Source organism: Algoriphagus oliviformis, assembly GCF_017254915.1.
In the GTDB taxonomy this organism is placed as follows: domain Bacteria; phylum Bacteroidota; class Bacteroidia; order Cytophagales; family Cyclobacteriaceae; genus Algoriphagus; species Algoriphagus oliviformis.
The window spans coordinates 1-57,671 of sequence record NZ_JAFKCT010000006.1 but is presented as its reverse complement, the minus strand read 5'-3'; the positions used below and the strand labels follow the sequence as shown (position 1 = coordinate 57,671).

General features: G+C 52.4%; 50 protein-coding genes and 1 tRNA gene (1 of these 51 running past the window's edge). 30 read left to right on the top strand and 21 right to left on the bottom strand.

What is annotated here, in order from left to right; translation table 11 throughout:
- Positions 1–121 carry the 3' portion of an XRE family transcriptional regulator gene (locus J0A68_RS14405; protein ID WP_206578922.1) on the top strand. 575 nt of this gene lie to the left of the window's left edge, so 121 of the gene's 696 nt are visible here — the last part of the coding sequence; the start codon falls outside the window, past its left edge; its stop codon occupies positions 119–121.
- Positions 122–168: 47 nt separating this feature from the next.
- Positions 169–636, top strand: coding sequence for a methylated-DNA--[protein]-cysteine S-methyltransferase (locus J0A68_RS14400; protein WP_206578921.1), 468 nt, complete (start codon positions 169–171; stop codon positions 634–636).
- Positions 637–699: 63 nt separating this feature from the next.
- Here J0A68_RS14400 and J0A68_RS14395 read toward each other — a convergent pair whose 3' ends face one another.
- Positions 700–1,209 carry a RidA family protein gene (locus J0A68_RS14395; RefSeq protein WP_206578920.1) on the bottom strand — a complete coding sequence of 170 codons (510 nt, stop codon included), beginning with the start codon at positions 1,207–1,209 and terminating at the stop codon, positions 700–702.
- A 76-nt stretch (positions 1,210–1,285) separates the two neighbouring features.
- On the opposite strand from J0A68_RS14395, the gene J0A68_RS14390 reads away from it, so the two are divergent.
- The gene (locus tag J0A68_RS14390; protein WP_206578919.1) at positions 1,286–1,747 is read left to right on the top strand and encodes a GNAT family N-acetyltransferase; all 462 of its coding nucleotides are present in this window, start codon (positions 1,286–1,288) and stop codon (positions 1,745–1,747) included.
- A 101-nt stretch (positions 1,748–1,848) separates the two neighbouring features.
- The gene (locus J0A68_RS14385; protein WP_206578918.1) at positions 1,849–2,673 is read left to right on the top strand and encodes a universal stress protein; all 825 of its coding nucleotides are present in this window, start codon (positions 1,849–1,851) and stop codon (positions 2,671–2,673) included.
- On the opposite strand, the gene J0A68_RS14380 is transcribed toward J0A68_RS14385, so the two are convergent.
- Together J0A68_RS14380 and J0A68_RS14375 are read right to left on the bottom strand one after the other, a co-directional pair.
- A complete protein-coding gene (locus J0A68_RS14380) occupies positions 2,674–3,597 on the bottom strand; it encodes a hypothetical protein (protein ID WP_206578917.1) in 924 nt (307 codons plus the stop codon).
- Between the two features lie 50 nt (positions 3,598–3,647).
- The gene (locus J0A68_RS14375) at positions 3,648–4,523 is read right to left on the bottom strand and encodes a mechanosensitive ion channel family protein (protein ID WP_206578916.1); all 876 of its coding nucleotides are present in this window, start codon (positions 4,521–4,523) and stop codon (positions 3,648–3,650) included.
- 181 nt (positions 4,524–4,704) lie between these two features.
- Here J0A68_RS14375 and J0A68_RS14370 point away from each other — a divergent pair, with 181 nt between their 5' ends.
- From J0A68_RS14370 to J0A68_RS14350, 5 genes are all read left to right on the top strand, one after another.
- Entirely contained in the window at positions 4,705–6,246 is a 1,542-nt protein-coding gene (locus tag J0A68_RS14370) for a bifunctional GNAT family N-acetyltransferase/carbon-nitrogen hydrolase family protein (RefSeq protein ID WP_206578915.1), read from the top strand.
- Positions 6,228–6,800: a KdsC family phosphatase gene (locus J0A68_RS14365; protein ID WP_206578914.1), complete on the top strand. Its 573-nt coding sequence runs from the start codon at positions 6,228–6,230 to the stop codon at positions 6,798–6,800. Before J0A68_RS14370 ends, J0A68_RS14365 begins: the two co-directional genes overlap by 19 nt.
- Entirely contained in the window at positions 6,800–7,648 is an 849-nt protein-coding gene (gene kdsA / locus J0A68_RS14360; RefSeq protein ID WP_206579133.1) for a 3-deoxy-8-phosphooctulonate synthase, read from the top strand. The genes J0A68_RS14365 and kdsA overlap by 1 nt, the downstream gene beginning before the upstream one ends.
- Positions 7,649–7,818: 170 nt before the next feature.
- The gene (locus tag J0A68_RS14355) at positions 7,819–9,462 is read left to right on the top strand and encodes a L,D-transpeptidase family protein (protein ID WP_206578913.1); all 1,644 of its coding nucleotides are present in this window, start codon (positions 7,819–7,821) and stop codon (positions 9,460–9,462) included.
- A gap of 194 nt (positions 9,463–9,656) precedes the next feature.
- Complete coding sequence (locus tag J0A68_RS14350; RefSeq protein WP_206578912.1) at positions 9,657–11,297, top strand: L,D-transpeptidase family protein; 1,641 nt, start codon at positions 9,657–9,659, stop codon at positions 11,295–11,297.
- On the opposite strand, the gene J0A68_RS14345 is transcribed toward J0A68_RS14350, so the two are convergent.
- Complete coding sequence (locus tag J0A68_RS14345; protein WP_206578911.1) at positions 11,277–11,966, bottom strand: murein L,D-transpeptidase catalytic domain family protein; 690 nt, start codon at positions 11,964–11,966, stop codon at positions 11,277–11,279. The two genes, J0A68_RS14350 and J0A68_RS14345, sit on opposite strands and share 21 nt — an antisense overlap.
- 275 nt (positions 11,967–12,241) lie before the next feature.
- Between J0A68_RS14345 and J0A68_RS14340 the strand changes: the two genes are divergently transcribed.
- Positions 12,242–12,652 (top strand): 6-pyruvoyl trahydropterin synthase family protein, encoded by a 411-nt coding sequence (locus J0A68_RS14340; RefSeq protein WP_206578910.1) that lies wholly within the window; start codon positions 12,242–12,244, stop codon positions 12,650–12,652.
- Positions 12,612–13,316 (top strand): GTP cyclohydrolase I FolE, encoded by a 705-nt coding sequence (gene folE / locus J0A68_RS14335; protein ID WP_206578909.1) that lies wholly within the window; start codon positions 12,612–12,614, stop codon positions 13,314–13,316. Before J0A68_RS14340 ends, folE begins: the two co-directional genes overlap by 41 nt.
- A 98-nt stretch (positions 13,317–13,414) precedes the next feature.
- On the opposite strand, the gene J0A68_RS14330 is transcribed toward folE, so the two are convergent.
- The gene (locus J0A68_RS14330) at positions 13,415–13,717 is read right to left on the bottom strand and encodes a type II toxin-antitoxin system RelE/ParE family toxin (RefSeq protein WP_206578908.1); all 303 of its coding nucleotides are present in this window, start codon (positions 13,715–13,717) and stop codon (positions 13,415–13,417) included.
- Positions 13,699–13,935: a hypothetical protein gene (locus tag J0A68_RS14325; protein WP_206578907.1), complete on the bottom strand. Its 237-nt coding sequence runs from the start codon at positions 13,933–13,935 to the stop codon at positions 13,699–13,701. The genes J0A68_RS14330 and J0A68_RS14325 overlap by 19 nt, the downstream gene beginning before the upstream one ends.
- 108 nt (positions 13,936–14,043) lie before the next feature.
- Here J0A68_RS14325 and J0A68_RS14320 point away from each other — a divergent pair, with 108 nt between their 5' ends.
- A complete protein-coding gene (locus tag J0A68_RS14320) occupies positions 14,044–15,057 on the top strand; it encodes a phosphotriesterase family protein (protein ID WP_206578906.1) in 1,014 nt (337 codons plus the stop codon).
- Between the two features lie 26 nt (positions 15,058–15,083).
- Here the strand turns inward: J0A68_RS14320 and J0A68_RS14315 are convergent, their stop codons facing one another.
- Both J0A68_RS14315 and J0A68_RS14310 read right to left on the bottom strand, forming a co-directional pair.
- A complete protein-coding gene (locus J0A68_RS14315; RefSeq protein WP_206578905.1) occupies positions 15,084–16,808 on the bottom strand; it encodes a M28 family peptidase in 1,725 nt (574 codons plus the stop codon).
- A gap of 47 nt (positions 16,809–16,855) precedes the next feature.
- A complete protein-coding gene (locus J0A68_RS14310; RefSeq protein ID WP_206578904.1) occupies positions 16,856–17,458 on the bottom strand; it encodes an outer membrane beta-barrel protein in 603 nt (200 codons plus the stop codon).
- A gap of 343 nt (positions 17,459–17,801) precedes the next feature.
- Between J0A68_RS14310 and guaA the strand changes: the two genes are divergently transcribed.
- The gene (gene guaA / locus J0A68_RS14305) at positions 17,802–19,331 is read left to right on the top strand and encodes a glutamine-hydrolyzing GMP synthase (RefSeq protein WP_206578903.1); all 1,530 of its coding nucleotides are present in this window, start codon (positions 17,802–17,804) and stop codon (positions 19,329–19,331) included.
- A 144-nt stretch (positions 19,332–19,475) separates the two neighbouring features.
- Here the strand turns inward: guaA and J0A68_RS14300 are convergent, their stop codons facing one another.
- From J0A68_RS14300 to J0A68_RS14285, 4 genes are all read right to left on the bottom strand, one after another.
- Positions 19,476–20,336 (bottom strand): cation diffusion facilitator family transporter, encoded by an 861-nt coding sequence (locus tag J0A68_RS14300; RefSeq protein WP_206578902.1) that lies wholly within the window; start codon positions 20,334–20,336, stop codon positions 19,476–19,478.
- A gap of 61 nt (positions 20,337–20,397) precedes the next feature.
- The gene (locus J0A68_RS14295; RefSeq protein WP_317195120.1) at positions 20,398–21,705 is read right to left on the bottom strand and encodes an APC family permease; all 1,308 of its coding nucleotides are present in this window, start codon (positions 21,703–21,705) and stop codon (positions 20,398–20,400) included.
- Positions 21,706–21,846: 141 nt separating this feature from the next.
- Positions 21,847–24,408, bottom strand: a complete 2,562-nt coding sequence (locus tag J0A68_RS14290; RefSeq protein WP_206578901.1) for a cation-translocating P-type ATPase — start codon at positions 24,406–24,408, stop codon at positions 21,847–21,849.
- Positions 24,409–24,533: 125 nt separating this feature from the next.
- Entirely contained in the window at positions 24,534–25,073 is a 540-nt protein-coding gene (locus tag J0A68_RS14285; RefSeq protein WP_206578900.1) for a DUF4924 family protein, read from the bottom strand.
- Positions 25,074–25,367: 294 nt separating this feature from the next.
- On the opposite strand from J0A68_RS14285, the gene lepA reads away from it, so the two are divergent.
- From lepA to J0A68_RS14255, 6 genes are all read left to right on the top strand, one after another.
- A complete protein-coding gene (gene lepA, locus J0A68_RS14280; protein WP_206578899.1) occupies positions 25,368–27,155 on the top strand; it encodes a translation elongation factor 4 in 1,788 nt (595 codons plus the stop codon).
- A 44-nt stretch (positions 27,156–27,199) separates the two neighbouring features.
- Positions 27,200–27,562: a four helix bundle protein gene (locus J0A68_RS14275; protein WP_206578898.1), complete on the top strand. Its 363-nt coding sequence runs from the start codon at positions 27,200–27,202 to the stop codon at positions 27,560–27,562.
- A 75-nt stretch (positions 27,563–27,637) separates the two neighbouring features.
- Positions 27,638–28,522 (top strand): bifunctional methylenetetrahydrofolate dehydrogenase/methenyltetrahydrofolate cyclohydrolase FolD, encoded by an 885-nt coding sequence (gene folD, locus J0A68_RS14270; RefSeq protein WP_206578897.1) that lies wholly within the window; start codon positions 27,638–27,640, stop codon positions 28,520–28,522.
- A gap of 81 nt (positions 28,523–28,603) precedes the next feature.
- Positions 28,604–28,687: transfer RNA gene (locus tag J0A68_RS14265), tRNA-Leu, on the top strand.
- A gap of 159 nt (positions 28,688–28,846) precedes the next feature.
- Entirely contained in the window at positions 28,847–29,389 is a 543-nt protein-coding gene (locus tag J0A68_RS14260) for a DsrE family protein (RefSeq protein WP_206578896.1), read from the top strand.
- Between the two features lie 48 nt (positions 29,390–29,437).
- Positions 29,438–31,942, top strand: coding sequence for an ATP-binding response regulator (locus J0A68_RS14255; RefSeq protein ID WP_206578895.1), 2,505 nt, complete (start codon positions 29,438–29,440; stop codon positions 31,940–31,942).
- A 1-nt stretch (position 31,943) separates the two neighbouring features.
- On the opposite strand, the gene J0A68_RS14250 is transcribed toward J0A68_RS14255, so the two are convergent.
- Together J0A68_RS14250 and J0A68_RS14245 are read right to left on the bottom strand one after the other, a co-directional pair.
- Positions 31,944–33,365, bottom strand: coding sequence for a sigma-54-dependent transcriptional regulator (locus J0A68_RS14250; RefSeq protein ID WP_206578894.1), 1,422 nt, complete (start codon positions 33,363–33,365; stop codon positions 31,944–31,946).
- Between the two features lie 84 nt (positions 33,366–33,449).
- Complete coding sequence (locus tag J0A68_RS14245; protein ID WP_206578893.1) at positions 33,450–33,767, bottom strand: hypothetical protein; 318 nt, start codon at positions 33,765–33,767, stop codon at positions 33,450–33,452.
- A 317-nt stretch (positions 33,768–34,084) separates the two neighbouring features.
- Here J0A68_RS14245 and J0A68_RS14240 point away from each other — a divergent pair, with 317 nt between their 5' ends.
- The 3 genes from J0A68_RS14240 to J0A68_RS14230 all read left to right on the top strand — a co-directional run bounded on the left by J0A68_RS14240 (position 34,085) and on the right by J0A68_RS14230 (position 38,022).
- The gene (locus J0A68_RS14240; RefSeq protein WP_206578892.1) at positions 34,085–35,968 is read left to right on the top strand and encodes an amidophosphoribosyltransferase; all 1,884 of its coding nucleotides are present in this window, start codon (positions 34,085–34,087) and stop codon (positions 35,966–35,968) included.
- Positions 35,969–36,088: 120 nt separating this feature from the next.
- Complete coding sequence (locus J0A68_RS14235; protein ID WP_206578891.1) at positions 36,089–37,141, top strand: M42 family metallopeptidase; 1,053 nt, start codon at positions 36,089–36,091, stop codon at positions 37,139–37,141.
- 74 nt (positions 37,142–37,215) lie between these two features.
- The gene (locus tag J0A68_RS14230) at positions 37,216–38,022 is read left to right on the top strand and encodes a 3-keto-disaccharide hydrolase (RefSeq protein ID WP_206578890.1); all 807 of its coding nucleotides are present in this window, start codon (positions 37,216–37,218) and stop codon (positions 38,020–38,022) included.
- A gap of 120 nt (positions 38,023–38,142) precedes the next feature.
- Here the strand turns inward: J0A68_RS14230 and J0A68_RS14225 are convergent, their stop codons facing one another.
- The gene (locus tag J0A68_RS14225) at positions 38,143–40,776 is read right to left on the bottom strand and encodes a valine--tRNA ligase (RefSeq protein WP_206578889.1); all 2,634 of its coding nucleotides are present in this window, start codon (positions 40,774–40,776) and stop codon (positions 38,143–38,145) included.
- Positions 40,777–41,016: 240 nt separating this feature from the next.
- On the opposite strand from J0A68_RS14225, the gene J0A68_RS14220 reads away from it, so the two are divergent.
- Positions 41,017–41,847: an alpha/beta fold hydrolase gene (locus tag J0A68_RS14220; protein ID WP_206578888.1), complete on the top strand. Its 831-nt coding sequence runs from the start codon at positions 41,017–41,019 to the stop codon at positions 41,845–41,847.
- Positions 41,848–41,913: 66 nt separating this feature from the next.
- Here the strand turns inward: J0A68_RS14220 and J0A68_RS14215 are convergent, their stop codons facing one another.
- Together J0A68_RS14215 and J0A68_RS14210 are read right to left on the bottom strand one after the other, a co-directional pair.
- The gene (locus J0A68_RS14215) at positions 41,914–43,059 is read right to left on the bottom strand and encodes an ATP-binding protein (RefSeq protein WP_206578887.1); all 1,146 of its coding nucleotides are present in this window, start codon (positions 43,057–43,059) and stop codon (positions 41,914–41,916) included.
- Positions 43,060–43,195: 136 nt separating this feature from the next.
- Positions 43,196–44,431 (bottom strand): multidrug effflux MFS transporter, encoded by a 1,236-nt coding sequence (locus J0A68_RS14210; protein ID WP_206578886.1) that lies wholly within the window; start codon positions 44,429–44,431, stop codon positions 43,196–43,198.
- A gap of 543 nt (positions 44,432–44,974) precedes the next feature.
- Between J0A68_RS14210 and J0A68_RS14205 the strand changes: the two genes are divergently transcribed.
- Complete coding sequence (locus J0A68_RS14205; RefSeq protein WP_206578885.1) at positions 44,975–45,355, top strand: GxxExxY protein; 381 nt, start codon at positions 44,975–44,977, stop codon at positions 45,353–45,355.
- Between the two features lie 318 nt (positions 45,356–45,673).
- On the top strand, positions 45,674–48,169 hold the full coding sequence (locus tag J0A68_RS14200; RefSeq protein WP_206578884.1) for a phosphocholine-specific phospholipase C: 2,496 nt from the start codon (positions 45,674–45,676) through the stop codon (positions 48,167–48,169).
- Between the two features lie 33 nt (positions 48,170–48,202).
- Here the strand turns inward: J0A68_RS14200 and J0A68_RS14195 are convergent, their stop codons facing one another.
- Positions 48,203–48,610 (bottom strand): type II toxin-antitoxin system VapC family toxin, encoded by a 408-nt coding sequence (locus tag J0A68_RS14195; RefSeq protein ID WP_206578883.1) that lies wholly within the window; start codon positions 48,608–48,610, stop codon positions 48,203–48,205.
- Positions 48,610–48,849, bottom strand: a complete 240-nt coding sequence (locus tag J0A68_RS14190) for a DUF6364 family protein (protein ID WP_206578882.1) — start codon at positions 48,847–48,849, stop codon at positions 48,610–48,612. Before J0A68_RS14190 ends, J0A68_RS14195 begins: the two co-directional genes overlap by 1 nt.
- Before the next feature lie 117 nt (positions 48,850–48,966).
- Here J0A68_RS14190 and J0A68_RS14185 point away from each other — a divergent pair, with 117 nt between their 5' ends.
- Positions 48,967–49,545, top strand: a complete 579-nt coding sequence (locus J0A68_RS14185; RefSeq protein ID WP_206578881.1) for a hypothetical protein — start codon at positions 48,967–48,969, stop codon at positions 49,543–49,545.
- A 203-nt stretch (positions 49,546–49,748) separates the two neighbouring features.
- Here J0A68_RS14185 and J0A68_RS14180 read toward each other — a convergent pair whose 3' ends face one another.
- Positions 49,749–51,632 carry a CocE/NonD family hydrolase gene (locus J0A68_RS14180; protein WP_206578880.1) on the bottom strand — a complete coding sequence of 628 codons (1,884 nt, stop codon included), beginning with the start codon at positions 51,630–51,632 and terminating at the stop codon, positions 49,749–49,751.
- 172 nt (positions 51,633–51,804) lie between these two features.
- Here J0A68_RS14180 and fahA point away from each other — a divergent pair, with 172 nt between their 5' ends.
- The 4 genes from fahA to J0A68_RS14160 all read left to right on the top strand — a co-directional run bounded on the left by fahA (position 51,805) and on the right by J0A68_RS14160 (position 56,411).
- Positions 51,805–53,082, top strand: a complete 1,278-nt coding sequence (gene fahA / locus J0A68_RS14175; RefSeq protein WP_206578879.1) for a fumarylacetoacetase — start codon at positions 51,805–51,807, stop codon at positions 53,080–53,082.
- Complete coding sequence (locus J0A68_RS14170) at positions 53,083–53,802, top strand: Dph6-related ATP pyrophosphatase (protein WP_206578878.1); 720 nt, start codon at positions 53,083–53,085, stop codon at positions 53,800–53,802.
- A gap of 279 nt (positions 53,803–54,081) precedes the next feature.
- The gene (locus tag J0A68_RS14165; RefSeq protein WP_206578877.1) at positions 54,082–55,590 is read left to right on the top strand and encodes a hypothetical protein; all 1,509 of its coding nucleotides are present in this window, start codon (positions 54,082–54,084) and stop codon (positions 55,588–55,590) included.
- Between the two features lie 155 nt (positions 55,591–55,745).
- A complete protein-coding gene (locus tag J0A68_RS14160; RefSeq protein ID WP_206578876.1) occupies positions 55,746–56,411 on the top strand; it encodes a ferredoxin reductase domain-containing protein in 666 nt (221 codons plus the stop codon).
- Positions 56,412–56,551: 140 nt separating this feature from the next.
- Here the strand turns inward: J0A68_RS14160 and J0A68_RS14155 are convergent, their stop codons facing one another.
- On the bottom strand, positions 56,552–57,457 hold the full coding sequence (locus J0A68_RS14155; protein ID WP_206578875.1) for a sugar phosphate isomerase/epimerase family protein: 906 nt from the start codon (positions 57,455–57,457) through the stop codon (positions 56,552–56,554).
- Between the last annotated feature and the right edge of the window lie 214 nt (positions 57,458–57,671).

Here is a 57,671-nt window from a genome sequence, read left to right as displayed (position 1 = left end):
CAACCGCATCTCCGCTTCGCAAAAATTGCTGCTTTGCTCGGCCAATCCCATCTATGCGCCGTTTGAGGTAGGAGTGGAGCAGATCAGAGAGGTCTGGAAATATCGCTTGGCGATGAGCTAGACAAGCCCCCTTGGTCGGCATCAGACGTAGAACCAACTTGCAATCCCATGCCTGTCATCCCTTCCCCCATCGGCAATATCCGCATCAGCTCTCAGGAGGGCTGCCTATCAGGGCTGCGCTTCACGGAAGAGGAGCCGGATCTGCTGGTGCTGGATCAGGTACTGCTGAGCACCATGCAGCAGCTGGAAGAGTATTTTGAAGGAAAAAGACAGGTTTTTGACATGCCTATTGGGTTGGCCGGCACCGAGTTTCAGCGCAGGGTGTGGATGGAGGTCGCCAAAATTCCCTTCGGAGAGACGACCACCTACTTGAAGATTTCCCAAAGGCTCGGAAACCCAGCCGCCATCCGGGCAGTGGGAGCGGCCATCGGAGCCAATCCCATCCTAATCGTCCTGCCTTGCCACCGCGTGTTGGGCAGTGACGGTAAGCTCACCGGCTATGCGGGTGGCTTGAACAGGAAAAAGGCCCTCTTGGAAGTGGAAGGGCATGCGTTTCAGGGAACGCTGTTTTTGTAGTTTGGTCTAGCTCCTGTTTTCGAAGCCGATGAGCCTGTCATTTTGAATGAAAGCGGTTCATCCTCAGTTTTCTAGCTCTACGATTACCTCAATCTCCACGGCCATATTGTTGGGAAGCGCTGCTACTCCTACCGCGGATCGCGCATGCTTGCCCTTTTCTCCAAATACTTCCACCATCAAATCCGAAAAGCCATTGATCACCGCAGGATGCGCGGTAAAATCCGGGGCTGAATTGACCATCCCCAGCACTTTCACAAACTGTTTTACGCGGCTGAGGTCTCCCGTGGCAGCCTTGATGACAGCGATGATCCCAAGCCCAGTCTCTCGGGCAGCCTCATAGCCTTGCTCCGTGGTGAGGTCGTCTCCGACCTTCCCCAAGATGCTGGGGCCGCTGCCGGAGAGATAGAGTAGGTTGCCGACCTGCTTCCATTTCACATAGTTGGCGATGGGCTGGCTTACTTCGGGGATCTCCAGGCCGAGCTGCTTGATCTTTTCTTCGGGTGTTTGGGCGTGGGCGGAGAGTGCAAGTCCGCATGAGAAAAAGATGGCCAGGGCAAAAAGCGTGTTTTTCATAGGTTGGGAGGATCAAATGTCGTTTCTAAGCTAGTCGATTCTGGCTATTTTTGGCAATCTTTTTACCCCAGTCCCCATGTCCACGCTGAAGATTGTTTCCTACACGCCAGAATTGAAACCCTACTTTGCCTCCATCAACAAAGCCTGGGTGAGCCGCTACTTTTCCCTGGAACCCTTTGATATCGCCCAACTAGACTCTCCGGAAGAGACTATTTTGGACAAGGGCGGCGTGATTCTCTTTGCCGTGCTTGGGGAGGAGGTAGTGGGGACGGTGGGCCTGATGCCGATGGAGGGCAATGCCTGTGAGATGATCAAAATGGGGGTAGATCCCGCTGCCCAGGGGCGGGGAGTGGGCATGGCTTTGGGACAAGCCCTGATAGCCCAAGCCAGGCAAATGGGCTTTGCCGAGATGGTTTTGTACTCCAATTCGATTCTGGATAGCGCCCTGCGGCTTTACGAAAAGATGGGCTTTGCGAGAGTGGAGATGGACTGCGGAGCATACGAGCGCTGCAATGTGAAAATGGAGCGAAAGCTCTAGGCTAGGGGGATTCCTAACTTTTATCAGTTTTTCGGCTGATTATTTACCAAGCCAAGTGTGCACGGAAATTGAGAAATTGAGAACTAAATACAATAGCCTCTATGAAGATTGTTTTAGTTCCTTTTGATTTTTCCCCGCACTCTCTCGCGGCGCTGCAGACCGCGCGGCGGGTCAGTGCCAAAAACCAGGCAAGGATAATCTGTGTGACGGTGATTCCCTCGGAGCTGGATTGGGATCTGCTCTCGGACGAGGCCAAGGCAAAACACCCCGAACTGATCGAGCAGCAACAGGAAGCCATGGAAGTGCTGCCGGGGTACATCAAGTCCGTCGCACCGGTCAAGTCCCAGTTTGAACAGATCGTAAAAATCGGCGTGCCCTATGAGCAGATCCTGCGGGTGGCCGAAAAGATGGCGGTCAATATGATCGTGATCGGCGCCCATGGCAAAGGCTACTCCTCGGGCAACTTCGTGGGCTCCACGCTCCAGCGCGTCATCCGCTTTGCCCACTGCCCGGTCCTAGCAGTAAAAACTCCCCTGGATGGCAATGCCTTCCGCAAGATCGCTTTTGCCACAGTTTTTAACTCGGCAGGAAAGGCCGCTTTTGAAAAAATCCTTCCCCTTGCCCGGGTATTCAAGTCCTCCATACACCTGCTTTTTGTGAATACACCGGAGCACTTCACCACCTCGGCCAAGTCGGAAGAAGACATGGCGGAGTTTGGTCGGGGACACGAGCAGTTTGTGATCCACAGACACGTGTTCAACGACGTAGATGCCGAGCATGGCATACGCGGCTTCTGCGAAAAACACAACATCCGATTGGTGGGAGTGGCCTCCGGGGAGCATCTCCACGCTCCGGCCTACCAGATAGGCACCACGGAAACCCTGATTTTCAAATCTGACTTGGGCGTACTGAGTCTGAAAGCCTGACTACCAGAATCGGAAGCGCTTCTCGTAGATTCTGTTTCGGAAGATCCAGTTGTCCCAGATGTCTGGCGACAGGTAGATCTCCAGGCCTAGGCTCAGCGTCATGTAGCCATCGTAGCGATGGGTCAGTCCCGACCCGCGCCTCACGCGTCCATTGTTTCTCAGGATTGCATCCACGTCTGGCTCGCCGTTGTCAAGCAGAAACTGCGGGTTGCGGATCGCCAGGCGGAGCCTGTCCGGGTTGCTGCCGGAGGTATAGTCCTCGACCAGATCCAGGTAAAATTCGGAGACGTTGTACGCAGAGATGTCGTCCATGTAGTCGGTGAGGGTGAATCGGTAGTTGCCCTCAAACTTCATGTCCATGTACACGTTCAGCTTGTATTTGAACCCGAGACCCATCGGGAAAACCACGATATACTTCTCGTAGGGGTTGTTTTCCAGCTGTAGGGGCCGTAGGTCCACCCATCGCCCGTTCAGCTCTGCTTGGGGATTGTTGGTGGACATGCCAAGTCCGGCAAAAATGTAGGGATTCCAAAGGTGGCGGGTGATGTTGTTTACCTTCACCGGATGCCAATAGTACTCCACCAGTGCGGCAACTTCGACGTTGGAAGCCCTGAAGTGGAGATCCCGAGGCGTACGATAGGCGCGGGGGTCAGAAGGAGGATCGGATCCAGACATCTTGTAGTAGGTGCCTTCCAGCCTTGCCTTCAGATTGGTGCCAAAGATGTAATTGACCGCAAGGTTGGCGTTCCATTCGGGCTGCACGCCCTCATTGTACTTCCAAAACGAATAGAGCTCTCCAAAATACTGGGTAGGACCGAGACCGGCGGAGATGGACCAAGGCTCCTCAAAGCGGTAGCGATAGAAACTCTGGGAAGAAGCCTCCCATACTATCAGGTATAAAATGAGTGTAAGGACCTTCTTCATCGCGTAAAGTAACCCAGACCGAAAAAGTCCAAATCCGGGGGAAAATTACCCTATTTCTCTAATTTTTCAAATCCGGATCTCAAATGCAAATCACGCTGTGGAAAGGGGATTTCGATGTTTTCCTCCGAAAAGCGCTTGAAGATCTCATAGTATAGTTGGCTTTTGAGCACCCGTGGTTTGTTGACGTACTCCGAGGACCATACCCTTAGGTTGAAGTTTAGGCTGCTGTCCCCGTAGCTGTCAAACAGGACGTCGCTTTCCGGGTTTTTCAGCACGCCTCCATTGGCCCGGGCCACCTCGAGCAGGATCCGTCTGATCTTTTCCGGATCCTCCTTGTAGGCGACCCCGACCGGGAAATTGAACCGTATCCTGCGCTCGTTGTGCGACCAGTTGATGACTTGGTTGTCGATAAACTGGCTGTTGGGGACGATGATGCTGATGTTGTCGTTGGTCAGGATGGTGGTGGATCGGCCAGAGATCTTGATCACGTCGCCGGTCACGTCGCCTACTTCGATGCGGTCGCCTACCTTGATGGGCTGTTCGAGGAGGATGACCAGGCCAGAAATGAAGTTGTTGGTGATGTTTTGGAGGCCAAAGCCTATACCTACGCCTATCGCTCCCGCCAGTACCCCAAAGGCAGAAAGGTCAATGCCGTTGGTCTGGAGGATGGAGAAAATACCGGCGAGGATCAGCAGGTATTTGACGATCGTCCCGATGGATTCCCGGGTGCCGATTTCGATCTGGCGTTTTTGGAGGATTTTCTGGACTAGGAGCTTTCTGATCCATTCCGCCACGATGAAGAGCAGCGTGAATGAGATCACCAAGGTCAGAATCAAGCCCACCGTCAACTTGGAGTCCCCGAGGGAAAACAGGTTTTGGTTCAGGATTTTTTCCAGCCATTCCAGGAATTCGTTTTTATCTTTCATTGAAATTTGGGCGAGAATAAGGGGTTTCATTTTGATTGAGAATATATTCAAAATCGGGCTACTCCTCCGCCAAATGGGATTTTAAATTTGAAGTTTGTTTGGCTTCGGAATAAAATTCTGAATCTAATTCTTCCAAATCAGGTTTTTAGAACAATTGACTGAATTCGTTTAATTTTGGACTATGAGTAAGCAAAGAGAAGAGCTAGAGCACCGCCTTAGACTCAGGCATATCAAACTTTCGGACTATGACGACATCCGCGACATCATGGTCTCCATCTACAAAAACCAAGGCGGGGCCTGGACCAAGGCTGAACTGAAAAACCAGCTCAAGGCTTTTCCCGAAGGGCAGATCTGTATCGAGGACAACGGCAAAGTCATCGCCGCGGCGCTGAGTATCATCGTGGACTACGCGAAGTTTGGCGACAACCATACCTATGACCAGATCACCGGCTACGGCAAGTTTGATACCCACGACGATGACGGGGACACGCTCTATGGCACCGACGTTTTCGTGCACTTCGACTACCGGGGGATGCGCCTCGGCAGACGCCTCTATGATGCCAGGAAGGAGCTCTGCGAAAACCTGAATCTCCGCTCCATCATCGCCGGAGGCCGTATCCCAGGCTATTCCAAATACGCCGACGAGATGACTCCGCGGAAATACATCGACTTGGTCAAAAACCGCGAGATCTTCGATTCAGTACTTTCCTTCCAGCTCGCCAACGAATTTCACGTCCGCAAGGTCATCACCAAATACCTGCCGGAAGACACCGACTCCCGAGCCTACGCGACCCTGCTGGAGTGGATCAATATCTACTACGAAAAGGACGAAAAGCTCATCGGCAACAAGAAATCCATCGTCCGTCTCGGCCTGGTGCAGTGGAAGATGCGCCGCTTTTCGAATGTGGACGACCTCATGCAGCAGGTGGAGTTTTTTGTCGACACCGTCTCTGGCTACAAGTCGGACTTCTGCCTGCTCCCGGAGTTTTTCAACGCGCCACTGCTCGCCGAATTCAACGACATGGATGCCTCGGAAGCGATCCGAAACCTCGCCGACTACACCGACGAGATCGTGGGCCGCATGAGCGAGTTGGCAGTGTCGTATAATGTGAACATCGTCGCTGGCTCCATGCCGGAATATGACGGCAAAAAGCTTCGCAACGTCAGCTACCTCTGCCGTCGTGACGGTACCCAGGACAAGCAGTACAAGCTTCACATCACTCCGGACGAAGCGGCCTATTGGGGCCTGCAGGGCGGTAATGGCATTCACGTGTTTGATACCGACGCAGGACGTATCGGCATCCTGATCTGCTACGACGTGGAGTTTCCCGAGCTGGGCAGAATCCTCGCCGAGCAGGAGATGGACATCCTTTTCGTCCCCTTCTGGACGGATACCAAAAACGCCTTCCTTCGCGTCAACACCTGCGCGAAGTCCCGTGCGATAGAAAACGAATGCTACGTCGCCATCACCGGCTCAGTGGGCAACCTGCCCAAGGTCGAAAACATGGATATTCAATATTCCCAGGCGGCGATTTTCTCCCCCTCGGACTTTTCCTTTCCCCATGATGCCGTGGTGGCCCAAGCCTCCGAAAACGAGGAAACCATCATCGTGGCCGACGTGGACCTCGACCTGCTTACCAAGCAGCGCAAGGCCGGAAGTGTCAGAAACCTCGAACAGCGCAGGCTGGACCTCTACTCAGTACAATGGAAACAGAAAAAATAGTCAGCGAATACCTCGCACCGGTGCCCGAAGCGATCTTCGAAAAGGCCAAATCCATCAAAGTCCTCATCACCGACATCGACGGCGTCATGACCGACGGAGGCATCATCTATGCCGATGGGGAAGTGGAGCTCAAGAAATTCAACGTGAAGGACGGGCAGATCGTCCAGCATCTCCGCAAAGGGAAGATCCTGGTCGGTGCGATCACTGGCCGAAACTCGCCGGTGGTGGAGTTTCGCCTCGAAGAGCTCAAGTTTGATTTTCACTACCATGGCATCCGGGACAAGGGGAAAAAGCTCGCCGAGGTGCTGGACATCATGGAAGTGTCGCTCGATGAGGTCGCTTTCATAGGAGACGACCTGAACGATCTGCCGATCATGAGCCGCGTAGGGTTGGTATTTGCGCCTGCGGATGCCCTGCCTTATGTAAGAGCCGCGGCGCATTACACTTCGAGATACGATGGAGGCAAAGGCGTATTCCGCGAAGTCGCCGATATCCTCCTCCATGCCAAAGGACAACTCGTACCCCTGATTGATTCCCTATCCCAAGCCGAATGATGACACGAACTACCCATACCATGACCATCAGAGAGGGCATTGTCCTCGGATCTGACAAGCCTGTTCTTTTCTCCGGCCCTTGCGCCGTGGAGAGCTATGATATCTGTATCGAGATCGGTACCAAAGTGAAAGCTTGGGCCGAGGAAAATGGCTTCTCCTACGTTTTCAAGGCTTCTTTTGACAAAGCCAACCGCACCTCCTCGGGTTCCTTCCGAAGCATAGGCATGGACAAATCCCTGGAAGTGCTCCAGCGCGTGGGCAAAGCCCTGGACGTGCCTCTAGTGACAGATATCCACGAAAGCTACCAAGCTTCCGAGGTGGCCGAGGTGGTAGATGTGCTCCAGATTCCGGCATTTCTTTGCCGCCAGACCGACCTGCTTTTGGCTGCGGGGAATACTGGGAAGGCAGTGAAAATCAAACGAGGCCAGTTCATGGCTCCCGAGGACATGCAATATGCGGTCACCAAGATCCGCTCCACCGGCAACGAAAACGTCTGCCTCACCGAGCGCGGTTTTTCCCTGGGCTATCACAACCTCGTGGTGGACATGCGCGGACTTCCGATCATGCGCCAGTTTGCGCCGGTGGTCTTTGACATCACGCACTCGGTGCAGCAGCCTGGTGGACAGGGCGGTACCAGCGGTGGACAGCGGGAGTTTGCGCCGATCTTGGCGAGAGCGGCTGCGGCGACCGGCATTGACGGCTTCTTCATCGAGACCCATCCCGAGCCAGCCAAAGCGCTCAGCGATGGGCCCAACCTCATTCCCCTGCATCGCATGGGCGATTTTCTCTCCATGCTCAAGGAAGCTTGGACGCTGGGACGAAAGTATCAGGATTTCAGCGTGCAATAGCCGCCACTGTTTTGACAAAAAAACATAAATGCCACAGACGCACCGACAGATGGCTGAGTCTGTGGCGTTTGTTTTTATTCCCTCTCCCAATGCCCTTGGATGTTGATTTGAACCGGGGGGATTGGACTTGTTTTATGGGAGGACTATATTCAGCAGATCAAAAAACACCTATGAAAAACCTGCTTCTAGTTGGACTCTTTTTAATTGTATTCCATCCGATTTTTGCTTTTCAGAACGCGTCAGACCCCATTTCTACTCTGCTGAGGGCAAGAATGGAGGTGGAGGATCCTACGATGAAGCCCAGCATTGCAGGGGTGGATTTGGAAAACAGCGAGCTGATCCACAGGTTTTACGCAGATCGCAATTTTGAGGCGGTTTGGTCTAAAAGCGGCGTGCTCTTGGAACTGGCCTACGAGATGAGGTTTGAGATACGACAGTCCAAGTTTGACGGACTCCTGCCAAGCGACTATCACCTCACGATGATCGATGCTTATTTCCAGACTTTCGAAGGAAACAAGTCCGCAAAAAAGCCAAACGACACCGGGCAACTGGTCGATCTGGAGCTGCTGCTCACGGATGCTTTTTTTCTGCTTTCCCGAGATCTGGAGCTGGGTAAGGTCGATCCCACCAGCCTGAAAGGCAGCTGGGAGATCGTGAGAAAAAGCAGCCGGATGAGCTACCTTGACCTGCTCAATCGGGCCGTAGCCGAGCAGGAAATCCGCAGAAACCTAGAGCGCCTTTATCCCAAATTTTCCATCTACAAAAAGGGGCGGGAGGTGCTGCGCGCAATGGACGAACGCACCAAGACGGACACGCTGGACTGGAAGCCCGTGAAGCTGGACAAGTCGATCAAAGTGGGGGACAGCCATGCCTTCATTCCGGTGCTGAGGGAGCGGCTCAACTATTGGGGCTACGCCAAGAGCGACTCGGCGCGGGATTCCAAGCGCTACGACTCCGCGATGTTCTTGGGAGTTCAGGCTTTCCAGCTCAGAAACGGCATGGAGCCGGACGGGATCATCGGTAAAAACACCGCCCTGGGACTCAATGCTTCACCACTTATGCTCTTCGAGAAAGCTGCGGTCAACCTCGAGCGCTTGCGCTGGCTGCCCGATACGGTGCAAAACCTGGAAATGATCCTGGTCAACATCGCCAACTACCAGCTGGACTACGTGGACAAGCTGGACACGCTGCTTTCCGCGCGCGTGATCGTGGGCAAGCAGTATCACGAGTCCCCGATCTTCACCGCGGAGATGAGCTATATCGTATTTAGCCCCTATTGGAATATCCCCCCCTCTATCGCAAGAAAAGAAATCATCCCGGCAGTGAGGAAAAACCCAAACTACCTCAACCAAAAGAACATGGATGTGGTGACTTTTTCCGGCAAGCAGGTAGATCCCGCCAGCATCAACTGGTCTGCCCGATCCTTTCCCTACATGATCCGCCAAAAGCCGGGTGGCAGCAATTCCCTCGGCTTGGTGAAGTTTATGTTTCCTAACAGCCACAATGTTTACATCCACGACACCCCGACGCGTTCGCTTTTTGCCAAGGAAGACAGGGCCCTGAGCCATGGCTGTATCCGTATCCAAAATCCGGCGCAGTTTGCCCAGATGCTGCTAAAAGATGATCCGAGCTGGACACCCGAGAAAATCGATCAAGCCATGCACCAGACCAAGGAGCAGATCGTGAGCCTGCCGCGCAAGATTCCCGTAGTCCTGCTTTACCTGACCTTCTGGGCGGATTCCAAAGGACAGCCCCACTTCCGTCAGGATATCTACGATCGGGATGCGGAGATTTTGGAGGCTTTGAGGAAGTAGGCCTGACAAGTGGCTGTGGAGTTTTTCTCAGATTGGGAAAAAACAGCCTCGCTTTTTTCGAGAGATTAATAGTCGCTTTGTGGGTGGGTGCAGCGCTAATTTGTTGTTTTCTAGCTTCTTGCGTCTTGTGTCTAAAGTCTTGCGTCTTTCTGTACGGACTTTGAAATGTTGCAGACGATACCAAATCGCCTGTTATGAAAAAGATCCTCATCCCCATCGCCGCTGCTATGACCGTAGCTTTTGGCTTGTTTTCCTGCTCTGATTCGGATATTTCCGCCGAACTGGAGCAAAGCCTCCTGAGCGAAGAGACAGAAATCGTGGAATCTGGACAGACGGAGCAAATCCGCTCTTTTTATGCCTCACGGGACTTTGCGAGCATTTGGCTCGATGGCAATGGGCTCTCTGGAAAAGGAAAGGATATGCTGGCCCGGATTGAAGAGTCGAAATACGATGGTCTTCAGCCGGCAGACTACCATCTGGACCAGATCGCCGAGCTGGCCTCGAATCCGGAAAAGGATAAAAAGAAGTTTAAGGGCCTTTCGGATGAGGAAAAAACCAGACTCGAGCTGCTCCTGACCGATGGGTTTTTCATGCTCGCCCATGATCTGGAAAAAGGAAAGGTCAATCCCTCCAAGCTGGATCCCAATTGGAAATTTGAGGAGAAAAAGACCGAGGTAGACTACGTCGCTTTGCTGGGCGAGATCGCCGATGGAAGTGCTGTGGACAAGGTTTTTGCGAGACTCTATCCCAATTCGGAGCTTTATGCCAGAGGCCGTGAGGCGATTTCGGAACTTTACGAAGTTCAGAAAAACGATACGCTCCAGTGGGAATTTGCCCGTGTAGACGGAGCAATCCACGTGGGAGAGAAGCATGAAGCGATCCCTGCTTTGCGTAAGCGTCTGGTTTTTTGGGACTTTTTGGATGCTTACGACACGGACGAGCCGACACTGTTTGACTCGACTATGTTTGCTGGGCTGCAGCGCTACCAGGAGTCGAACGGCATGAAGCCCGACGGAGTCATCGGAGCGCTGGTGGCCGAATCACTGAACAAGTCTCCCCAAGATCTCATCGACATTGCCGCGGTCAATATGGAGCGCCTCCGCTGGATGCCGACGATAGACTGGGATCAGGAGATGGTGCTGGTCAATGTAGCCAACTATCAGCTAGACTACCTGCAAAAGGCCGATACTGCCTTTACCGCCAAGGTGATCGTGGGCAAGGAGTACAGCGAGTCACCGACTTTCACCGCGCCGATGAGCTACATTGTGTTTAGTCCGTATTGGAATGTGCCGCCCTCGATCACAGCCGACGAGATCATTCCGGCGGTGGAGAAAAACCCCAACTACCTTTCGCAGAAAAACATGGAAGTGGTGAACGGGAATGGCGAACCCGTAAACGCTTCGAAGGTAAACTGGTCAAAGGAAACCGGCTATCGCGTACGCCAGAAGCCGGGCGGGGACAATTCCCTGGGACTGGTGAAGTTCATGTTCCCCAACGAGTACAATATCTACATCCACGACACGCCTGCGCGAAGTCTTTTTGAAAAAGAAACCCGAGCGCTGAGCCACGGCTGTATCCGCATACAGCATCCGGATCAGTTTGCGAAAATCCTTCTTGACGACGCCAAATGGGATGAGGAAAAAATCCTGGAAGCGATGAACAAAGGGGAGGAGCAGACGGTGAAGCTGGACCGAAAAATCCCCGTGGTACTGCTCTACATGACCTTTTGGGCTGGCAAAGACGGAAAAGCCAACTTCCGCTCAGACATATATGACCGGGATGCGGCGCTGCTGAAGGCGCTGAAAAGCGGGAAATCAGGCCTTGATGAGGCTTGATTTCTCCAGGTAGCTTGCGTCTTTGCCAAAAATGAAGAGCAGAGAGCCGTTTTTGATCAGGTCAATCGCCTTGGCTGAAAGCTCGCTGGGAAGGGCAGGACATCCAAGGCTACGTCCAAGTCGGCCGACCGACTTGGCAAATTCCTCCCGCGCATAATCCGCTCCGTGGATGACGATCGCGCGGTTGCGGGCTTGGTCGTTGAAGCCTTTTTCCAAGCCGTCCAAACGCAGTGAATAGCCGTGTTTGCCGTTGTAGGTTTCCGCAGTCGTGTAGAATCCCAGGCTGCTTTTGAAGGATTCGGGCTGGTTGGAAAAGGATTTTGCCATCAGCTCGCCGGAATTTCTGCCATGGGAAACGACGGAATTCAGCAGAATTTCGCCCTTTTCGGGATCGATGATCCACATTCTTTTGGCAGTAGAGGGCAGGCTGAAGTCTATCACCGTCAGGACTTTTGACTTGAGTTTGTCCTGCATTTTGGTCCAGCCTTGGATGGCAAGAGTGAAGACTTCCTTGGAGGGCAGGCTACCGCGCTCACCCTTCAATCCCTCGTAGCTCAGCGTCACCGGGTCGGCGCTGGAGATGGGCTGGGAGGTTTTTTCGGTAAGACGTGGATTTGGAAAGATGCCGATGAACAGCAGAAAGGTGATAATCACGGACTGGTAAATCATACGCTACTGGGGTGAATCTGCAAATTTAGGGTGTTGTCCCGTTGATTCAAACGATCTAATTGTCAAGTTCTTATAAATTGGGCTAAAAACTTGTGGATTTTTCAGGGGAACCACCATCCCTTGCTTTTGGTTCTAAAGATGGCTCGGTTTGGGCTGATTTTAATAGGCAAGTTTAATTCCGTAATTTTGCCGTTCTCGATTTTCGCAGAGCCCAAAAGGCGGATAAAAAACAAAAAATCCAAACAAAAGTCGCAAGACGCTTGTTTCACCCATTCATGAAAGTATCGGTATATCGCAAAGAGCACTTCAACGCCGCGCATCGTCTGTACAACCCCGCCTGGTCTGAAGAAAAGAACGAAGCCGTGTTCGGCAAGTGCAACAACCCCAGTTTTCATGGCCATAATTACGAACTGGTCGTAAAACTCAGGGGGGAGATCGATCCCGAGACTGGCTATGTCTTTGATATGAAAGTATTGAGCGAGCTGATCAAAAAGCACGTTCTGAACAAGTTTGACCATAAAAATCTAAACCTGGATACCGATGAATTCAAAAATCTCAACCCGTCTGCAGAAAACATTGCAGTGGTTATTTGGAATATTTTGAGGGAAAAAATTGATCGGAAATTCGAATTAACGATTCGGCTTTATGAAACAGAAAGGAACTTTGTTGAATACGATGGGAATTGACCTGACTGGCTCTTCTTTCGACGAAATCGGGGAAGAACATGTGGGTTCCTCTCTGGAGACTCCCCTGCGGGAGGACGCTTTTGCGATGACCGACGAGCTGAAGATTGAGCTGATCGAGAAGCATTTCAAGGAAATCATGAATATCCTGGGCTTGGATCTCTCGGACGACAGCCTCAAAGGTACCCCACATCGCGTGGCCAAGATGTACGTGAAGGAGGTCTTCAGCGGCCTAAATCCCAAAAACAAGCCTGCGGCGAAGCTTTTTGAAAACAAATTCAAGTACAACGAGATGCTGGTGGAGAAGGACATCACGTTCCATTCCCACTGCGAACATCATTTCGTGCCCATTTATGGTAAGGCGCATGTGGCCTATATTTCCAATGGTCATGTGATCGGACTGTCCAAGATCAATCGCATCGTACAATATTACGCCAAGCGCCCTCAGGTGCAGGAGCGGCTGACTATGCAGATCGGCAACGAGCTGAAGCAGGCCTTGGGTACCGAGGACGTGGCCGTGATCATGGATGCCTACCACATGTGCGTAAGCTCCCGCGGCGTGCAGGACACCAACAGCACGACGGTGACGTCCTTCTACTCCGGCAAATTCGAGCGGGAGGAGCAGAGCCGAAACGAATTTCTGAACTATATCAGTCTGGAGAAATAAGGCTGAAGCGATAAATAGTAAAACCGGGCTGGGAGGCTCGGTTTTTTTGTTTTCTGCTGAAATCGCTTTGTTTCTACATTTGCGAGTCGTCCGAAATTCTATTTGGACGAAGGTGTTTTTTCTGGGTTTTGTCTGCTGTCCCAGATAGAAAGAATATGGATTTCAGTTGGCCGTATATCATAAAAAATCAGGTAAGCCTTCAAAATTACCACTCTGGCATTCCCGTCTTTGGTGAGCCTTCCGATGAAGTTGTGCCGGACGATTTTCTCAATCATGGAGTCAATCTCTTCCAACAGTTTCAGGCCGTAGGTGTTGCTTTTGTTTCGCTGGATATAGAACTGGAGAATTTCAGTAAGTTCTGCATTGGCACGATTTGACCAGATTACTTCTTTGTCAGCCATTCTTTCATCTCAGAAATGACTTGGCTATGGGGCTTTGATTTCCCATCTGCGATTTCTTGTCGGCCCGAATTGATTGCTTGTTGCTGTTCCTCTGAAAGCCCGAAAACTGGCTGCTCGGCTGAATCTAGCAAGGTTTGAAGAGCTTTTAGAAACTTCAGGTCTTGGGAAGATTGGATTCTGGAAATCAAATCGTTTTTCAGGTCGGCAACCGTATCCATGTGTTTTTTTGTTTGCTAAGACTAAAATAAGGATTCGGCATGAAAAGTTCGAGGTGTCAAAATCTGAGACTTGCATTTTTCTGTCCATCGAAATAGATAGATTTAGGAATGAAGCACTTTTGTTTTGTGTGGGTATTTGCAATGCTATCGTTTTCCTGCACCCAGCCGAAATCCGAAAAATCCTATTTCAATACCGTCACAGGCTCTTTCCCCATCGACTCTATGGGTTTGACCCTGATCCACGAGCATATGCTGGTGGATTTTATTGGGGCAGATTCGGTCAGTTTGGAGCGATGGAACCGGGATTCGGTAGTCGCCAAAGTCCTTCCTTACCTTTTGGACGTGAAGCAATATGGCGTAAAAACCATTTTTGACTGTACGCCTTCCTATCTTGGAAAAGATCCGATTTTGCTCCAGGAGCTCAGTGAAACGTCGGGAATCCGAATCGTGACCAACACCGGATACTACGGCGCGGTGGGCGGAAAATACTTGAAGGAGCATGCCTTTTCGGAAACTGCCGAACAGCTGGCGGATAGGTGGATAGATGAATTTGAAAACGGAATCGAAGGCACGGGCATCAAACCGGGCTTTATCAAGATCTCGGTCAATGAAGCCGCCACGCTTCGAGAAATCGATGCCAAGTTGGTGAGAGCGGCGGGAATCACGCATCAGAAAACCGGCCTTCGCATCGCCTCCCATACAGGCACTTGGGCTACCGCGAGTCAGGAGTTGGCGATTTTGCAGGAAATGGGAATAGACCCTTCAGCCTTTGTTTGGGTACATGCCCAAGCGGAAGCCGAATTTGAAAACTACCAAAAAGCAGCCAAAATGGGCGTTTGGATCAGCCTGGACGGGATAGGCTGGAGCGTGGCGGAGTACGTGGATCGGCTGGTTTTTGCGAAAGAAAAAGATCTGGTGGGTCAAGTGCTGATTTCCCACGATGCAGGCTGGTACGATCCAGCCAAAGTGGATGGTGGAGACTTTGTCCCTTTTACCAATATCTTCGAAAAGCTGATTCCAGTCTTGAAAGCCAAAGGATTTACCGATGCGGATTTTGAGCTTTTATTGGTCGAGAATCCCAAAGGGGCTTTTGGGCTCCCGACAACCCTCCAAGGGTTTTGAACCCTTGGAGGGTTAAGACTGGAGTTCTACATATTCAACTTGGCCATCGCCGCTGTATGGGATAGAAATAGCGCCTTCGCCATTTCGATCTTTTTCAGCGTCTTTTCATCTCCCTCCGGTACCATGTCCCTCACCGTATCCAGAGCCTTGAGGTAGTAGTCTAGCCAGGTATCCAAAATGTCCTGTTCCGCTGCCGCGTCCCCTCCGCCTGCGATGGCCGCTTTGCTGAGTCGGTTTTCGATTGCCAGGCGATTGGAGGCCTCTGCGACGAGCATCTCCAGCATTTTTTCGGCGGTTTTGCCGTCGGCATTAAGTAACGTATAGGCAGAGACCAAGGCGGCCGTTCCTACGTTGACCATGGTTGTTTGGGAAATCTTGTCCAGACGGTCATTGTCGGTGTGGTAAAACTGGTCGGTGAAGTGCCAAAGCAGCAGCCCGGGAATATCCGCCTGCAAGAAAGGCGTGTGATCCGAACCTCCCTCGAAAGGATTGGTCTTCACTACCCAGTCCGCATATTCTCCTTGAGCCTTGAAGTTGGTCAGGATAAAATCATTGAAATAGTGCGGTTTCATCTGCTCTTTGGAGAGTGGCTCGCCGCCCCATTCGCTGTGCTTCTCCTCACCCCGAGTCCAGATGGCGCTAGGATCGGGCATCTTTTCGATCAGGAAGGTGCCTCCGGTGACCTCGGTGTTTTCGCCCACCATGTCCAGGGAAATGCCCCATTTGATCTCCGGGTCGCGTTTTTCCTCCTCCTGTACGTAGCGGCGGGTGGAGATGATCTCGTCTCCCCAGAGGAAGGTCAGCGTGCGCTTCAAATCGAGTTTCCCTTTTTGCATCAGGTCGGCTGTAATCTCCGCCATCTCCAACTGGGTGCCGACGCCAGTAGCGTTGTCATTGGCGCCGGGCTCCTGGATGTGGGCGGAGAAAACGAGGCTCTCCAGCGGGAGTTCGCTGCCCTTGACATTGGCGATGATGGTCAGCTCCTCCGATTCGTAGATCTTGGTTTGGACTTTTGTCAGGACTTCTACTTTGCCTTTTGTCAGCGCGACTTTGAGTTTTTCTTTTGCTGCGAAAGAGAGCGCGATCGCCCAGGCCGGATTTGTCTCATCGTAGCGCATGCTGCGAAACTGGATAGAAGTCGTGTTTTTCTCCGGCTGCAAGTAGGCAGGCATGTCATAGGTCAAGGCTCCCAAAGCACCCTTTTCTCTCACCGCAGACTGGAGTGTACGGTAGGGGACTTGGTCGGAAAAGACAATCTTCCCTGAAAGATCCTTAGATGCCAGTTCTTCCTTGGAGGCGATGTAAACCACTTCTCCGCTCAGACCCGCGTCTGGGGTCGAGCTGGAGTAGAGGTAGGTCATGTTGCGGTTGGTCTCTGAGGAAAGCAGAACTTCATCGCTTCCCAAAATCGTAAGCGAAGCGGAGACAGGCTCCCAAGTCGGGCGATCCATCTTCCGCTTTTCGATGCGATAGGTGAGTCGGTCGGAGGGCTTTGCCTTTTCCTCCCGGATATAGCCTGCTGCTTCCAGCTTTTCAGCGATGCGATGGACTGTTTCGTTAAATCCTGTATTCCCTGCGACTCGCCAGTATTTTTCCACAAAACCGACGGTCTCATAGGCCAAATCTCCCTGAAACTCCGGTCTGACCAACTTGAAATAGGGCTTGGTGATCGGTTCAAGAGGTTGTTTTTGGGCTTGCGCAAAAAAGCTCAAACAAAGGGCAAGGAAGGTAAAGGCGGTTTTGGTTTTCATTGTAAAACTTGAAAAAAGGGCTTTGGACTCGCTAGATACGAGTTTGGCTAGTTCTTTCCGAGGCCAAATCGCAGTTTGTAGGTCAAATTGACGTACTGGGCAAAGGTCTTTTCCGCCCCATAGGCAGAAAGACTGACAGCGTTTTTTAGATTGGGATTCTTGGAATTCCACTCGGCTTCAAGCTCTGCCATCACGCCAAGCCTTTGAAGTTTGTTTGTGCTATAGGAAGCGAAAGGATCACCAGTGAAATAGGACCGAAGGTAGGTTTCTCCACCCAGTTGCAAAGAGGGCCCTGCCGCCAGAGATAGGTTGAAGCCGGAGGGACTTTGGATGAGGTCATATTTGATTGAGGGGGTGAAGAAAATGCCGGAGGATTGTTCCTTGTTTTGATCTCCCGAGCCTTCGGGCAGTGATTTTTCATAGAGTGTACCCAAAGATTGATAAAAGGAAAGCCCAAGATTGAAAGAGGTGCGCTCCCGGAACTCTATATTGAATTCGTTGGTGAAATTCATTCCCCAAAGGGAATTGCTTCGGTCGATTGTAGTGCCTGCTCCAATGGTATAGGACAGTTTCGGTTTGTCCTGAGCTTTGGAGATAAATGGAGTAGCGACCAGCAGGAAGGTGGCTAGCAAGAGTTGATTTGCTTTCATAGATAGAATGGGTTTTGTGTTGAAAAACCCAAACATATACTAAGTTCATTAGGTCAGAAATGTGTTTGATTTTCTTTAACTAAACAATTGTTAAAAATTGGGCAACTTTGGTCTTAATGGATGTGAAAAGCCCTTTGACAGGCTCAGGAGCCGATTGTTCGACATCAACCCTCCAAGGGTTCAAAACCCTTGGAGGGTTTTTCGATCCTGAGGCGTCACTACTGGCTGTTGCAATTTTCCAATCTTTCAATTTTCCAATTTTTCAATCCCAGCTCCGCCAAACATTATTCCGAAATATTCCAAGAAGGTTTCCTCGTTTTCCCTGACCTGCTTACCTTTGCGCATGGCAGAACAAATCCTCATCCTAGATTTCGGTTCCCAGTACACACAACTCATCGCCCGACGAGTTCGAGAACTGAACGTTTATTGCGAAATCCACCCCTACAACAAGATTCCCGAGATCACCTCCGATATCAAAGGCGTGATTCTTTCCGGCTCCCCGTGCTCCGTGCGAGACGCGGATGCGCCAGATTTGGACATCGACCAATTCCGCGGCAAGCTGCCCCTGCTGGGCGTATGCTACGGAGCGCAGCTTTTGGCGAGCAAATACGGAGGAGAGGTGTTGCCATCTACCATCCGCGAGTACGGCCGCGCCAACCTCGACCATATCGACCTGCACCACGACCTGCTGAAAGAAATGACCCACGGCTCCCAAGTGTGGATGTCCCACGGGGATACGATCAAGGAGCTTCCGGCTGGATTTGAGGTCATTGCGAGTACTTCCTCTGTTCGTGTAGCAGCTTTCAAAGTGGAAGGTGAAAAAACCTACGGCATCCAGTTTCACCCAGAAGTGACGCACTCATCTGAGGGTAAAAATCTCCTCAGAAACTTCGTGGTAGGCATTTGCGGTTGCTCACAAGACTGGACTTCGGATGTCTTTATTGACGCAACGGTCGCAGATCTGAAGGAAAAAATCGGCTCTGACAAGGTCGTGATGGGTCTCTCTGGAGGAGTTGACTCTTCTGTGGCTGCGACTTTGATCCACCGCGCGATTGGCGATCAGCTGACTTGCGTGTTTGTGGACAATGGCCTGCTGCGCAAAAACGAGTTTGAAGAAGTACTCGACTCCTACAAGCACATGGGCCTGAACGTGATCGGGGTAGACGCCAAACAGCGTTTCTACGATGCCTTGGCCGGACTGACCGATCCAGAGGCGAAGCGCAAGGCCATCGGCCGCGTGTTTATCGAGGTGTTTGACGACGAGGCACATAAAATCGACGGCGTGAAGTGGCTGGGACAAGGTACCATCTACCCAGATGTGATCGAGTCGGTTTCTGTAAAAGGCCCTTCCGCTACCATCAAATCCCACCACAACGTGGGCGGCTTGCCGGACTTCATGAAGCTTTCCGTCGTGGAGCCGCTGAATACGCTTTTCAAAGACGAAGTACGGGAAGTAGGCCGTGCGCTGGAGATCGTAGAGACCATCATCGGTAGACATCCTTTCCCAGGGCCTGGCCTTGGTATCCGTATCTTGGGGGACGTCACCGAGGAAAAAGTCAAGACGCTCCAAGAGGTTGATCACATTTTTATCAAAGGCCTCAAAGACCACGGCCTCTACGACCAGGTCTGGCAGGCTGGAGCGATGCTTCTGCCTATCCAGTCCGTGGGTGTGATGGGTGACGAAAGAACCTATGAGCGGGTAGTCGCACTGAGGGCGGTAGGATCTGTGGATGGCATGACCGCTGACTGGATCCATCTTCCATATGAGTTCCTCGGCAAGATGTCCAACGAGATCATCAATCGCGTGAAGGGAGTCAACCGCGTCGTGTACGATATTTCCTCCAAGCCACCGGCAACCATCGAGTGGGAATAATTCAATTTGGAATTTTTGATTTCGGAAATTCGATTTAAAAGGATCCGAATTTGTCCTCCAAGGGTTTAAAATCCCTTGGAGGACTTTTTTTGATAGGAAGACTTTGGGGGAAATGTTGTGGAACTCATAAGAGTGCCAAAAAAATCAGGCAGGCTCGATGTGGATCAGCACGTGTCCCAGTTCCTGGAGCTCCCTACGCAGCCGATCCTTCAAGGCATGGGCGATGTCATGGCCTTCCCTCACAGATAGACTGCCGGTCACGGTGGCATGCAGGTCGACGTGGTATTTCATCCCTGCTTTGCGGATAAAACACTTTTCCGTGCCTTTGACTCCTTCCACTTGCAGGGCGATTTTTCGGATTTTTTGCGTCAGCTCCTCGTAGTTGTCCTCGTCCATCACCTCACTCAGTGCGGGTCTGAATATCCCGTAGCAATTGTACAGGATAAAGACGCAGGCGATCAGCGCGGCATAGTCGTCCGCCACCTCAAAACCTTCGCCACCGAAGATGGCTACCGAAATCCCCAAAAATGCCGCCACAGAGGTGAAGGCGTCGGATCGGTGGTGCCAGGCTTCGGCCTTGAGGGAGGAGCTTTGGATCTTTTTAGCCCGCTTCATCACCAGTTGGTAGGAGCTTTCCTTCCAAATGATGATCGCACCCAGCACGATCAGCGTCCAGGGCTCCGGAAGGGAATGGGGCGTTTGGATGTTTTGGATGGCTTGCCAGGCGATGGCTACCGCCGAAACGACGAGGAAAACGACGACCAAAAAGGTGATCAGAGGCTCCGCCTTGCCGTGACCGTAGGGGTGGTTTTCGTCGGCAGGGCGCTCGGCATATCTCAGCCCCATCAATACGAGGAGGGAAGAGAAGATGTCCACCGTAGACTCAATGCCGTCGGCGATCAGGGCGTAGGAGTTGCCAAAGATCCCCGCCAAAAACTTGATTCCGGCCAGGACGGCGTTTCCCAGCATGCTGAAAAGGACGGTACGAATGGCGAGGTTACTCATGGGCTTTGGTACAAAATGCGAATTTCGGCCTTTTGGTCGGGAATTTTGGGCAAAAGCAGTCTTAGGAACTGTTTTGCTTTTTCCCCAACCAAAAAAGACCGCTTCCCACGGCGATAAATAAGGCCGTCATCCAGACCGATTGGGAACTTACCTGAAGCATCAGCCAAAGGCAGGCCAGCGTGCCCAGGATCGGGACAGTATAGCCGCCCCTGAGGATAAACCGTCCTTTTTCCCGAAACCGAGGTCGCAGCTTGGGGATCGCCGCGCAGCTCATGATGTAGAGAAAAAGCCGTGACAGCACCGTCATGGCAGCCAGTACGGTGAAGGTACCGAAGGCGGAAAGCATAAAGGCGGCGACGCCGAAGAAGACTACGGAGTTGGCTGGGGTGAGAAAACGGGCGTGCACCTTGCCAAACCAGCCGGGAAGCGAGCCATCCAAGGCCAGCGCATAGGTGACTCGGGTAGCCGAAAACATCGAGCCGATCAGGTTGGCGACGACGGAAGCGACTACGCCGACCATCAGCAGCACCGCTCCCACATCTCCGAAAAGCGATGCGGAAACGTCCAAAAGCGGGGTTTTGGTATCCGCAAGATTTGGAATGGCTGCCTGGGATACGAGCTGGATCAGCATATAGAGCACGGTGACCACGGCCAAACCAAACAGCAATCCCAAGGGCATGTCCCGCTCGGGTCTTTTGGCCTCTCCGGCTGGTACCACCGCTCCTTCGAAGCCTACAAAGGCATAGATCAGAAGCAGGGCGGTACTTCCCAAGTCAGAGGAAGAAGGCAGGGACGACTGGAATGAGGGAATCACGTCTTTTCCCAATACCGCAAATCCGCAAATGGGCAGAAGGATCAGCACGGCAAATTTGATGACGGTGACCAGGGTCATGGACCGGATGGACTCCAGGGAGCCGAGGACGTTGACCAGGCTCAAGGCAAGGCAGACCATCGCAAGCGTGGCGAGTCTGCCGCCTCCAAGCCCCGCGGAGGGCAGGAAATACGCGATGCTGTCCGTGAGCAAAACGGTGTTGGCGGAGAAGGAAATCAGCCTCGCCAAATAGTAGAGCCAGCCTCCCTGAAATCCAATGAAAGGCCCAAAGGCCAGGGTGCCATACCGGATCGGGCCGCCGGTGCCTCGGAAGTAGCTCCCCAGCTCCGCAAAGCAAAGGATCACCGGAAGCATGAGCAGGGCGCAGAAGGCGTAGACCAAGACGCTATACTCTCCTGCCAAGGCGAAAGCGCCGCTCGGAAGCCCAAAAATTCCCGCGCCGATCAGGCCATTCACCACCAGCATCCAGATTCCCCAAAACCCCAGGTTTCTGGGCAATTTTTCGGTGTTGGCTTCTGCTGTGTTGTCTTGGGTCACGCGGACTTGTTTTGGGGTGATGGCTCTTTTTGGGAAGATAAAGAGAAAGTCCAAAGAACAAAATCCCTTCTACGGGATTGGTCAGGTCGGGGAAAGGAAGATGCTGGTTTGTAAGAAAATCGGCACTTAGCTGACCCATGCCTAGCTTCCCAATTTTTTCCGGACCCATTTCTCCATTTCCACTGCGTGAAAGACAATCAGGGCCATGCCCCCGCTGAATAGAAGCTCGGTGATATCCAAGGCTTGGGTTCTGAAGATGTCGTTGAGCCATGGAAGGTAGATGACCGCAAACTGGAGCGCCATCGTGAATCCGACGGAAGCCAGGAGAGGCCTGTTGCTCAGCAAGCCTTGTCGGAAAAGGAAAGTCCGGTCGCTGCGCACCGCCATCACGTGGGCGAGCTGGGAAAAGGAGAGCACCGAGAAGACCATCGTCTGCCAATGCCAGCTTTGGCGGATCGCCCAAAACTGGGTGAACAAGGTGACTCCTGCCATCAGCATCCCCACCCAGACGATATGGTATCCTACGCCTTCGGCAAAAAGGCTCTGCTTGGTCGGGCGTGGAGGGCGGTTCATCAGGTCTTTCTCCGGTTTCTCCCCGGCAAGTGACAAGGCCGGAAGCCCATCAGTGACCAGATTGATCCAGAGGATGTGGATGGGGAGGAGAGGATTGGGGAGTCCCAAAAAGGGAGCAAGGCCGATGACCCAGATCTCTGCCCCGTTGCAGGTCATGATGTACTTGATGAATTTGCGGATGTTGTCGTAGATGCGACGGCCCTCTTTCACTGCCTTGACGATGGTGGAAAAGTTGTCGTCCAGAAGGATGAGGTGGGCGGCTTCTTTACTTACATCAGTTCCGGCGATGCCCATCGCCACGCCGATGGTGGCAGCCTTGAGGGAAGGGGCGTCATTGACCCCGTCGCCGGTCATAGCTGCATAGTGTCCCTTTGCTTGCAGGGCCTGTACGATCCTCAGCTTCTGCTCGGGAGCTACCCGCGCATAGACGGTCACCTTTTCCACCTGCTGCGCAAATTCTTTTTCGCCCAGCTTGGCAAGCTCCGCCCCGGTGAGAACCAGGTCACCCGCTTGCCAAATCCCGACTTCCTCCGCTATCGCTTTTGCCGTCGCAGGGTGGTCTCCGGTGATCATCACCGGCCTAATCCCTGCCGTCTTGCACTCCTGGATGGATGTTTTCACCTGTTCCCTTGGGGGATCGATGAGTCCGGTTTTCCCGAAATACTCCAGTCCAGCCTCCAGCTTTTCCCACTCGGATTCCGCGGGTAGCTCGGGGATCAGCTTTCCGGCAAAGGCAAGGACGCGCTGTCCCTTCTCGGCCCACTTTTCAGACGAGACCTTCAACTCTTCGGCGGCGGTTTGATCCTTCAATATGGCGGAGACCGACTCCGAGGCACCTTTGCAGAGCACCAATACCTGGTCGCCAAAGCGGTGCAGGGTACTCATGCGCTTCCGGTCTGAATCAAATGGAACCTCGCCGATCCTGGGAAATGAGTCGCTGATTTCTTGATAGGCGGAGGCCGATATGTCTTCGAGGAGTCGCTCCACGAGCGCCAGCTCGGTGGCTTCGCCTTCAGGCTTCCCAGCTTTGTCGAGGAGTACATCGTGGCAGAGCGCCATGCCCAGTTGGAGATTGGAAAAGTCCGGCGAGATCTGCTGCTGCTTTCCCTGATCAAGCTCGACCACCGTCATTTTGTTTTGGGTGAGCGTGCCAGTCTTGTCCGTACAGATGTAGGTCACGGAGCCAAGGCTCTCCACGGCGGGGAGCTTGCGGATCAGGGCGTTTTTTTTCGCCAGTCTACCTGCACCCAGTGACAGTGCGATGGTGATCAGCGCGGGCAAAGCTTCGGGAATGGCCGCCACCGCCAAGCTGACCGACAGCAGCAGCACTTGGTAGATGTCTTCTCCCCGAGCCGTTCCGGCCACGAAGAGCAGGGCACAGATTCCCAAAATAAGATAGGAGATCACCTTGCCAAAACGGGCCATGCGCTGCTGTAGTGGGGTCACGGGAGTAGCTTCCTGCAGCAGCCCGGCGATCTTTCCAATTTCGGTCTTCATGCCGGTACCTACGACCAGCCCTGTTCCCCGGCCGTTGGTGACGAGTGTGCCCTTGAAGGCCATGTTGGTTTGGTCTCCGGCGGCGAGGTTTTCCGCGTCGATGGGGTGGAAGGACTTGTCTACAGGGACCGACTCGCCTGTGAGGGAAGATTCGTCTACTTTTAGCGAAAAGGTCTCCATCAGCCGAATGTCTGCGGGTACCATATTGCCGGCTTCGAGCAAGACAACGTCTCCCGGTACGAGTGATTTGGACGGCAGGGTTTGGACTTGGCCGTTTCGGATGGCTTTGGTTTGGGTTTCGGTCAGCTTTTTCAGGGATTCCATCGCTTTTTCCGCGCGATATTCCTGCACAAAGCCCAAGACCGCATTGAGTACGATGATGACGAGGATGATGATCGTGTCGGTGAGGTCTCCCACGACTCCGGAGATGACCGCGGCCGCGGCGAGTGTCAGGATCATGAAGTCCTTAAACTGGTTTAGAAAAAGCAGCCAAGCCGGCTTTTTCTTCTTTTCCTCCAGTGCATTTGGGCCGAATTCCTGAATTCTTTTCTCCGCTTCTGCGTCGGAAAGCCCCTCTTTTTGCGAATTGAACGTGGTGAAAAGCTCGGAGAGGGGGTGCTGGTAAAAAGTCATGGCTACGGCTCGTTGGTAGGCCTTAAAATACAAAGGACTGGCGAGACGCGGGAGGCTATTTCCGGAAGCGTGGGGATTTTTTCTTCCCCAAATAGCTTCACCTGAAGCAAAGGTTTCTCCGAGGTCTAGTTTGGCGACATGAAGATCCGCTGCTGGTAGTGGAAGTTGAGTAGGCTGAGTACCTCGCCAAAGGCCTCAGCTGCCTTTACTCGCTTGTCTTCGACCTTTCCGCCTAGCAGGCGGTTGAGCAGGAGCCCATAAACCCCGTTTAGGCAGATCTGGATTTCGTTTCCGGGATCCACACCGTTGGCTTCCACGATGGCATCGAGGATAAAGGGCTTCGCTTTAGAGTAGGAGTCGAAGTAGGAACGGTCGGATTTCAGCAGCTTCCAGTGCAGGTTTGCCAGGTTTTCCACGAGGTCGTTGAGTTCTCTTAAATGTCCTTTTTCCAGGGTTTCCTGACTTTTCATCTTTTCCAAAATGGACTCCAGCCAGGCGGTGATCTCCGTTTTTTCCTCATCCGAGACCGGGTAGTGCGACACGACATACTGGCGGATTTCCTCCATGTTGCCCTGATAGGAGCGGATCAGATCCTCCATCTGGTACATGTAGATGAGGTATTCGCCTATATTTTGGGACTTTTTGCGCTCAGCGACGGATTTCATTTTTGTGGGTTTTGGCTGGGCAAAGATAAAGACACATCTCTAACCGCGATTGTGCGGGTGATCGAATTTGCTTTTCCAATCGGGTCTGTCTGCCAAAGCAGGCTGGAAGACCGATACTTCGGTATACGCTACTCCCGTAGCTCCAGTGCTCAGCACGGGCGACCAAAGTGCCGCCAAGCCTGCGTTGAATTTTGAATGTCGGGACTTTTTCCCAAAGTCCATTTCCTTATCCATCCTCTCAAATTCCCTTCTGCCGATCCTGTATTTTTTACTACTTTTGCGCCACGAATGCTTATGAAGAACATCAGGAATTTCTGTATCATCGCCCATATCGACCATGGGAAGAGTACATTGGCGGATAGGTTGTTGCAGTTTACCGACACCGTAGCGGATCGGGATATGCAAAACCAGTTGTTGGACAACATGGATCTGGAGCGGGAGCGTGGCATCACGATCAAGTCCCACGCGATCCAGATGAAATACAAACACGAAGGGGAGGAGTATATCCTCAACCTCATCGATACTCCGGGACACGTCGATTTTTCCTACGAAGTATCCCGCTCGATTGCCGCCTGCGAAGGCGCGCTCCTGATCGTGGATGCCTCCCAAGGCGTGGAGGCTCAGACCATTTCCAACCTATATCTGGCACTGGGCCACGATCTGGAGATCATTCCCGTACTGAATAAGATTGACCTTCCCGGCGCAGATCCGGAAGTGGTTGCCGATGAGGTGATCGACCTGATCGGCTGTGATCGGGAGGATATCATTTTGGCCTCCGGCAAAGCAGGCATAGGAATCGACGACATCCTAAAAGCCGTCGTGACCCGAATCCCCGCGCCGAAGGGCGACCCAGAAGCACCGCTTCAAGCCATGATTTTCGACTCCGTGTACAATTCATTCCGCGGAGTGGAGGTGATTTTCCGAATCTTCAACGGTACGATCAGCAAGGGTGACAAGATCAAATTTGTCAATACCGGCCGAGAATATGAAGCCGACGAAATCGGGATTTTGGGACTCAACCAGATCCCACAGCAGACCATGTCAGCGGGGAATGTAGGCTATCTGATTTCCGGGGTGAAAGTTGCCAAGGAAATCAAGGTGGGGGACACCATCACCCACATCAAGCGCCCTTGCGCAGAGGCGATTCAAGGTTTTGAAAACGTAAAGCCGATGGTTTTTGCGGGGATCTATCCTGTGGAGACCACTGACTATGAGGAGCTCCGCGCATCGATGGAGAAGCTTCAGCTTAACGACGCCTCGCTCGTGTGGGAGCCGGAGACCTCAGCGGCTTTGGGTTTCGGATTCCGATGCGGATTCCTCGGTATGCTCCACATGGAGATCATCCAGGAGCGACTGGAGCGCGAGTTTGACATGACCGTGATCACGACTGTGCCTTCGGTACAGTTTAAGGCGCTGCTCACGGACGATAAGGTCCAGCTCATCAACGCGCCATCCGACATGCCGGACCCCACGCGCATGAAGCACATCGAGGAGCCCTATGTGAAGGCATCCATCATCACTGCGGCCGAGTACGTCGGCTCCGTGATTACCCTCTGCATGGACAAGCGCGGACAGATCAAAAACCAGGTTTACCTCACCTCTGAGCGGGTTGAGTTGACCTTTGATATGCCCTTGGCGGAGATTGTTTTCGACTTTTTTGACAAGCTGAAAACCATCTCCAGAGGCTATGCTTCCCTGGACTATGAGCTCATCGGCTATCAGCAGTCGCACATGGTACGGTTGGACGTGATGCTCAACGGCGAACCCGTGGATGCGCTGTCGGCGGTGGTGCACCGGGACAAGGCCTACGACTGGGGCAAGCGACTCTGCGAAAAGCTGAAGGAGCTCGTGCCGCGCCAGATGTTTGAGATCGCCATTCAGGCGGCCATTGGGCAGAAAATCATCGCCCGGGAGACCGTGAAAGCGCTTCGCAAAAACGTGTTGGCGAAATGTTACGGTGGAGATATCTCCAGAAAGCGTAAACTCCTCGAAAAGCAGAAAAAAGGCAAGAAGCGCATGAGGCAAGTCGGCAACGTCGAGATCCCCCAGGAGGCGTTTATGGCAGTGCTAAAATTAGACTAGAAGTACGAAGAACGAAATACGGTGTTACTCGGATAGTTGAGCGTATGAGCCAATCACTGAAAGACAGAACAAAGAAGTTTGCTATCGATGTTTGGCTCTTGTGCTCAAAGATTCCCAACAGTAGGGAGTATAACAACTATGTCAACCAACTGCTGCGCTGTTCAAGCTCAATTGGAGCAAACTACAGAGCAGCGCTCAGGGGGAAATCCAACGCCGATTTTATCAACAAATTGAAGATTGCGGAGGAAGAAGCTGACGAGAGCGAATATTTTCTGGAAATATTGCAAAGAGTGAATAGGGATCAGACCCTTGTAGAGGAATTTAAAACGTTGCTGATCGAGGTCAATGAATTGATTGCAATCTTGGTCGCAAGTCTTAAAACTGCAAGGACGAATTTTCCAAAATAAGGGTGAGGTTTCATCATTCCCCGTATCTCTAGTTTCGTAGCTCGTATTTATTGAAAAACATCCAATATTGAAGATATGCCAATCCTAATAGACGGAAAGAAAACATCTGCCGAAATCAAGAACGAAATAGCCGCACGCGTGACAGAGATCAAAGCCGAGGGCGGAAAGATCCCGCATTTGGCTGCGGTGCTGGTGGGAAGCGATGGTGCCAGCCAAACCTACGTGGGAGCTAAAGTAAAGGCCTGCGAAGAAGTGGGGTTTAAGTCCACACTTGTGCGTCTGGAAGCCACTGTTTCTGAGGAGGAACTCCTCAAAGTGGTGGAAGACATCAACAACGACGCGGACATCGACGGCTTGATCGTGCAACTGCCGTTGCCCAAGCATATTTCCGTGGACAAGGTTACCAACAAGATCAAGCCCGAGAAGGACGTGGACGGATTTACACCCGCCAACGTCGGTCGTATGACCCTCAATTGGCCAGCCTATGTCGCTGCGACCCCTTATGGCATCGTGGAGCTGCTGAAGCGCTACGAGATCGAGACGGCGGGCAAGCACTGCGTCGTCATCGGACGTAGCCACATTGTGGGAAGTCCGATGAGCATCCTCATGGGCAGAAATGGCTATCCAGGCAATGCCACGGTGACCCTGACCCACAGCAAAACCCAAAACCTGCCCGAAATCTGCCGTAGTGCGGATATTCTGATCGTGGCTATCGGCAAGCCGGAGTTTGTGACGGGAGATATGGTGAAGCCGGGAGCGGTCGTGATCGACGTGGGGATCCACCGAATCGAGGACTCCAGCAAGAAGTCGGGATTCCGACTGATCGGCGATGTGAAGTTTGACGAAGTGTCCGAAAAGGCCTCCGCCATCACCCCGGTACCGGGAGGGGTAGGGCCGATGACCATCGCTGCGCTCCTGTACAATACTCTCCAGTCTGCGGAGAAGAAAGTTTTTGGATAAAACCGAAAAAAAAGTTCAGAAATCCTCGAGTTGCGTTTGCATCGATTGAAATGGATTTCTACTTTTGCAGACCCTAAAGACGCGCATGTGGTGAAACTGGTAGACACGCCACTTTGAGGGGGTGGTGCCCGTTCGGGTGTGGAAGTTCGAATCTTCTCATGCGCACTGAAAAGGCCTCTGGAGCAATCCAGGGCCTTTTTTTTGTTCAGTTCGTGCAGTACTACTTTTTGTCATACCCGAATAGACCTGCCGTATATTTTCCGGCTTTTTCCAATTCCCTTCGTTTGAAATGTTTTTTGGTTATTTTCAGGAAAATATACTTTCATGAAATACGTTCTCAAACCAGCTCTTTTAGTCTTTTTCCTTTCCTTGGCTTGGCAGGCCTACTCCCAAACGCCCCAGTTTCCGATAGTGAAGGGTTTTGGCGGTATCTACGAAATCCCCGACGCAAGCGAGCGTCCGGATCCCAGTCTGGAATACAAGATCCTCGTGGACCTCTCCACCGGGGCCGATGACAACAAGCAGGTGTCGCGCTGGGTGGACAACATCGCCAGGATGATGAACCTCCACGGCCTGGCGGGCGTACCTGGAGATAGGCTAAAGGTCAAAGTGGTGGTCCATGGCGGGGCGATCTTTACCCTGCTCAATGACGAAAACTACCAGCAGCGGTTTGAAACATCCAATCCTAACCTCAAGGTATATGAGGCGCTGAAGGCCGCGGGGGCCGATATTATGGTTTGCGGGCAGTCCATGGTAGCCCGAAACCTGAAGACGGCCGATCTCTGGCCGGGTGTGCGGGTAGCCCATTCCGCATTGACTACGATCACGACCTATGTGCCCCAAGGGTACATTTTGTTGAAGTTTTAAAAGTTTTGGAATAATTGTTGGGCTGCCAAAAGCTCACAGTTGAAATACATGAAGCCCTTTACCTCAATTACTTCCACGGGTAGAAAAGTTGCCGCAGGATTTTTTATCGCGGTGTCCATCCTGATCAGTGTTGCCGGGCTTACCTATTTTACCCTAAACCAACTGGAAGAATCCGTCAGGCAGCTTGCCCAGCCAAACCAGAAGCTGGACTTGCTGAACAACCTCCAGGCGGAGATTTTTAGGATCACAAGGGTGGCTGGGGATAGCGTGAAGGCCGACGTCAGGGTCAACGATTCCACGATTTCCCTGCTCCAGGGTAAGCTCGACCAGCTCGACCAGCTTGCAGCCGACACGCTGGAGCAGCAGAGCGTGCAGACAATCCGGGACAACCTTGCCGTATTGATCAACGGCTACGTGGACCTCTATGAAGTAAAGCGTAACCAAGCAACCAGAAATTTTTCCCAGGAGGCGCTTAATCGTGTGGAGCTGGGAATCCGGAGAAGGGCCCAAAGCCTGGAATTTCGCCCGCTTCAGGAGCTCAATCCCAAAAACTACATTTACAACGAGCTCCAGCAGCAAAAGACCAGCCGCCAGGATCTTCGGTCCGGGATGATCACTCGGGACGAAGATCAGCTGGTTGCCTATTTGCGAAAGCTTCAAGAGCAAAATGCGCCCCTGCCTACTACCTCTTCCGGTGCTCCTAATCCCGACAGCGTGCTGTATTCCCTCCGGGGCGTCATCAGCAGGATCTACCGCGAGGAGACCTCCCAGCGCCAAAAGCTGGCCATTATGGAGGCAGACCTTTCCCAAAAGCAAAACGAAATTGGAAATACGATACAAACCCTCATTGGAGACCTTCAGTCTAAAGCTATCCTGGCTTCCGGCGAACAAAGCAGCCAAGCATCTGGGCTGGTGTTTGAAGTCACGTTTTTCCTGATCATTGTAGTCGCCATCGCGGTTTTTGGGACGATGTTCTTGGTCTATTCCGTGCTGAAGGAAATCCGCCTCAACTGGTCCTATCAGGAGGATCTCCTGGAGTCACGGCGGAAATCCGATCAGTTGGCAAGATCCAAGCAGGAGTTTTTGGCCAATATGAGCCACGAGATCCGCAATCCGCTCCATGTCATCCAGGGCTATCGAGCGATCTTGGAAAAATCCGAAATGGAGTCTGACCAAAAGTCCCATTTGAAGATGATCGGGTTTGCCTCGGATACGCTGATGGAGATCGTGGACGATATTCTGGACTTTTCAAAGCTGGAGGCCGGTAAGCTGAAGCTGGAGAAGCAGCCCTTTGATCCCATCGAGCTCTTTGGCTCAATCCAAAACTTTTTTGAACTCACTGCCAAGGAGAAGAAGCTGGAATTTCACTGGAGGCTAAACCTGCCCGACGAAAACTGGCTGGTAGGGGACGAGCTGAGGCTCAAACAGGTAATGAACAACCTGCTGAGCAACGCCTTCAAATTTACCCAGCACGGATTTGTGGCCGTGGACGTCGCCTGGATCAACGACCATCTGGAGATCAAGATCCGGGATACCGGGATTGGAATGAACGCGGAGGAGCTGAAAAAGGTCTTCCAGGAATTTGACCAGGCGGATACCTCCATCTCGAGGAAGTTTGGAGGCACAGGCCTTGGGCTGTCCATCGTTCAGCGGTTGACTAATCTGATGCATGGGGAGCTCGATGCCGAGAGCGTCCCAGGCAAAGGCACCACCATGCGGCTGAGTATTCCCATGGCTCTGAGCCCTGCTTTGGAAACTTCCAAGCCGAAAGAAGGTGCCGAATACATCGATCTGAAGGGGCTGAATGTGCTGCTCGTGGATGACGACAGGATAGGCCTTCGCTATCTGGAGACCGTTTTGCTCTACTTTGGGGCAAATGTGATTTCCTTTCCCGGCGGCCATGTTTTTCGCGACGAATTTCAGCCGGTAGAACTGGATCTGGCGATGATAGACATTCAGATGCCCGAGTTTTCGGGTTTTGACGTAGCCAAGGCCATCAAGAATTTTCCCCAATACAAAAGCCTTCCTTTGCTCGCCATGACGGCAAATGTCTTTGTGGAGGAAAAAGAGCGGCTTTTTGCGGAAGGTTTCGACAATCTGATTTTGAAGCCTTTCCAGGAAAGCAAGCTGATTTCCGTCCTGGGCAGCTTTTTTCCAGCCCGGCTGGAGATGCTCTCCGAGCGCCCGCCGCTACAGGCAGAGCCCGTGTCTGGCGAGCTTTTTAACCTGTCCGACTTGGAGAAATTCTGCATGGGCGACCAAGAGCTGCTGACTGATATCGTACGCGAACTGATTCGGGACACCGAGAATGATTTGCAAAAAATCACCCGAGCCCGTCTCAACAACCGATGGTCGGAGATCCTGGAGATATGCCATCAGTTGGGAAGTCGCCTCGGCCAAATCCGAAGCCAAGCCGGTCCTATCGCCAGAAAGATCGAGAACAGCCTGAAGATCAACAACCATCACGGCATACAGGACGCGCTGATCCAGCTTGATCGGGAGACCAAGAAGATCTTGGAGGCTTTGAAAGAAAAGATAGCGGAATTGGCCTGAGCTATTCCAGGCCGTATTTTTCGAGTTTGCTGTACAGTGTTTTTCGATCCATGTTCAGGATCCTGGCAGTCTTGGACTTGTTGAAGCGGGTGTCTTGCAGCACGCGCTGTATAAGCTCTTTCTCCTGCTCTTTCCACTGGGTTTTGTAGTCTTGGGCAGGAGCAGAGCTGGCCAAGCTCGGAGTGCTCGCTATAGGCTGGAAAACCGGCGCAGCGGTTGGGGCGGGGCGGTCTGCGAGAAAGCCAGAGTCGTACAGCTCCAGTGGCAAAGCCTCCTTTTCGATCTTGTCCCCCGAGGAAAGCAAGACCGCCCGCTTGATGATGTTTCTCAGCTCACGCAGGTTGCCAGGCCAGTCGTAGTTGTAGAAGATCTCCCAAACCTCCGGGCTGAGCCCTTTGATGGTTTTGTTGAGGCGTTCGTTGCTTTCGGCAAGAAAGCCGTTGACGAAGAATTCCAGATCTGCCTTTCGCTGGCGGAGCGGGATGGCATACAGTGTAAACTCATTGAGTCGGTGATAGAGGTCCTCGCGGAAGACGCCTTCTCCGGACTGGGAGGTGAGGTTTTCGTTGGTGGCGGCGATGATGCGCACGTCGATGTCGATCTCCTTGTTTCCTCCGATTTTTCTGATTTTCCGCTCTTGGATTGCGCGGAGGAGCTGGATCTGTACGTCATAGCTCAGGTTGCCAATCTCGTCGAGGAAGATCGTGCCTCCGTTTGCAGACTCGAAGTGGCCCGTTTTGTTGTCGAGCGCTCCTGTGAAGGCTCCTTTGACATGCCCGAACAGTTCGCTACCCGCCAAGTCTTTGGGCAAAGCCCCGCAATCAATGGCTACAAACGGCCCGTCTTTTCTTTGGGAAAACTCATGTATGCGTTTGGAAATCAGTTCTTTTCCGGTGCCTGTCTCTCCCAGGACCAATACGCTGAGGTCGGTCGGGGCTACCAGGTGGATGTGCTTTTCCAGCTTTTCGGCTTCCTGCGACTCTCCGGTCACATAGCCGGAGCTTGGAGCGACCTTCTGTACTTTGGCGGTTTCTTTTACCGGTTCGGCTTTTCTTTCCTCAGACTTGTGGGAAAGGGATTCTTTGACCGTGGCCAGTAGCTCATCGGGATTGATGGGCTTGGTGATATACTCAAATGCGCCCAGCTTCATCGCTTTGATCGCGATCCGGATATCCGAATAGTGCGTGATGAGGATCACTTGCAGTCGGGGAAAATGGGCTTTTGCCCATTGCAGGAGTTCCATGCCGGTACCGTCCGGAAGGCGGAAGTCGGCGATGATCAGGTCAAACTTTCGGGTGTTAAGAATATTTTGGGCCTCTTTGACTTTGGTAGTGGCTACCACCTCAAATGAGTTTTTCTCCAGAAACGTCTTTACAATCCTGGAATAAGTCAAATCATCCTCAACCAATAATATATGGGCCATCCTTTTTTCGTTTAATATACAAAAGGAACAAAAAAAGCACCAGACTAGCGCCCGGTGCTTTTAAAATAAAGGGGATCTAGCAACTTACTCGGTAATTTCCTTGCCCTCTGGATCATACGCTTTCCAGAGTTTGTCCGCGGTGCCGTTGTCGAAGGATACCCTATAGGTAATCTTGCCTTCTACGCATTTGTTTTGCCAGGCTTCCGAGACGGGATATTCTTTGAGCGATTCGTCGGAGGTGATGGTCTGCTTGACCGGTGTAGGCAGGTCGTCCGGCTTGATCTGGATCTGTTCTTCCTGGAGCGAAATTGCTACGGGCGCATGGGCCACATAGGCTAAGGTGGGGGCTGCGAATGCCGCACCCGCCACGATCAGGGCTGACAAAAAGGCGGTCTTTTTCATGGTAGTTGTAGTTTGGTTAATTTGGCTCGGTCTTCTTTCAGTTTGCGGGAAAAGACAAGTTTTGACTAAGGTGTTTTGCGAAGGATGTGCCAAGGGGGATTTTGGGTTTTTTGGGCGGATTTCGGTAAAAATCTAACGAGAAAAGTGGGGATTCTCTCCCCGACTTGTAGGCGATGAAGGCCCAAAAAAGCAATTAAATGGCTCAATCTGTTAATGATCTGACAGCCATAGAAAATTCTTCAAAACCGAACTTTTTATGAGGAAATTATCTTTTGAATTCTCTTACCTTTGATGTCTCAATAGAACATTCGCCCTCCATGAGTGATGCTATAAAACACGAGTGCGGCATAGCCATGATCAGGCTTCGCAAGTCCCCTCAATACTACATTGACAAGTACGGATCGGCCTCCTATGCAGCCAATAGGCTGTACGTGCTGATGCAAAAGCAGCTCAACCGAGGCCAAGACGGCGCCGGAGTTGCCAACATCAAGCTGAATACCCAGCCGGGTACCCGCTACATCAGTCGATACCGCTCGATAGAGCCTTCGGCAGTCAATGACATCTTCGACAAGATCGCCAAGAAGTACAAAAAGGCCAAGAAGCTCGGCGGACACGATGCGCTGACCGATGGAGACTGGCTCAAAAACAACATCGCCTTCACCGGCGAGGTGTGGCTCGGCCACCTGAGGTATGGCACCCACGGGGAAAACAGCATCGAGACCTGCCACCCTTTTCTCAAGCAAAACAACTGGAGGAGCCGAAACCTCGTGATGGCCGGCAACTTCAACATGACCAACAACGAAGAGCTCTTCGGCAAGCTGGTCCAGCTGGGACAGCACCCCAAGGAAAAAACCGACACCGTCACCGTGATGGAGAAGATCGGACACTTTCTGGACGAGGAAAACCAGCGGATTTTTGACAAATACAAGCATCAGTATTCCAACGAGCAGATCACGCACGTCATCGAAAACGAGCTCGACGTGGCCCGAATCCTGCGCAGATCCTGCCGTGACTTTGACGGAGGATATGCCATGGCGGGAATGATCGGAAACGGCTCCTCCTTTGTGGTGCGGGATCCATCTGGTATCCGTCCGGCGTTTTACTACGCGGATGATGAGGTGATCGTCGTTGCTTCAGAGAAGCCAGCGATCAAGTCTGCCTTCAATATCGATTTCAACTCCATCAAGGAGATCAAGCCAGGCCATGCGCTGGTGGTCAACAAGGACGGCAGCTACGAGGAGGCGGAGATTTTGCCCGCCAGAGAGAAAAAATCCTGCTCCTTTGAGCGCATTTATTTCTCCCGAGGTACCGATCCGGGCATCTACCAGGAGCGAAAGAACCTCGGCAAGGCCCTGATCCCACAGATTCTGAAGGCCATCGATTTTGACCTCAAAAACACCGTTTTCTCCTATATTCCCAATACCGCCGAAACCGCCTTTTTGGGGATGATTGAGGGGCTGGAGGATTACCTGGTAGCCAAGCGCAAGGAGATTTTCCTCGATGGAAAGCCCCACATGGGGGATTTGGAGGAATTGCTGAGCTTCCGTCCGCGGGTGGAAAAGCTCGTCTCCAAAGACGTGAAGCTGCGTACCTTTATCACCAGCGACGACAATCGCGACTCCATGGTCTCCAGCGTGTATGACACCACTTACGAAGTGATCAAGCCCGGTGTGGATACTTTGGTCGTGATCGACGACAGCATCGTGCGGGGTACTACCTTGGAGAAAAGTATCCTGACTACCCTGGATAGGCTGAATCCAAAGAAAATCGTCATTGTTTCTTCCGCTCCACAGATCAGGTTCCCCGACTGCTATGGCATCGATATGTCAAGAATGAAGGAGTTTATTGCCTTCAGGGCGGCTATCGCTTTGCTCAAGGAGAGAAAGATGGAAAACGTACTGGACAAAGTCTACGACCAGTGTGTGGCCCATCCCTACGACTTCGAAAACTTTGTAAAAGAAGTGTACAGCAACTTCACCGACGAGGAAGTATCCGCAAAAGTAGGCGAGATCGTCACTTCTCCCGAGATCAAGGCGGAAGTACAGGTCATCTTCCAGACCGTGGACAACCTGCACAAGTGTATTCCAAACCATACAGGTGACTGGTATTTCACAGGCAACTATCCCACTTCCGGCGGTACCCGCGTGGTCAACAAGGCCTTTGTCAACTACATGGAAGGCAAGACGGTCCGGGCCTACTGACATCGTCAAGACAAAACAATCCCAAGGCGCAAAGTGCAGACTTTGCGCCTTTTTACATTTCTGGGGGCTGGCAATGCCCCCAAAAGTTTTAATTTGGCGCGAAATTGAATCCTCGTAAAAATGGAAATAAACGTACCTCTGCTGAAGCAGGTCTGTGAAATCGCCGGCGCGCCGGGTTTTGAAAAAAGAGTGAGAGACCTAGTCGTGGAGCTGGTCACCCCCCTGGCTGACGAAGTGAAAATCGACAACCTGGGCAACGTCATCGCCATCAAGAAGGGCAAAAGAAATCCCGACGGCAAGCGCGTGATGGTGGCAGCCCACATGGATGAGATCGGTTTTATCGTCACCCATATCGACGACAATGGTTTTCTGCGATTTCATACCTTGGGCGGATTTGACCCCAAGACGCTCACCGCACAGCGCGTGATCGTGCATGGCAAAAAGGACCTGGTCGGCGTGATGGGAAGCAAGCCTATCCACGTGATGAGTCCGGAAGAACGAAACAAGCTCCCGAAAACCACCGATTTCTTCATCGATCTGGGGATGGGAAAAGAAGAGGTGGAGAAGTTTATCTCTGTGGGCGATCCCGTCACCCGGGACCGCGAGCTGATCGAAATGGGCGATTGCGTCAACTGCAAGTCCATTGACAACCGCGTGGCGGTTTTCATCCTGATCGAGGCGCTGAAGCAATTGGAAAATCCCGCCTATGACGTGTACGCCACATTTACCGTACAGGAGGAAGTGGGGCTTCGCGGTGCCAACGTTGCCGCCCACAGCATCAATCCCGATTTTGGGATTGCGCTGGATACGACCATCGCCTTTGATGTGCCGGGGGCACAGGCCCATGAGCGCGTCACAGAGCTGGGAAAAGGGACTGCCGTCAAGATCATGGATGCCATGACGATCTGCGACTATCGCATGGTGGATTTTATGAAAAAGACCGCCGACTCAGCCGGGATTTCCTGGCAGCCGGAGATCCTCACCGCCGGAGGCACGGACACTGCCGGAGTGCAGCGGATGGGCAAGCAGGGGGCCATTGCGGGGGCGATTTCCATCCCAACCCGCCATCTGCACCAGGTGATCGAGATGGCTCACAAAAAGGACATCGCCGACTCCATCGCCCTGCTAGTGGCCTGCCTGGAGCAGGTCGACGGCTATGACTGGAAGCATTGATCGCTCTAGGATAGATCACTTGAGCCCCGGACCTCCCGGGGCATACTTTTCACCAAACCACCGTTTTTTCCAACATGAAACTTACCATTTTGTCCCTCATGGCCGCAAGCTGTATGATGCTGGCTTCCTGTGCCAAAAAAGAGGAAGCCTCAAGCCCTGCCCCAGAACCTGTCAGTGAATGGCAGACCCTCTTCAACGGCAAAGATCTCACTGGCTGGGTACCCAAGATCCACCATCACGAGGCTGGAGACAATTTTGCAAACACCTTCCGCGTGGAAGACGGGACGATCTTGGTCAGCTATGGAGAATATGGCCCCTTTGAAGAGCGCTATGGACATTTGTTTTATGAAAAGCCTTTTTCCTCTTTCCACCTGAAGTGGGAATACCGATTCACCGACGAGTGGCTGGAGGACGCCGCGAGCTACACCTACCGCAACTCCGGGGTGATGTACCATTCCCAGTCTCCGGAATCCATCCTCAAAGAACAAGACTGGCCGATCTCCGTGGAGTACCAAATGCTCGCCGAGGAGAGAGCCGGTGAAGCCCGTCCCACGGGGAATATGTGTTCTCCCGGCACGGACATCGAGTACGAGGGCAAGATCGATCCACGCCACTGCATCAATTCCAGCTCGCCGACTTTCCAGTGGGATGAGTGGGTGAAGGCGGAGCTCATCGTCTATGGAGACTCCCTCGTCTATCACCTGGTCAACGGCGACACCGTGCTGACCTACGGCAAACCCCAGATCGGCGGCGGCGTCGCCAACCGGTTTGATCCAGCGATCAAAGTGGATGGCACTCCGTTGAAGTCCGGCTATATCGGCCTGCAAAGTGAGGGGCAGGGGGTAATGTTTAAGAATATTGAGATTCGGGAGCTGTATTAAGTCGGTAGTTCACATCATTTTCCTTGCAAAACAAAAAATCCGGAGCCGCTTGACTCCGGATTTTTGACTTTCCTTTCAAACCTTCGAGGTCTGCAAGACCTCAAAGGTTGCCCCCAATGTTTATCCCAGCTTTGCCAAGCTTTCTTCCAAGGCCTTGATCTTTGCCTCGGCATCGGCTTGTTTTTTACGCTCCATCTCGATGACTTGGGCGGGAGCTCCGGCGACGAAGCGCTCGTTGCTCAGCTTTTTCATCACTGAGCTGAGGAAGCCTCGGGTGTATTCCAGTTCCTTTTGGATATTGGCTTTTTCTTCCTCGATATTGATGGAGTCACCCATCGGGATGAAGCACTCGTCGGCCTTCACCACAAAGCTCATGGCATTGTCGACTTTTTCCGCAAAAGCCAAAGAGGACAGGTTCGCCAGCTTGGTCAGCACCGCTTCAAAGCGGCTGTAGAGCCCGGGGTTTTTGGTGTTGATGGTCAAGTCCAGTGCTTCCTTCGGCGACATGCCTTTGGACGCACGGAGATTTCTCACTTGAGATACCACTTCAAAGACTTGGTTGGCCTCCTCGATGATCTTCGTGTCGAAGCTTTGCGCAGCTGGCCAGGAAGCCAGGATCAGCGACTCCTCGACGCTTCGCTCCTTGATCTGGTGCCATAGCTCTTCGGAGATAAAGGGCATGAAGGGATGGAGGATCTTCAGGATGTTTTCGAAGATCATAATCGTCTTGTCGTAAGTCGCCTGATCGATCGGATGCTGGTAGGCGGGCTTGATCATCTCCAGATACCAAGAGCAGAAGTCATCCCAAACCAGCTTGTAGGTCGCCATCAGCGCGTCGGAGATGCGGAACTTCTCGAAGTGTTCGTTGATCTCCGTCAGGCCTTGGTCGAATCGGTTTTCAAACCATGCGATACTCGCCGCATTGGCAGTGCCATCCAAGCTTGGATCGATTTCCCATCCTTTCACCAGTCGGAAAGCATTCCAAATCTTATTGGCAAAGTTTCTTCCTTGCTCTACCAGCTTGTCGTCATAGGGCAGATCATTGCCGGCAGGAGAGGAGAAAAGCATTCCTGTACGCACGCCATCTGCGCCGTACTGGGCGATCAGGTCGAGCGGATCGGGGGAATTACCGAGGGATTTGGACATTTTACGGCCCAGCTTGTCGCGGACGATACCGGTGAGGTAGACATTTCGGAAGGGCTTTTCACCCGTATATTCATAGCCCGCGATGATCATACGTGCCACCCAGAAGAAGAGGATCTCCGGAGCGGTCACCAGGTCATTGGTCGGGTAATAATATTTCAGTTCTTCGTTTGGCTCGCCTGTGGTAAAGACATCGGTGTCGAATACCGAAATCGGCCATAGCCAGGAGCTGAACCACGTATCGAGTACGTCCTCGTCCTGCTTTAGGTCAGCGAGCGTATAGCTGCTGGCAAACTTCGCATTTCCCTGAACCAAGGCTTCCTCGGCGGTCTTGGCGACGATGTATTCGCCGTTTGGAAAGTAGAAAGCCGGAATGCGGTGGCCCCACCACAGCTGACGGGACACGCACCAGTCGCGGACGTTTTCCATCCACACGCGGTACATGTTTTTGAACTTGGGCGGATGGAGCTGGATCACGTCGTCCATGACGGATTTGAAAGCTGGCTGGGTGATTTCGTCCATTTTCAGAAACCACTGCAGGGAAAGCTTTGGCTCGATGACGGCGTCAGAGCGCTCGGAGTGACCGACATTGGACTTGTAGTCTTCGATTTTATCCAGCTGTCCTACTTCGTCGAGGAGCTTGCCGATCTTTTTGCGGGCGATGAAGCGGTCTTCGCCCACGAGGATTTGGGCCTTCTCGTTGAGCGTGCCGTTGTCGTTCAGGATGTCGATGACCTCCAGCTTGTGCTTGATGCCGAGCTCGTAGTCATTGATGTCGTGGGCTGGAGTCACTTTCAGGCAGCCAGTACCAAATTCCATATCCACGTACTCGTCCTCGATGATCGGGATGGCGCGATTGATGAGTGGAATGATGGCTGTTTTGCCCTTCAAATGCGTGAATCGGGGATCGTTCGGGTTGATGCAGATCGCCACGTCGGCCATGATGGTCTCGGGACGGGTCGTAGCGATGGTGAGGAATTGATCGGAGCTTCCCTCGATTTGATACTTGATGTAGTAGAGTTTGGAAGCGATTTCCTTCATGATCACTTCGTCGTCCGACAGGGCGGTTTGGCCCTTTGGATCCCAGTTGACCATGCGGATGCCGCGGTAGATTTTGCCCTTTTTGTGCAGGTCAACGAAGACGGAGATCACCGCATCGCTCAGGCCTTCGTCCATGGTGAAGGCCGTTCTGTCCCAGTCGCAGGAAGCACCGAGCTTTTTGAGCTGCTCGAGGATGATTCCCCCGTACTTTTCCTTCCATTCCCAGGCATATTTCAGGAATTCCTCGCGGGAGATGGACTTTTTGTCGATGCCCATGTCCTTGAGCATGTTCACGACTTTGGTCTCCGTGGCGATGGAGGCGTGGTCTGTGCCGGGCACCCAGCAGGCATTTTTGCCCTGCATACGGGCGCGGCGGATGAGCACGTCCTGGATGGTATTGTTCAGCATATGTCCCATGTGGAGGACACCGGTGACGTTAGGCGGAGGGATGACGATGGTGTAGGGTTCCTTGTTGGGATCGACTTGGGAGGAGAAAAGCTTGTGCTCCATCCAGTACGCGTACCATTTGGCCTCAGCCTGGGCCGGATCGTATTTGCTGGCAATAGACATATTCTGGGGTTTTTTCGAAGGGGCAAAAATAGCAGAAAAAGGGGAAAAGGCGGGTCAAAGTTCTGGTTTACCTCTGCTCCATGTGCTAAGCTTGAGCAGTTTCTGAATGCAGGACTATTTTTTGTCGGCCGGTTTGGCAACCCTTCGCTCTTAATGAGAGTATCCAAGGAGCAATTGTCCTAAGCCACACCCTTCGCCCTTGGGCATCTTTTATCGATTTTCAACCAAAAAATTACTGTTATGCCATTTTTGAAACACAAAGAAGGGAAGGAGCCCGTTCGGATTTTCTTCCAAGACTATGGAAAGGGAAAGCCCGTCATCCTCATCCACGGCTGGCCGCTGAGCCACCAGGCTTGGGAGGGGCAGATTCGGACGCTGGTGGAAGAAGGCTTTCGCGTGATCGCTTATGATCGGCGAGGATTCGGACGCTCCTCACAGCCTTGGGGCGACTATGACTACAGCGCTTTGGCGCAGGACCTTAGCCAATTGATTTTGCACCTGGATCTGAAAGACGTGACGCTGGTAGGCTTCAGCATGGGTGGTGGAGAAGTGGTGCGCTACTTCACCGACTATGGTGCCGACCGTGTCGCAAAGGCCGCTTTGATCGCTTCGATCATTCCCTTGGTAGCTCAAAAAAAGGACAATCCCGACGGTGTGCCGCAAAAGGACCTGGACGGAATCTTAGCCACGCTGAAGACCAACCGGATCGGCTTCCTGAAGGACTTCCACAAGAATTTCTACAACTACGACGAAAACACAGACAAGCTCAGCCAGGCGAATCTGGACTATGATTTCTCCATTGCTTCCCACGCTTCGCCCATCGCGACCATCAAAGCAGCGGAGGCCTGGGCTGGGACGGACTTCAGACCCGAACTGAAAAACGTAACCGTTCCCACGCTCATCGTGCATGGCGATGCGGACAATATAGTTCCTTACAAGACTTCTGCTGAGCAGGCTGCAAAAGGAATCGCCGATAACACCTATGAACTCATCAAGGGTGCTCCCCACGGCCTGAACCTTACCCACCGAGATAGGCTCAACGAGCTGTTGGTTGGCTTTCTGAAGAAATAGGGAGAAGATCCGAAAAAAGAAAAGCCGCGTTTTCAGGAAGGAGACGCGGCTTTTCTCCTTTGTCAGTCAGATTTTCCAGTAGTTGCCGATCTGGATACCGTCTCGCTCCTGGTTCAGCTGGCCGGCATAGATCAGCCTTGCCTTGCTTTCTGGCGCAAACTTTTGGAAGTATTTGAGGCCTTTCAGAAAGTCCGCATGGAAGGTTTCGGAGGACTTGATCTCGATCGCCAACAGTTCTCCGTCTTTTTCCTGCAAGAGATCCACCTCGTTTTGATGGTTGTCACGCCAATAGTACAAGGATGGAATATTTCCCTTGTTCAATTCCTTTTTCATCAATTCCAATACTACCAAGTTTTCAAACAAGGCTCCTCGGGCAAAGTGCAGGTTCAGGTCTTCCGGTCTTTTTATACCGAGTAGGCTACAGAGCACCCCGGTGTCGTAGAAGTAGACTTTTGGGGTTTTCAGGATCCGCCTGTTGAAGTTTCGATAGTAGGACGGGAGCCTGAATGCGATAAAGGAAGTTTCCAATACCGATAGCCAAGAGTTCACGGTTTTTTGGTCAATTCCCAGCTCATTGGAGAAGCCGCTTTGGTTGAAAACCTGCCCAGTTCTTCCTGCCAAAAGCTGTAGGAACTTCTGGAAGTTTCCTAAATCCATCACGTTCAGAATCTGGCGGACATCCCGTTCTATATAGGTCTGGATATAGTTGGGGTAGTAGTCACTGGGGGCGATGTCAAACTGGAATTTCCTTGGGTATCCCCCGTTAACCACCAGTGTTTCCCAAGACTGGCCCTTCGCCAGATCTCCAAGTTCATGCATGGAAAAGGGGAGTAGGTTGAGCATAGCTACCCTACCGGCCAGAGATTGTGTGATCTGGTTGGAAAGCAGAAAGTTTTGGGAGCCTGTGAGGATGTATTCTCCCGCGATATTCCTTTCGTCCGTCAATACTTGGAGATAGGAAAAAAGCTCCGGAACCCACTGGATTTCGCCTAGGATTACCCCGTTTTGGTAGTTTCTCAAAAAAGCCAAGGGATCTGTTTTGGCGAAACTCCTGAGTTCCGGCAATTCCAAGTTGACGTAAGTATATTCAGGTTTGAGCCTTCTCGCGAAAGTGGTCTTGCCGGATTGTCTAGGCCCGGTGATTGCAAGGATTGGGAATTTCCCGAGTAAACTGAGGGCTTTATCCTTAATGTGTCGGTCAAAATAATCCATTTTGTACAATTTTGGAATTGTATTCCAAAATTGTACAAAAAATGAGGATTATCCAAGTAATATGTTCATCAATATATTGATGCTTAGATTTTTACAGGCTATAAAGTAGAGGCGAGTGGACTCGGTCTGATTTTTCTCATCCCCCCATCGCAGAGCCTTTCCAGCTCTTGCTGATCGTGCCGGGGATCTGCTCGTCGGCCTTCAGAATGACAAAGCCAGCCGCGGCACAGGCCGCCATGCCTACGACCATAGGGAGCGCTGTCCCGTCGTGGAAAAAGCTGATGATCGCCGATACCACTCCGCCCATAGCCATGCGCATACTTCCCAGTAAAGCCGCCGCACTGCCGGCATTTCTCGAAAAAGGAGCCAAGGAAAGCGCCGCCGTATTGGGGCTGTTGAGTCCGTGGGCGGTGAGAAAGAGAAACATCAGGCCGACCAAGGTGTACACGTTGAGCAGCTGGGCATAGATCCCGATGATGAGCAGGATTCCGGTGAAAACCTGGTAGTGCATCGAGAAGTGGATGATCTGCTGGCTCTTGAATTTTTTCAGGAGAAAATGGTTGAGCTGCGTGGAGCCGATCATCGCAAAAGCCAAGATGCCAAAGATCCAGCCGTAGGTCTGTTCGCTTACTTGGTAGATGTTCATAAAGACATCCGCAGAGCTGGCGATGTAGGCAAAGGGAGCCGCACCGGCCAATCCGCCTACGAGCATGTAGACGAGAAACTGGCGGTTTTGGAGCACGACGCCGTAGTTTTTCCAGACTTTACTGGGCTTCAGGGAGACTTCCGGATCGGGCTCTGCGCCATTGGGCAATACGGTGGCCGCTCCGATCCAGATGATCACGGTCAGGGCTGCAAGGATGATAAAGTTCCAGTGCCAATTGTAATAGGCGGTCACAAAACCACCCACCGTCGGCGCGATCATCGGTGAAACAGCGATGACCAAAGTCAGCAAGGAAAGGACTTGCGCGGTCTTTCCCACCGGGAAAATGTCCCGGACAATCGCCTGGGCGGAGACCATGCCCGCACAGCCGCCGATGGCCTGGAGGAAGCGCATCAGGATCAGGTTTTCGACAGACTGGGAAAGCGCACATCCGATGGAGGCCAAGACGTAGATACCCAGCCCGATATAAAGCGGTTTTTTTCTTCCATACTTATCCAGAAGCGGCCCATAAAAAAGCTGTCCGATGGCAATCCCGACCAGGTAGGCGGTCAGGGAGAGCTGTATGCTGGCGATGGGCGTACGAAGGTCGCGGGACATCTCGGGGAAGCCCGGCAGGTACATGTCTATGGAAAAGGGGCTGATGGTACACAGCGCGCCCAAGACCAAGACGATCTTAAAATATTCCCACTTGTTGAACTGACTTCCCAAAACGAAAAAAAGGCTTTTGGATAAATGATATGATTGGTGAACAGGCTGGTTGCTTGCAAAGTTCGCAATTGATCTCCAATATCTTTGCCATATTTAAAATATTGATTTTCAGAATTCGGGGTATTTGGATTGTAGCAGAAGGATTCCTTCGAAAGCCAGCTTTGGATGCTGATCGCGCGGGGGACTACTGGATGGGATCCAAAGAATATTTTGTAGGTGGACGAGCCGCTTTCCACCGGTTGAAATCTTAGATTCGAACACATCCATCCCTTCTGTGTGAATCAGTGTGGTTTTCTGCGATGACCTGTGGGAAATGAAGTGGCGATGTAATAGTATCTCCCACAGATTTTCACGGATTAAAGTCACAGATTCGCGCAGATTATGCTTTCCGTGTAAGTCCGTGTAGTTTTCTGGGATAATCTGTGGGAAAAAGAGATTTGTTGCAAAAGTTTTCTCCACAGACCTGCTTGCAGAAGGCAAGTTTCCACGGATTGAAAATCACAGAATCCAGCTCTGTGAATGCGTATTTTAGTAATTTAGGTCATGCATGAAAACGAACTTACTTTTTTGATTCGCGGGGCAATTTTTAAGGTCTACAATTCCCTCGGTCCGGGTCTCTTGGAATCTAGTTACGAAGCCGCTTTGGGCTATGAGCTGATTCAAGCTGGATTAAATGTAGAGCATCAAGTCGGGCTTCCTTTAATTTACAATGAATTGAAAATGGAAGTGGGCTATCGAATTGATTTGCTTGTTGAAAAGAAAGTGATTGTTGAGATCAAGTCTGTGGAAAATATCCTGGAGGTGCATCACAAACAAATCCTGACCTATTTGAGACTTTCGGGTCTAAAGCTTGGACTACTTGTGAATTTCAATTGTGATAAAATTCAAGAAGGAATTTTTAGAAAAATCAACGGCTATCTATAGGCGGATAGAGATCCCAATAGGCGATCACAGATTTACTTATCCGTGGCTATCTGTGTCCTTTTCCGTGTCGATCTGTGGGAGAAATAGAAGAAGAAAAGTCGCTGTCCTGCCTTCCTATTTTCCACAGGCCTTCATGCCGCACACAGGTTTTAATGGGTCGAACTAGCTAAAGTACATAGATTACTTTTCCTGAATGACTATTCACTTTTCTGTGATGATCTGTGAGTAAGTGGATAGAATAGCCCATTCAGCACTATTCACGGTAATTTAATCGCAAGCGCAGGGATGGATACTGTCCTTCCTTCTATTTTAGCCCCCATGATTGAATCCAGAAGAGAATTTTTGAAAAAAGCCGCCCTACTGAGCGGTGCTGCAGGGATGTGGCAGGTTTTGCCCAGCTCCATAGAGCGGGCTTTGGCCATCAGCCCTGATCCGGGCACCACTTTTTACGATGCGGAGCATGTGGTCCTACTCATGCAGGAAAACCGCTCCTTTGACCATTGTTTTGGCACGCTGCGCGGGGTACGTGGATTTGGTGATCCGCGGGCCATTTCTATCCCAGACCACTTTCCCGTTTGGATGCAGCCGGATAGGGACGGGACGAGATTTCCGCCTTTCCGCCTCGACATGAAGGATACCAAAGCCACCTGGATGAGTGGCGTGCCGCATTCCTGGACAGACCAGGTCGATGCGCGAAACCAGGGGAAATACGACCGCTGGATCGAGGCCAAGCGCCCAGGCAACCAAAACTACCGCCACATTCCCTTCACCATGGGCTACTACAGCCGCGAGGATATCCCTTTTTACTACGCCATGGCGGATGCGTTCACGGTCTTTGACCAGCACTTTTGCGCCGCTCTGACGGGCACCACCACCAACAGAAGCTTTTTCTGGTCCGGCAAGACCCATGGGAAAGACGGAGAAAAGGCCAAGGTGAGAAACGGGGAGCTGACCTACGACCGGGAGGGGGACTGGACGACTTTCCCCGAGCGATTGGAGAAGCACGGCATCTCTTGGCGCGTCTATCAAAACGAGGTCAGCCTCGACACACTGGTCGAGGACGACTCGCTGTTGTCCAACTTCACGGACAACAATCTGGAGTGGTTTAAGCAATACCATGTCCGCTTTAGCCCTTCTTTTTATGCCTTTTTGACCCAGAGAAAAAAGGAATTGGAGGAGGAGTTTGCCCGCATCGAAGCGGATGGCTTGCCCCGCGATGCTGACGACAAGTACCGGGAAGGCCTGGAAAAGCGTCGCGCCGAGCTGCCGCAGGTAATCGACTACCTCGAAAAATACGACCCGAAGAATTTTGAAAAGCTTTCGGACTTCGAAAAGAACCTTCACGCGAAGGCTTTCACCGTCAACAGCGGCGATCCGGACTTTCACCGAATCGAAAAGATCCGCTACACCGAAAGCGGAGAAGAGCGCGAGGTCGAGGTGCCCAAGGGCGACATTCTCCACCAGTTTCGCTCCGATGTGAAGGCGGGCAAGCTGCCGACCGTCTCTTGGCTGGTGGCTCCGCAGAAGTTTTCCGACCACCCAAGTGCGCCTTGGTACGGGGCCTGGTACATATCGGAGGTACTGGATATCTTGACCCAGAATCCAGAGGTATGGAAGAAAACCATCTTTATCCTCAACTACGATGAAAATGACGGCTACTTCGACCACGTGCCGCCCTTTGTCGTACCCAATCCGAAGGATAGCGGGGAAGGGATGATCTCCAAGGGAATGAGCGTGACGGGAGAATATGTGACGAAGGAGGAAGAGATTCAGGCGGGCTTTGAAGAGAAAAACGCGCGGGAAAGCTCTGTGGGGCTGGGCTATCGTGTGCCGCTGATCGTGGCCTCTCCCTGGACCCGCGGCGGCTGGGTCAACTCGCAGGTGTCGGACATCACGTCCACGATCCAGTTTTTGGAGACATTCCTGAGCAAAAAGACAGGCAAGGACCTGCTAGAACCGAATATCAGTGGCTGGAGAAGAAACATGTCCGGCGATCTGAGCTCGGCATTCCGGCCTTACAACGGGGAGGAACTGGAGCGCTTGAAGCCGATTGACCGAAATGCCTTCATGGAGCAAATCCACAAGGCGCAGTTTAAGGGTTTACCGGAAAACTTTGTCGCCATCCCGGCGAGTGAGGCCAAGGCTTGGACAGAATCCAGATTGAGAAGGGAGGGCGCTTTGCCGCCGCAGGAGTCGGGGACCAGGCCATCCAATGCACTCTTTTACGATCTTCGCGTGTCCGGAAAGCTGAAAAACGGCGTGCTGACAATTCGCATGGAGGCGTCCAAAGAGGTTTTTGGAAAAGACGCCTGGTCGGCCCCATTTCAGGTCTATGCGCCTGGAAAGTATAGGAATGCGCAAACCGGGGAATGGGAATCCGCCCGATCCTGGGATTTTGCGGTAAAGGCGGGAGACGCGCTGGAATACCGTTGGCCTTTGGAAAACTTCGAAAACCAAGAATACCACCTACGAGTGTACGGCCCCAATGGCTTCTATCGGGAATATTCAGGGGCTGCAAAAAGCAGCGGGATGGAACTCGCCTTTAAGCCGGATTTCAAAATCAAAGGTAAACGCATCGGAGTGCTGGAAGCAGCCTCACCCAAGGGACTCCGGGCCAGTATCAAGGAAAATGCCTACAGACAGTCGGAAAAGGCGCTGCAGCTCATCCCTTCCAAAGAGTTGAAGGAGCGACTCGTTACCGAGTCTTCGCAGGGCTGGTATGACTTTACCGTATCAGGCGATGGCTTTTCTTGGTCTTTTGCAGGCAGGCTGGAAAATGGCCTGGACAGCATCTCCGACCCGCAACTGGGGTAGAGAATACAAAAAGGGAGCGGCTAAGCTCCCTTTTTACTTTTTTAAAAACTCTCCAGCGTTAAAAATCGGGATCTTTGAATTCTTGAAATCTCTCTGGTGTCTCGTGATGAAGGAAGTCGAACCGCTGTCAAGTGCTGTAAAATACTGTAGTCCATCCTCAAAATCGTCGAAATCGGAAGCCAAAGCAAGTTCGATTGCCCTGTCATCCAGGGGAAGGACAGTCACCAAAACCTTGAATTTTGACATATACCTTCTGGCATCGATTTCTTTGTGGTGCTTGCTGATTGAGTAGTAGGCATTTGCAAAGGTAAGCGCCGAGATGAGCAACTCGATCTCTTCTTTGTCACCCAAGGTGAAGAGTGCCTGAGCGTGGCGATAGAAAGGCTCCCGTTTCGCCAGTAGATCGATGACGATATTGGTGTCCACAAATACCCGTTCCATTACCGGTATTTTTTGTCGATATAGTCTCGATAGTCGCTTTTCTCATCGTAGTGGCTCGGGATGATTCCGGTGAGGCTTTCGACCAAGGGACTTACCGAACTGCTTTTTTTGCTCTGCTTGGTCAATGAATGGAGGTAGTTTTCGATAAGTTTAGAAAGGCTAACCTGGTTGTTTTTGGCATAGGCCTTTGCTTTCTCGATGACTTCTTTGTCAAGGTTTAGCGTGAGTTTGGTGTTCATAGGCAGCTGGTTTACGTATAAAAATAGATAAAAGTCACGTATCGAGTAAGTGTGTATGGGTGTTTTTTCCATGATTTCCCTTTCTTTAGGGTGATTTTCATCCGAGCCAAACCAGCCATGAATTCGACCGATCCTGCTTTGCCGCAGCTGCTTTCCTCTCCCTACGCACGACTGAAGTCCATCTGCTACCTGGAGTCCGACCCGGGCTACCATCGGCATTTTGAAAAGTACAGCTACGATCGGCCGCTGGAGGAAGTGTGGAAGGCTTATGTGGACATCGATCCTGCGAGGGCTTGGTCAGGGAAGATGATCCATTTCAACCAGCTCTACTCCCGCGAGACGGGGGAGGAGGTCTTTCCCGGACAGGAATATCTCGGAGGCATGGGCGTAGGGCAGGTGATCATCCTAAACCTGCATGTCCTCGGTGGAGCGGTCAAGCTCACCGTAGGCCACGAAGTGATGGAAATTGACCCGTCAAAAGGTCTGATCCGCATCTGCTACCTCGAAAACTCAAAGTCGGAAGGCAGCCAGTTTATCCGGTTCAAAAGCTTGAAAAATGGCCAAACCGAAGTGTCACACACGACTTTCTACCGCAGCGGTTCTTGGTTTCGGGACAAGGTGATCTATCCCTATTTCCACACCAAGGCGATTAATGAATTTCACGGGAATGTGAGGAGGGCGATGGAGGAGGGGTAGTATTCGTCAAAGACTGTTTGTGAAAATACAATACCGGAGAGAACGGAAAAGGGAAGCTGCTGAGCTTCCCTTTTCGGTTTGTTAGAAATGAAGAGCCTACCGACAGATTTCTGGTAAAATCCCCCTCGGCCCCTTTACTACGATTTGTATTCCTGAGTAAATGGAGGGCGGGCTCCCGTCATAGGTCTTCGGTCTCCCTTCTTTTATTTCTTTACCATCGGCAACAGGATCCTGCTCAGGCTTTTGCCGCCGTGGTGGATGGAGTTGGTGGCGACTACGCCTTCGGTCTCGTCATAGATGTTGCCGCCTGTATTCAGATTGCGGTCAAATCTCGGGAAGTTGGAGCTGCTGACTTCGATTCGGATGCGGTGGCCTGCGGCAAAGTAGTTGGAGGTGCTCATCGGCGTCATTTTGACTTCGTACACTTTTCCTTCCTCCATCCAGACTTCCTTGTCATAGCCTTCGCGATAGCGTACCCGTTGGATGGTTTCGTCCAGATTGTAGGCTTTTCCGTCAGGATACACGTCGATGAGCTTGATGGTCACGTCGGTGTCCTTGGCATCCGAGGAGAGGTAGAGGTAGGATTCGATAAAGCCGGAAACTTCAACGCCTTCCTCCAGTACATCGGAGGTATAGACCAGGATGTCATCCCGCAGCTCCATCTCGCTTTGGTCAAAGGAGCCACCCGTCACCGCATTTCCGGTGCAGCAGACGTTGCCTCCGTGGGACATCACCGGATCCATGGGGTCGTATTGGAAGGTGTCCGGATTGTCTTTTTTGGGTTTTTTCGGAGAAAGTTTGCCGTCGCCATTCAGCGTGTTTGCCTTCCCTTCGGAGTCAAGATAGAAGGGAGTCATCACTGCATTTGCCGGAGGCCAGACCTCGGAGGTTTGCCACTTGTTGGCGCCCATGGTGTAGTATTGCACGCGTGGCATTTTGTCCATCGTCTCGGACTTTTCGCCCTTCAGCCAGAGGTCAAACCATGCCGTGATGATCTCGTCATAGTTCAGCCTGGCATCGCCCACGTTGAGGTCTCCGACCATGGTGTTTTCTGTCGCTCGGGTGTAGGAGCAGTGCAATACTGGAGCGATCACGAGGTACTGGTTGTCGCGCGCGGCTTGGGAAACGGCGTTTTGGCGGGCGTGGTTGAACAGGGCGATGTTTGGCCCGGCCGACACGTCAAACCAGGATACGAACCAAAAGCTGGGTTTGTCAAAAGGCATGTCGTCGTGGTACAGGCCGCCTTGATACCACTTGGGATCGTTGGGTTTGCGGGTGATCATCTCCTCGTAGATGCCCATGGGGCCGTGCTGGTTTTTGATGATGTCCTGGATCGGCAAGTGGCTGAGTGCCGCCTTGGAGTCTATTCGGGGATATTCCGGGGACATGTCGTAGAATCGCTGCAGCCTCAGCAGGTCTTTTTGCTCAATGCCCTTGGGCAGTTTGGGTGCCATGGGGTCGTGTTGGACGCTGTAGAGCCAGTTGGTGAAAAGCATCTGCCCGGCACCGCCCCGGTACCAGTTGCCCTGCTCATAAAACTCCCCGACGCGGCCCACGCCGGCTCCGTAGCCCTGAGGCACCAGCGCCCCCAGCGCGGGATGGTCCAGCGAGGCCACCGCCATCTGCCACTCGGCAGTGGAGGAGCAGCCGAGCAATCCGACCTTTCCATTGCTCCAGGGCTGCTTGGCCATCCAGTCAACCGCATCGTAGCCGTCGGTGAGCGGCACACCGAGAATGTCCCAGTCGCCTTCGGAAAAATACCTCCCGCGCTCGTTTTGCACCACGTAGGCGTAGCCTTTTTTCACCCAATCCATTGCCGTCTGCATGGTGCGGGTGTTCAGCTCGCCATTTCCCCAGGTGTTGAAGTTGTAGGGGGTTCGGGAAAAAACGACGGGGAATTTTCCATCGCCTTTGGGACGGTAAATATCGGTGGCGAGGCGCACGCCGTCACGCATGGGCATCATGACTTTCTGGTCGACGATGGCGATCTCTTCCAGCTGGTCGATGATGGATTTTTCCTGGGAGAAAGTCTCAAAGCTTGTCGCCGCCAGGAGCAGCACAAGCAAAAATTTTAAATAAGCGCTCATTTCGGTTGGTTTTAGAATTTCAAGTTAGGAAGAAAGGCCTCGCCTATGCTTCCTTTTTTATAAATGGTCGGGGAGAAAAGATCATTTCGTCAGCCGTTTCCCTCTTCTGACCGATCCGGTTTTTCATTTCCCCCCAATCGGGTTAAATTTGCCCCTTCAACAATTTTTGAACATGAGCGACAGCCCGATTCCCGCCCTGAGTACCTGGGTGGAAGTACCCAAGACTTCTGACTTCACGATCCACAACCTGCCTTTTGGCATTTTCAAAAACAAAAAACTCAGCCCCAGGGTCGGTATGGCCATCGGGGACAAGATTGTGGACCTGAGCGTCTTGGATCAGGAAGGCTTTTTCGCCAATCTTTTTCTGCCGGAAGGCATCTTCCTGACAGACTCGCTCAACGAGCTCATTTCCTTGGGAAAAGTGCAGACGCGCAAGATCCGCGAGCGGGTGCAAAATCTGCTCCTCGAGGACAATGGCGAGCTGCGGGACCACTCCGCCCGGGGCAAGGTGATGGTCACCCGCCGGGAAGCGGAGATGCTCCTGCCCGTGAAAATCGGCGATTACACCGATTTCTACAGCAGCATGGAGCACGCGACCAATGTAGGAAAGATGTTTCGCGATCCGGAAAACGCCCTGCTGCCTAACTGGAAGCATCTGCCTGTAGGCTATCATGGCCGAGCCTCCTCCATTGTGGTGTCCGGTACGCCTATCCACCGGCCCAAGGGGCAGTTCAAAAGTCCCGATATGGATACGCCGATGTTTGGGCCGAGCCGCAAGCTGGACTTTGAGCTGGAGATGGCCTTCATCACCGGCAAGCAGACGCGCTTGGGAGATTCGGTTACTACCGCGGAGGCGGAGGAATACATCTTTGGTTTTGTGCTGTTCAACGATTGGTCGGCGCGAGATATCCAGGCTTGGGAGTATGCCCCGCTAGGGCCCTTTTTGGGCAAAAGCTTCGGGTCGTCCATCTCGCCTTGGGTGGTGACGCTGGAGGCTTTGGAGCCTTTCCGTACAGCCAGCCCTGCGCAGGAGCCAGAGGTGCTTCCCTATCTCAAGTGCGAGCGGGAGCACAGCTTTGACATCAACCTGGAAGTATTCATCCAGCCGGAAGGAGCCAAAGCCAGCAAGGTCTGCACCTCCAACTTCAAGCACCTCTATTGGAACGTGGCCCAGCAGCTCGCCCACCATACCGTCAACGGCTGCAACATCAACGTAGGCGATATGATGGCCTCTGGCACCATATCCGGCACCACTCCCAATTCCTTTGGCTCCATGCTCGAACTCAGCTGGAACGGCTCTCAGCCGGTGGCGCTGGATGGGGAGGAAAAGCGCAGCTTCATCGAGGACGGCGACACTGTCATCATAAAGGGCTTTGCGGAAAAAGACGGCGTACGCGTCGGTTTTGGGGAGGTGAAGGGACAGGTTCTCCCTTCGAAATCCCTGCTGTAAGTGGACGCTTCCCCGATCCCCGTTTCCCTCTCTTGGTCAGGGGGCAAGGACAGCGCTTTTGCGCTTTTTCACCTGCTCCAAGATCCCCGCTACGACATCAGACGCCTGCACACCACCTTTGGCGAGCAAACTCGCAGGGTGGGCATGCACGGCATCGCAGAGGAGCTCATAGACTTGCAAGCCGAGTCCCTGGGGCTGCCGCTGGACAAGATCTACTATCCGGCCAGCGGGGACAATCGCGCCTACGAAAAAGCCATCCATTCCTACCTTGACCAGCTGGAAGCCTCAGGGATTTCCCAGTTGGCGTATGGGGATATTTTTTTGGAAGACTTGAGGGCCTATCGGGAACAGCAGCTTGCTTCGCGGGGATTCTCGGCCGTATTTCCGCTTTGGGAAAAGCCAACGGGTGAATTGGCGATTGAGTTTGTCAAGACGGGCTTCAAGACCCTCATTTGCGCGGCAGATGCGGAACTGATCTCCAAAGAGCGCGTGGGAAGGGACTTTGACCGGAGCTTTTTGGAAGGCCTTGCAAAGGGAGTAGATCCCTGCGGGGAAAACGGGGAGTTTCACAGCTTTTGCTACGACGGGCCGATTTTTTTCAGGCCTTTGCCGATCAGCGTAGGGGAGATTGTGGAGCAATCTTATGATATTTTGCTGGCAAATGGGGAGCGGGGGGAAAAGCGTTTTTGGTTTGCCGATATCAGCGCGGCAGCGCAGTAGGCCAGCTTTTTCTCAAAAGTTCGAGCTAGTCCGATCAAGTCTTTAGTGGCTGGCGAAAGCCGCAATTTCTCGGCGCTTTGTGCTGTTTTCTCTTTTTTAATCCTTAATTTAATCATCTGATGATAAGTAGTTTGCGATTGGTATGAGCCAAGCGGCTGCTAGAAGGTTCCCTGAAAGGCGCCTTTGGTTTTCCTTTCGGGATTGTTGTATTCCATAGCTGCCCAGCGGCACTTCTGCCGGGCAATTTTTTACCTCTTACTTTTCCTAACCCAAAAAACCATGGCTAAAGTTGTCAAAAGCCTTTCCATTACGACGCCCATTTTGTTCGCTTTTCCTTTCAAAAGCGAATGGGCGCAAACCCCGATCGACCTCAACAAACCCCTCAATTCCGGAGATTGGGATGATGCCGGCACGCTCAAATTCACCAGAGGGGTAGTGTTGGCGAAAAACGACGCAAAGTTTCTGTACCTGGCCCTAGACCTCACCGAGGATCATGGCAATGATGCCGGTACAAACGACTATTTCTGGCTCAGCTTTGACGTGAACCGGGATCGCGCGATCACCTCCAACAAGGACGTGAACTACGGGCTCTATCCCGGCCAGCCCAACAAGCTGGGCAAGCAGTTTTACCTCGGTCCGGCGAGCTGGACGGGGCTGCAGCCCGACCCTTCGCTCAGCGAGGTGAGGCAGGAGTTTGGCACGAGCAGCAACTCCTCTTCCTCCCACCGCATCTGGAAGTTTAGGATAGACCTCGCGGAGATCAACGTCGCGCTGTCCTGGCCCCTGAGTACGCCGTACACCTATTTTGGATTCAGGGTGAAATCCTCCAATCCTGGTTTCACGACCGATTTTCCGGGCAACTTCTACAAGGATTTTTCCAAGCTCCGCCAGCTGATCCTATCCCGCAAACCGGTGATTCCACCTGCAGATTTGGGGCCTTTGGTGGGTAGCGTGGGACTGATCCCCACGACCAAGATCAATGCCTCAGGGCGGGCTACGACCGATGCTGGATATTTTGTTTTCGTGCAAAATGCGGCCTTTGGCGGGACGCTCAATCTCATCGGCAACCGCATCAAGATGCAGCAGCTCTGGAGCGGGGACGTGAAAAAATACAAGGTGGAGATCACTCCCCCGGGAGGTTCGCCGCAAAAACTGATCAGCAACTGGTCTAACTACCGCTGGAATGGCAGCACCTATGTGCTGGAGTCTTTCGCGGCCAGTGCCCTCGGCTTCTACGAGCTGGCTAACCCGTCCAATGACTATTCGATCGATGACCTCCTGATCCAGTTTCCTACGGCGGCATTGCTGCCGGGGCTGTATCATATTTCGGTGACGTTCTATAAGCGTATCCTCAATGTGGACGTAGCCCAGGAGACCCAGACGATGAAGCTCTACATCGACAACCATCTCCCGGCGATCAATATCGACAGCATCAAGCATGGACGAAGCGAGGTGTCCGCCTGCGCCATCGAAACCATCGGGCCGGCGCCGGATGGGCTGAGCTTCAAGATCACGGGGCACGATCCTGAGGGCAATCTTCGCCAGGTGAGCTTTGCGGCTACCTACGGCTCTGGGCAGTCCACCGGGATCTACTCGGAGTCCTATGAGCCATCCAAGGGGAACTGGCAGGGTTTTGTCTCCAAAACCATCCCTGAATCGGGCAACTGGAGGCCACCCCAGTCTTGCGCCTACAGTTTCATCGTCACGGCTTGGGCACGTACTACCAATGGCTACGGCTACATCGGACACAATTCAACGCATCGCAACTTGACGCTTTTGCTGGGTTGATATCACCTGATTTTTTGACTAAAAAGCCATTCCGCTCTGGCGGAGTGGTTTTTTTCGTTCAAGAAGTCAGGGCCTGTCCGACCAAAACAGTCTCATAAAGGCAAGGAAATCCACATTGCCTTCGTTTCAATACCTTAACCAAATCTCAACCAACTATGGAAATCACAGTCAAAATACTGGAAATCACAGCGCTCACGCATGACGTCAAACAAATCCGGGTGCAAAAGCCCAAGGGCTTTCTGTTCATCCCCGGTCAGGCTACCGGGCTGGCCATCAACCAGCCCGATTGGAAAAGCGAAAAGCGCCCCTTTACCTTTACCTGTCTGCCGGATGCGGACTACTTGGAGTTTGTCATCAAGTCCTATCGGGATCACGATGGCGTGACCAAGCAGATCGACCAGCTGGTCGCCGGGGACGAAGTGATCCTGGACGACGCCTGGGGCGCAATCCAATACAAAGGAAAAGGCGTGTTCATCGCGGGCGGAGCGGGTGTGACGCCCTTCATCGGTATCATTCGCCATCTGGAGTCGCAGGGCAAGCTCTCTGGCAATCGGCTCTTTTTTTCAAACAAAACGGCGAAGGACGTGATACTGGAAGGATATTTCAGGGAGGTGCTGGGCGGCGACTTTGTCTCCACACTCACGGACAAGGAGGAAAAGGGTCATGAGTTCGGGCTGATAGATAAGGGATTTCTGAAAAAGCATGTCAGCGACTTCTCGCAGGAATTCTATGTCTGCGGCCCTGACAAAATGGTCAAGGCGATCAGCGGGATCTTGGAAGAGCTGGGGGCAAAACCCGATGCGATTACTTTCGAGAAGTAAGGGGCTGTTTTGCCGCAGATGCCGGATTTTTACAAGTCTTCTGCCCGGGCTTAGGCTGCAATCCATGTATCTGTGATGTTTATGATGATAAAAAAAGGGAAGCCAAAAGCTTCCCTTTCGTTTTTTGCTGTGGTTGAGTCTTACTTGAATCCGATTTTTTCCAGGCCTTCGTGGCTGATTTTGATCGCTTCGAGCGGATCCAGGCCAAAGGTATTGTCCTGCTCCACGAGGTAAAACTCCATCCCGGATTTCTTTTTGGCATCCAGGATGCGCTTGAAGTCGATGTTGCCGGTGCCGACTGGCGCAAACTGGCCCTCGTCGTTCATGTCCTTCACGTGCCAAGCCTTGAATCGGCCGGGATACTTTTCGAAGTAGGCCAGGGGATCAACCTCCGCTTTGGTCACCCAAAAGAGGTCCATCTGGAAGTTGACGTATTTCGGGTTGCACTTCTCCAGTAGTACATCTTCGATCACCGTGCCGTCAGCGAGCGGCTTGAACTCAAAGTCGTGGTTGTGGTAAAGCAGCTTGATGCCTGCGTTGTGGCACTTTTCGCCGAGCGTATCCATGATCTTCACCAGCTCATCCGCGGTGCCTTTCATCGCCATGGACCGAGTCGCCTGGTCAAAGGTAAACATGCCCATAGGGGGTACCGGGATCACGAAATATTCGATGCCGGCAGCCTTCACGTCCGCGATCAGCTGGTCCGCATTTTCCATGTTGACCATGCCCATGTGGGCGCTTTTGGCGGTGAGGCCGAGGCTGGAGAGATAGCTCTTAAACTCCGCCGGGGTCATGCCATAGAATTTGCCTTCCGAGTAGTTGGCGGCTTCGACGTAGGCGTAGCCCGCATCGGCCACGGCTTTCAGTGTGCCCTTGGGGTCTTTGCCCATGGCATCGCGGACGGTGTAGAGGGCCAAGCCTCCAAATCTCTTCGCTTTGGCAGCGGGTAATTCGGTAGGATGGGAGTGGTCCACAGTCGCGCTCTTGGGACTGAAGGCCATGATTCCGATCGCAAGTGCTGCGAGTAGTGTAATGGGTCGTTTCATTTGGTTTTGGGTTTTTGAACGGAGAAAGATAGCCAAAAGACCCAAAAGACAGCGGCTGTCCGGGTAGATAATTGGTACCGAGTAGGGAGTGACAATGCCTAAATAAAGTTGTCACATTTGTTGGTTGTCCCAACAATCAGACAAGATGAAAAACGGACTTAAGATTAGGCAAAGGAGAACGTTCAGTGAAGCATTACGGAAGCAAATAGTGGGT

Coding starts and splice junctions, on each gene's coding strand:
- J0A68_RS14400 (WP_206578921.1), top strand. CDS start 169: ATGCCTGTCATCCCTTCCCCCATCGGCAATATCCGCATCAGCTCTCAG.
- J0A68_RS14395 (WP_206578920.1), bottom strand. CDS start 1,209: ATGAAAAACACGCTTTTTGCCCTGGCCATCTTTTTCTCATGCGGACTT.
- J0A68_RS14390 (WP_206578919.1), top strand. CDS start 1,286: ATGTCCACGCTGAAGATTGTTTCCTACACGCCAGAATTGAAACCCTAC.
- J0A68_RS14385 (WP_206578918.1), top strand. CDS start 1,849: ATGAAGATTGTTTTAGTTCCTTTTGATTTTTCCCCGCACTCTCTCGCG.
- J0A68_RS14380 (WP_206578917.1), bottom strand. CDS start 3,597: ATGAAGAAGGTCCTTACACTCATTTTATACCTGATAGTATGGGAGGCT.
- J0A68_RS14375 (WP_206578916.1), bottom strand. CDS start 4,523: ATGAAAGATAAAAACGAATTCCTGGAATGGCTGGAAAAAATCCTGAAC.
- J0A68_RS14370 (WP_206578915.1), top strand. CDS start 4,705: ATGAGTAAGCAAAGAGAAGAGCTAGAGCACCGCCTTAGACTCAGGCAT.
- J0A68_RS14365 (WP_206578914.1), top strand. CDS start 6,228: ATGGAAACAGAAAAAATAGTCAGCGAATACCTCGCACCGGTGCCCGAA.
- kdsA (WP_206579133.1), top strand. CDS start 6,800: ATGACACGAACTACCCATACCATGACCATCAGAGAGGGCATTGTCCTC.
- J0A68_RS14355 (WP_206578913.1), top strand. CDS start 7,819: ATGAAAAACCTGCTTCTAGTTGGACTCTTTTTAATTGTATTCCATCCG.
- J0A68_RS14350 (WP_206578912.1), top strand. CDS start 9,657: ATGAAAAAGATCCTCATCCCCATCGCCGCTGCTATGACCGTAGCTTTT.
- J0A68_RS14345 (WP_206578911.1), bottom strand. CDS start 11,966: ATGATTTACCAGTCCGTGATTATCACCTTTCTGCTGTTCATCGGCATC.
- J0A68_RS14340 (WP_206578910.1), top strand. CDS start 12,242: ATGAAAGTATCGGTATATCGCAAAGAGCACTTCAACGCCGCGCATCGT.
- folE (WP_206578909.1), top strand. CDS start 12,612: ATGAAACAGAAAGGAACTTTGTTGAATACGATGGGAATTGACCTGACT.
- J0A68_RS14330 (WP_206578908.1), bottom strand. CDS start 13,717: ATGGCTGACAAAGAAGTAATCTGGTCAAATCGTGCCAATGCAGAACTT.
- J0A68_RS14325 (WP_206578907.1), bottom strand. CDS start 13,935: ATGGATACGGTTGCCGACCTGAAAAACGATTTGATTTCCAGAATCCAA.
- J0A68_RS14320 (WP_206578906.1), top strand. CDS start 14,044: ATGAAGCACTTTTGTTTTGTGTGGGTATTTGCAATGCTATCGTTTTCC.
- J0A68_RS14315 (WP_206578905.1), bottom strand. CDS start 16,808: ATGAAAACCAAAACCGCCTTTACCTTCCTTGCCCTTTGTTTGAGCTTT.
- J0A68_RS14310 (WP_206578904.1), bottom strand. CDS start 17,458: ATGAAAGCAAATCAACTCTTGCTAGCCACCTTCCTGCTGGTCGCTACT.
- guaA (WP_206578903.1), top strand. CDS start 17,802: ATGGCAGAACAAATCCTCATCCTAGATTTCGGTTCCCAGTACACACAA.
- J0A68_RS14300 (WP_206578902.1), bottom strand. CDS start 20,336: ATGAGTAACCTCGCCATTCGTACCGTCCTTTTCAGCATGCTGGGAAAC.
- J0A68_RS14290 (WP_206578901.1), bottom strand. CDS start 24,408: ATGACTTTTTACCAGCACCCCCTCTCCGAGCTTTTCACCACGTTCAAT.
- J0A68_RS14285 (WP_206578900.1), bottom strand. CDS start 25,073: ATGAAATCCGTCGCTGAGCGCAAAAAGTCCCAAAATATAGGCGAATAC.
- lepA (WP_206578899.1), top strand. CDS start 25,368: ATGAAGAACATCAGGAATTTCTGTATCATCGCCCATATCGACCATGGG.
- J0A68_RS14275 (WP_206578898.1), top strand. CDS start 27,200: ATGAGCCAATCACTGAAAGACAGAACAAAGAAGTTTGCTATCGATGTT.
- folD (WP_206578897.1), top strand. CDS start 27,638: ATGCCAATCCTAATAGACGGAAAGAAAACATCTGCCGAAATCAAGAAC.
- J0A68_RS14260 (WP_206578896.1), top strand. CDS start 28,847: ATGAAATACGTTCTCAAACCAGCTCTTTTAGTCTTTTTCCTTTCCTTG.
- J0A68_RS14255 (WP_206578895.1), top strand. CDS start 29,438: ATGAAGCCCTTTACCTCAATTACTTCCACGGGTAGAAAAGTTGCCGCA.
- J0A68_RS14250 (WP_206578894.1), bottom strand. CDS start 33,365: ATGGCCCATATATTATTGGTTGAGGATGATTTGACTTATTCCAGGATT.
- J0A68_RS14245 (WP_206578893.1), bottom strand. CDS start 33,767: ATGAAAAAGACCGCCTTTTTGTCAGCCCTGATCGTGGCGGGTGCGGCA.
- J0A68_RS14240 (WP_206578892.1), top strand. CDS start 34,085: ATGAGTGATGCTATAAAACACGAGTGCGGCATAGCCATGATCAGGCTT.
- J0A68_RS14235 (WP_206578891.1), top strand. CDS start 36,089: ATGGAAATAAACGTACCTCTGCTGAAGCAGGTCTGTGAAATCGCCGGC.
- J0A68_RS14230 (WP_206578890.1), top strand. CDS start 37,216: ATGAAACTTACCATTTTGTCCCTCATGGCCGCAAGCTGTATGATGCTG.
- J0A68_RS14225 (WP_206578889.1), bottom strand. CDS start 40,776: ATGTCTATTGCCAGCAAATACGATCCGGCCCAGGCTGAGGCCAAATGG.
- J0A68_RS14220 (WP_206578888.1), top strand. CDS start 41,017: ATGCCATTTTTGAAACACAAAGAAGGGAAGGAGCCCGTTCGGATTTTC.
- J0A68_RS14215 (WP_206578887.1), bottom strand. CDS start 43,059: ATGGATTATTTTGACCGACACATTAAGGATAAAGCCCTCAGTTTACTC.
- J0A68_RS14205 (WP_206578885.1), top strand. CDS start 44,975: ATGCATGAAAACGAACTTACTTTTTTGATTCGCGGGGCAATTTTTAAG.
- J0A68_RS14200 (WP_206578884.1), top strand. CDS start 45,674: ATGATTGAATCCAGAAGAGAATTTTTGAAAAAAGCCGCCCTACTGAGC.
- J0A68_RS14195 (WP_206578883.1), bottom strand. CDS start 48,610: ATGGAACGGGTATTTGTGGACACCAATATCGTCATCGATCTACTGGCG.
- J0A68_RS14190 (WP_206578882.1), bottom strand. CDS start 48,849: ATGAACACCAAACTCACGCTAAACCTTGACAAAGAAGTCATCGAGAAA.
- J0A68_RS14185 (WP_206578881.1), top strand. CDS start 48,967: ATGAATTCGACCGATCCTGCTTTGCCGCAGCTGCTTTCCTCTCCCTAC.
- J0A68_RS14180 (WP_206578880.1), bottom strand. CDS start 51,632: ATGAGCGCTTATTTAAAATTTTTGCTTGTGCTGCTCCTGGCGGCGACA.
- fahA (WP_206578879.1), top strand. CDS start 51,805: ATGAGCGACAGCCCGATTCCCGCCCTGAGTACCTGGGTGGAAGTACCC.
- J0A68_RS14165 (WP_206578877.1), top strand. CDS start 54,082: ATGGCTAAAGTTGTCAAAAGCCTTTCCATTACGACGCCCATTTTGTTC.
- J0A68_RS14160 (WP_206578876.1), top strand. CDS start 55,746: ATGGAAATCACAGTCAAAATACTGGAAATCACAGCGCTCACGCATGAC.
- J0A68_RS14155 (WP_206578875.1), bottom strand. CDS start 57,457: ATGAAACGACCCATTACACTACTCGCAGCACTTGCGATCGGAATCATG.